This is a genomic window from Paenibacillus elgii NBRC 100335 (assembly GCF_004000865.1).
GTDB lineage: Bacteria > Bacillota > Bacilli > Paenibacillales > NBRC-103111 > Paenibacillus_G > Paenibacillus_G elgii.
On record NZ_BIMB01000063.1, the window covers coordinates 1 to 42,943 of the forward strand.

Below are 42,943 nucleotides of genomic sequence, written 5' to 3' on the forward strand. Positions count from 1 at the left end.
GGAAACACCGGCTTTTTTTATGGAAAGCTCACAACGGTACTCCTCGTAGAAAAATAGGCCGCCTCCCACGAACAGAGTACGGTCTATTTACTGCCTGCTTATTCTGCTATGTCAGCTCGAACCCGCAATCCACTTCCAAAAATAGAGCCATTTCGTACATCGCCGCAAGCCGGTTTCGGTCGTACGCATCCTTGGACATGCTCAGCCTATCGCATACCTGCGTATCTGTCGGTGTATTTTGCCGCATATACCGCGTTTCGATGATCGACCGCTGCTTGTCCGGCAGCAGGCTCAGCGCGATTTCCACGGAATCGCACACGTAACCGCGGTGCATTTGCTCGTTTACGTTGTACACGGCGATCTGCGCGGTCGGATCGCTTACCGCATTCGTCGCCCCGTGGTACCGCGGATCGTAGCTGGCGGTAACCCGGGCTTCGCGGCGTTCGAAGCTGCTGTATTTATAGCTCCGGTACAGAGCCAGCCGTTCTTCCATGGCTGCGCGGACGGCTTTTTTTTGCGCAAGCGTGAGCGTATCGTTCATAGCGACCACCTTTCGATACATCGAATGGTTATTTTTGCAGCGGACAAGCAACCGGGGGCTGCTGTTCATCGTTTCTTGTTTTGTGTTAGTAACATTATCACACATTCTTGTTATTAGCAATAATTATCCAAAAAATATTTACTAATAACAAGTAAGTGTGTATAATGGAAGAACAAGAAAGGATGTGCACGGATGAACGTTCAGCAGTTCGGAGCCTATTTAAAAAGCCTGAGAGAAGCCAAAGGGCTGACACTTACCCAATTGGGCGATCGGATCGGCTACTCGAATCCTTATTTATCCCAGATCGAAACGGGCAAGAAAAAAAACATGCCCTCGCCCGAGCTGCTGGAAAAGCTAGTCGAACCGCTGGGTGTCGAGTATGCCGATCTGATGGCGGCCGCCGGCTACCGGAAGCTTGCCGACACCCACAAGTACCGGCAGGCGTTTCAAGATCTGCTCGATATTCTCGGCATCGACCTCGACGGGATCGTTCAAGCCCTTACCGTCATTCCCCGGACGGCCCTCAAACGATTGGAGCAGGAATATCGCCCTTTCTTCGGCGACGATTTTGAGATTACGCCAGACAGTTTGCAAGCTTTGCTTCAGCAAGATCCGCCAAAGGTCGAAATTTACAAGCTGATCGGCCAATTGGAAAGCATGGCAGGGCAGTTCCGAACGACAAGAGCAGATGTGGAAAAAACCGATACCCAGACGCTCGACCATCTGTACGATATCGGCAAATCGCTTCAATATATTGACGGCCTCCAATATAACGGCCACCTGCTCACCGATCAAGACCGGCAGCGCATTCTCGGGATGCTCAAGCTGCTGTTCCCGCAATACGAGGAGCAGGCCAACGATTGAGAAATGGCGTTACTGGTTTTCGCTCTCCAGCAAAGCCCCTTTTTTCCGAAGCAGCAGTTGCACGAAACCGTACGCGGATGAAACGAGCAGCACGCAGCCGGAAGCGATGTAAACCAAACGAACGCCGATCAGGTCCGTGACAACTCCGATCACGGCAATGGATAACATTGAGATGAGCTGAACCAAGGTAGACCGGGCTGCCGCCACTTTAAGCAAGGTATGCTCGTCCGAGCTGTTTTGAACCATCGACTCTTGCGCCAGATCGCGAATTTGATAAGCCGGCCCCATCAACAGGACAAGCAGCAACGCCAGCATGCTGTTCAATACGAACCCATACAGCAGTGTCAGCAACCCGAACAGAGACGCTCCCAGCAGCATACTTACGGTCAGCTTCCCCTGCATCCGGCGGGAAAGACGAAGGACAATCAAACCGCCGACGATGGTGCCTAAATAGTAACCGCCGTTAATATATCCCCACCAGGCTTCTCCTTCGTGCAGAGCCTCTTTGACAAAAGTTAACGTGACGGCTCCGATCCAGATCGTGCCGACCCAAGATTCGATTAGATCCATCATGACAAGGACGCGCAGTCCTTCATGCCTGTAAAGAATTTTCCAGCCTGCCGTCATTCTGTCCACAAGTCCTTGTTCGGTTCGAAGCCCCGCCGGTTCATGTTGCTTCCCGTGCCACTTCAACAGGAACATGCATCCGATCGATACGACGAGCAGCGCAAAAGTAATCCCGAGCGCAGCGCCTCGGCCCAAAACAGACAACAGTACGCCCCCCAGAGTCCATCCGGCAAATTGGAACGTTTGGTCCACCGTCGACAGCAAGCCGATCGCCTTCACCCGCTCCTTCTCGGGTACGACGGCCCGGAGCAGCGAGCTTTTCACAGGCGAGAACCAGCCGTTAAAAAAAGAAATGATCGCGAGCAGCACCATAGTGACAATCAAGCTCAAGGCCGAAACGTCCTGCGTTAGCATCAGCGCAAGACCCAGGAGAATCACCAGCTGCGTCGTTTGCGAAAAGATCAGCAGCGCGGGAAGCCGAAACCGGTCGGCAAACGACGGCAAAACGACGCCGCTGACCATTCGCGAAATGGCGCTGATTAGCGTCACGGCAGCGGACAATGCTGTCGAACCGGTCTGCGCGTACAAATGCATAACCACAACCATCGTATAGAGCGCAAAGCCGAGATTGGTTGCCGTTTGGCTGACCAGTAAAGCGTAATATGAACGATTCAAGCGCAATCCCCCGCAAATTAAATATACTTTTTATACATATATGTATGTTAAATGTGCAGGATTAATTATAAATGCGCAGGCTTGAGGAAGCAATTGTTTTTTATAAAAGAAAATAGACCGGCCTCGACATGGCAGCGGTCTATTCTGTAACCAATATAAGCGGGTGATGGGAATCGAACCCACGCCACCAGCTTGGGAAGCTGGAGTTCTACCATTGAACTACACCCGCGCGAAAAGGGATTGCGCTTATTTATTATAAGCGTTCCCTCTCGTTTTGTCCAGTAGCGGCCCGCTACTTAATCTCCCCGATCTGATCGAACGGGTAATAACGGAACAGCGCCTTGCCGACAAGCTTGCTTTTGTCCACGAACGGCGTCGGCCACAGGTGGGAATCCTTGCTGTCGTTGCGGTTGTCGCCAAGGAACAAATATTTCCCTTCCGGCACTTGAACCGGGCCAAATTGATATTTCATCGGCTCCTTCACATAAGGCTCGTCCACCTTCTCGCCATTTCGGTACAGCGCGCCGTCCTTCACTTCAATCGTATCGCCCGGCAGGCCGATCAGCCGTTTAATGTAGCGCTTATCTTCTTCTCCCTTGAGCGGCGGATAAAAGACGACGATGTCGCCGAATTTAAAATCGGTTAGCGCGACCATCTTTTCCACAAACACTTTATCGTCGAGCTGAATGGTCGGCAGCATCGAACCAGTCGGCACCTTCATCCCCTGCGCCACGTACGTGTTGAACGAAAAGCTGATGATGACGGCCAAGCCAAGCGGCGCTACCCATTCCTTCGCCCATCGCATGATTCGGTTCAAGAGCTTCTCCCTCGCCTTCTCTACGTCGTTTCACTTAACTATACCGGATACGAAGGAAAAGAGTATTAAAATAACCTTAAAATTAGAAAACGCTGACCGTTCGCCATACATTTGAAGCAAGCCAGCGAATTAGGTACAATCAGGGAGAAGCGCAAAATCATTCGCTTGAGGAGGGATTATCGATGAAATACCGGAAGCTGGGCAAAACAAACATGAAGGTGTCCGTCATCGGGGTTGGCACATGGCAGTTCGGCGGCGAATGGGGCAAGCCGTTTACCCAGGAGGAAGCGGATGCGATTCTGGACGAAGCCAAAGCGTGCGGCATCAACCTGATCGACACCGCGGAATGCTACGGAGACCATACGTCCGAATCGCTCATCGGAAGCTACATTTCCCGGTGCCGGCGCGAAGACTGGGTCATTGCCACCAAGTTCGGGCATAAATTTCACGCCCATCTGGACCGGAGTCAGGAATGGTCGCCGCAAGCAGTGCTGGCTCAGCTCGATGCCTCGCTCAAAGCGCTCCAGACGGACTACATAGATCTTTATCAGTTTCATTCGGGCACAGACGAAGCCTTCGATCAGGACGAGCTGTGGACCTTGCTGGATAAACAAGTACAGGCGGGAAAAATACGGCATCTCGGCACGTCCATCGGCAGCAACGACAACCTCCATCAGACGGACGCCTCCGAACGCGTGAACTCGAAGGTGATTCAAGTCGTTTACAACCGGCTCGACCGCAAACCCGAGGAGCGGGTTTTCCCGTCCTGCGAGCGCCAAGGACTTGGCGTGCTGGCGCGCGTGCCGCTGGCCAGCGGCTACCTGAGCGGCAAATACAATCCCGGCGCCTCGTTCGCGGAGAACGACGTCCGCCATCGGCACGACCCGGAGCAAACGCGGCTGAAGCTGGAGGAAGTGAAGCGCATCCGCGAGCACGAAGTGCCGGAGGGCATGGATATGGCGACGTGGGCGCTGGCTTGGTGCCTGAAGCATCCTGCGGTCAGCGCGGTAATTCCGGGCTGCAAAAGCCGCCAGCAGGTCATCGCCAACGCCGCTGCCGCAAGGTATGTGGGCGACGGTCACCCACAGGCTTGGCAGGAAACGAACGTCGAATAAGCACCCGAGCCGGGTCACTACCTGCCTCTCAGAAGTGCCCGCCTCCACAAAATAAACAAGCGTTCCGGCCCTCGCATTGGACGAGGCTGGAACGCTTCTTTTTTCCATTAAGCTGGAGGCCGCAGCATCAGATCGGTAAATTCGTTTGCCGGAACCGGCTTGCTGTAAATATAGCCCTGGATTTCCCTGCATTTGATATCGAGCAGGAAGGAAAGCTGCTCCTCCGTCTCGACTCCTTCGGCAATCACGTTCAGCTTCAGGCTGAGCGCCATGGCCATAATCGCCTGGACGATGGCAGCGTCGTCGGGATCGACCGTAATGTCGCGAACGAACTGCTGCGCAATTTTGAGCTTATCGATTGGAAATTTCTTGAGATAATTGAGGGACGAATAGCCGGTGCCGAAATCGTCCATCGAGATATGTACGCCGAGCTCGCGCAAGGTTTGCAGCTTTTGAATGACTTGATCCACATGGTACATCGCAATACCTTCGGTAATTTCCAGCTCCAGATACCGCGGCTCCAGCCCGCTTTCCTGCAGCGCATCGAGCACGACTTGGACGAAATCGTGCTGGTGAAACTGAATCGGAGAGATGTTCACCGCCATCTTCAGCGGCGGAAACCCGGCGAGCTGCCATGCCTTGTTCTGCTTACAGGCCGTGCGCAGCACCCATTGTCCGATCGGAATGATCAATCCCGTCTCTTCGGCCAGCGGAATAAATTCACCCGGCGAGATAAAGCCAAGCCGCGGATGATTCCAACGGATGAGTGCTTCCATTCCGTTCATGCGGGTCGTGAAAATATCGACCTGCGGCTGGTAATACAGGACGAATTCCTCCTGCTCCAGCGCTTTGTTCAGCCACTCTTCCATCACCAGCTTTTGGATGACCGTATCGTTCATCTCGGCCTTGTAGAACTGGTAGCCGTTTTTCCCGAGCTCCTTGGCCCGGTACATGGCCGTATCGGCATTTTTCATGAGCGTAATGGGATCTTCCCCGTCCTGCGGATACATCGCGATTCCGATACTGCAGCCGACACGAAGCTCGTGGCCGTCTATGGCAAACGGCTGACTGAGCAGATGGATGATTTTCTGCGCCACCTTCTCGGCGTCATGCGGCTGCGACGTATCCTTGATCAGCACGGTAAATTCGTCCCCGCCCTGCCGCGATACGTTATCGTCTGCCTGCAGCCAGCTTTTGAGCCTCTCCGCCGCTTCTGTCAACAGGAGATCGCCGAACGCATGGCCGAACGTATCGTTGACGTTCTTAAACCGGTCCAGATCAATGAACATGACGGACAGCTTGCGCCCCGACAGCTTGGCCTTCCGGATCGACATGCCGACGGTTTGTTGGAACTTCTGGCGGTTCGGCAGCCCGGTCAGCATATCGTGATAGGCGAGGTACGTAAGCTGGCGTACCGTAAATTCCCGGTTGCGCATATCCGTCAGCACAAAGTAAAGGATCGGCGTCATGAGCAGAGCGAGACCCGCCAGATCGGCCATGGTTCCCATCAAATTGGCAGTTTGCCACGACGCATAGCGCACCGCCAATTCCACCATTTCTGCGAACGCCATAATCACGACGGCCGGGGCCAGCGCCCGAATCGGCTTGATGCTGTTTTTCCGAACGGCCGCATTAAGGATCGGGGCGACCAACAGCACAATCAAGCCCGATTTCATGAAGTCCAACGGGTCATTAGGCACGCCAAGCAACTGTTTGAGCGAAAGCAGAACGATTTCCGCACCGGCCATGACGCACCACAGATGCAGAAGCGCAGCGTGCCGATACAGTTTATGCCGCCATTCCCGCAGCAGACCCGAACCTACAGGACTCCGTTTTTTTGCCATGTCGATCCTCTGCTTCCTCTGATGAAGGGTTTTCTTTTATTCTAATTCCCCAGAACCAAAAGAACAAGAGAATTTTAGTTATAAAGACCCATATTAATCGACATAAAACGATAAAATCCAACATCACTTTTATTGAAATTCCGATCAATAAACTCGGAACGTATGTTCATATACCGTTTCGTCGTCATTGCTGTCCATAACCCGCACCTCCATCTTCCAATGGCCGGGATAAGGCAAATAAGCTCCGCGCGTTTTGTACGTATGTCTTTTTAATCCGAACGACTCCTCGAAGCTCACATCCTCCGTATATTCGACAGGCACCACGATCGGCGCAATCTCCGGATTGTCCGTCGCCTGCAGCTTCATGATCACCTGCTTCGGTTTACCGAGCTTTTCGGGCAGCCATACTTTTACGGCAAAATCGTTGACGCCCGGCACGTTCGGACTGATCTGCGCGGTCATATGGATCTTCTCGCCCATCACATGCCAGTTCATCGGTTCATTGGCCGGAAGCGGGGTTAAATAAGTAAATACGCCGACGACGCCGACCATAAGCGTCATCAGCACGGCATCGACGCCAAGCAGGCGGCCTGCCCCCCGTTCGCTGTTTTTGCGGTACAAGAAGCGGATCAGCGCCGCAATCACGACGACCAATAGCACAAGCCCGGTCTTTATCAGAAGCAGCTTGCCCCACCCTGTCTCCACGATATACCGTACGTCCGGGAGAAAAATGAACACGGTCAGCACGCCGGATACCGTCAGCAGCAGGATGCTGACCAGCGCCGCCGTAGAGACGCGCGGAAGGAACCGTTTGCCCAGCTCCTTATCCGTACGCCACAAGACGAGCAGCATCAGCAAGCCTCCGACCCATACCGAAGAGGCGGCCAGATGAAGCCAGTCCAGCACGAGCGTTTCGCTTTTCGGTTCGAAAGCGGCCGCATGCCCGAGCAGACTTTTGGCGAACCAGACGAGCGCAAGCCAGATATAATCGAGAAAGACGCTGCGGTACAGGACGACAAAGGACAGCAGCGCCAGCAGCAGTCCTCCGAGCCAGGCGTAGCCGACCGTCGTTTGGGTGAACAAACGCAGAAGACCTTCCGCTCCCCCGTCGCCGATCAGATCGCCCATATGCGCCCACATGAACAAAATATACGCGATCAAATAAAACTGCTGCAGCCTTTCCGCCCACTGCTTCAGCCGGACGCGGGACGGATCTGTTTTTTCTCCGGGAGCGAACCAGCGCAACCAGAGCAGCCAGCCCGTGAAACCGAGCAAAGCCAAATAAAACAAAATACGCGAGCCGAATTGCAGGACATCCTTCACTCCAAACGTACTCATCGGACCGTCGTGGCGGTGCAAATGCTCAATCGCGGGCGCGCTGCCGCTGACGCCCGACGGCTGGTCCAAGCTTTGGCCGACCGCGAACAAATAAGTGCCGTCTACGGGATGCCCGTCCGCTGAGATGACGTGATAAGTCACCACATAGATGCCTTTGACGAGTCCCGGCAAGTCCAGGGTCAAGGTCGTGCGGGTATCGTTCATCACAGCCGCTTTGTCCGTTACCTTGCGCTTGCTGCCATCGTAAACCCTTAAATAGTACAGCCCCTCCTCCAGATGCTCGTTAAACGTCAAAACCACCTGCTCCGGCGGCTTCTCCAGCTCCGCGCCGTTGGCCGGGACCGTCTGCACAAGGGAGGCATGCGCTTCGGCCGGAGCCGCAGACCCAAACAGGTACATGAAGCCGAAGCCTACGATCAACACCCACAAGGCGAGCCTCCTGTACGTCTCTCCCCAATACCCTCTCCATTCCATTCGTTACTCCTCCTATCGTTTACCGGAGACCCGGTGTCATCATCCCATGACCTTAATTTTTATCACAAAAAAAGGCAGGTTTCCCACAGCCCATAGTAAATGTAGCATAAAACGCAATAACAAACCAAATTCGGCGTTTTTTCGCGATTTTGTCCTAATCAATTGGCGATTCTCGACCGAAATAACAGATTGACAGAGAAGCGACGATGCGGTAAATTCATGATATTGCTTCGCGCAAACAACTACATATTGTAGGTTCAAGAATCAAGAACTACGACATATTGTGGAAACTCGTTAGGGCATCGCTACGATAATGAAGCCGCACCCGCACGGTTCGTCAGGCCTGATCGACGGCGAACCGGCAGAACGACAGGAAGACGCTTCAGAAGCGGGAGCCCTGCGCGTTACCAGACATTTAACGCTTCGCACGAAGCGTTAGCGGCATGCGTCTGCCTGTACGGCGGCGGCATGCTTTTTCTTTGAACATTCCAGAGGAGCTGAATACATGATCATCGTAAAACGGGACGGCACAAAAGAAGAACTCGTGTTCGCAAAAATGAAAAAAGTCATCGACTTCGCGTGTGAAACTTATCCGGAATGCGATCCACTGGAGCTGGAAACCGCTCTGCTGCCCTTGTTCCGCAACGGAATTACGACCCAGGAAATCCAGCGCCTGCTCATTCAGGTGGCTGTGGAAAAAACAAGCGTCGAGCAGCCGAACTGGCAGTACGTCGCCGCCAAGCTGCTTTCCTACGATCTTTACAAGGAAGCCCGCTTAAACCGCAAGTACGGCCATTTCGGCTACGGTGATCTGTATTCGCTGATCACCTATTTGACCGATATGGGCTTGTACGGCAAATACATTCTCGAGCATTACAGCCGGGAAGAAATTCAGGAGCTCGGCGCTTACATCGAGCCGGAGCGCGATTACCTGCTGAACTACATCGGCCTCAAAACACTCGCCGACCGCTATTTGATCAAGGGGCTGGACAAAGAAGTGCTGGAGCTGCCGCAGGAGCTGTTCATGGGCGTTGCGATGCACCTGGCCATGAAGGAAACGGATAAACTCCGTTGGGCGAAGCAGTTCTACGACGTGCTTAGCAATCTGGAGATGACGGTAGCGACGCCAACGCTGGCGAACGCCCGCAAACCGCTGCATCAGCTCTCCAGCTGTTTTATCGATACGGTGCCGGACAACCTGTGGGGCATCTACAATGTAGACCAAAGCTTCGCGCAGGTATCCAAGCACGGCGGCGGCATGGGCATCTATGTCGGCAAAGTGCGCAGCCGCGGCTCCAACATCCGCGGATTCAAGGGCGTCGCCGGCGGCGTCGTGCCTTGGATCAAAAACTATAACAATACGGCCATCGCCGTCGACCAGTTGGGCGTCCGTTCCGGAGCCGTCGCCGTCTACCTAGACGTGTGGCATAAGGATATTTTGGACTTCCTGAACCTGAAGACGAACAACGGTGATGACCGGATGAAGGCTCACGACATTTTCCCGGGCGTCTGCATCCCCGATCTGTTCATGAAAACAGTTGAGGAGCGCGGCACATGGTACTTGTTCGATCCGCACGAAGTGCGCAAGATCAAGGGCTACTCGATCGAGGATTCGTGGGGCGAGGAATTCGAGAGCCGCTACTGGGATTGCGTGAACGACGACAAAATTTCGAAGGACGAAATTCCGGCCATCGACATCATGAAGCGTGTCCTTACCAGCTCGTTCGAAACCGGCACGCCGTTCGTGTTCTTCCGCGATACGGTCAACCGCGCTAACCCGAACAAGCACAAAGGCATGATTTACTGCTCGAACCTGTGTACCGAAATTTGCCAAAACATGAGCGCCACCGAGATGATCCAGACGGAGCACGAGGACGGCATCATTACGACGAAGGTAAAAAGCGGCGATTTTGTCGTCTGCAACCTGTCGTCGACCAACCTCGGCCGCGTCTATACGAAGGAAGATATCGAGCGCGTCGTTACGACGCAAATGCGGATGATGGACAACGTTATCGACCTGAATTACTACCCGATTCCGCAAGCGCAAATTACGAATAAAAAGTACCGCGCCGTCGGCCTCGGCTCCAGCGGCTACCATCAAATGCTGGCTCAGCTCAAAATTCAATGGGAATCCGACGAGCACGTGCAAAAAGCCGACGAAGTGTACGAATGGATGAACTACTACGCCATCAAAGCGTCGATGGAAATCGCCCAAGAAAAAGGCGCCTACCCTGTATTCGAGGGCAGCGAATGGCAGACCGGCGAATACTTCGAAGCCCGCGGCTATAACAGCCCGGAATGGCTCGAATTGAAAGAGCAAGTCGCGAAACACGGCGTCCGCAACGGCTGGATGTTTGCCATCGCGCCAACGGCGTCGACCTCGCTCATCGCCGGTTCGACGGCCGGGATCGATCCGATCTTCAATAAGTTTTTCGTCGAAGAGAAGAAGAACGCCGTCATCCCGCAAACCGCGCCGAATCTGAACCCGGAGACGATGTGGTTCTACAAGGAAGCGCACCGGATCGACCAGCACTGGAGCATCCGTGCTGCGGGCGCCCGTCAGCGCCATATCGACCAATCGCAATCGTTCAACCTGTACATCACGCCGGAGCTATCCGCGCGCGAGTTCCTGGAAATGTACATGGCCGCTTGGAAGCACGGCCTGAAAACCGTCTACTACTGCCGCAACAAAAGCCTCGAAGTCGAGGATTGCGTAAGCTGCAGCGCGTAAACGAACTACCAAACAATCCGTCAGGGCCGGGTGCGCTTAAGCGCCCCTCCCCAACGAAAAAACCCGGAGTTCGCGGGCGGCAGCGAAGCGCGCCGCCCAATGAACTCCAACGCTCTAAACGTAAAGCGCGTACATAAGACTCTTTGCAAATGCAAAGAGTCTTATGTACGAAAGCGATCCATCGTCAACCGTCTCTCATATGCACAACTTCACTCAACCGACCCTTTCCGGGGTCCAGGGGGCCGGCGCCCCATGGGGTCCTCCCTACTAGGGAGGATTTAGGAGGGTCATTCGACTTTAGGGGGTAGAAATCACTAATGGAGCTTCAAAAGAAAAAGCTGTTTAACGAGCACGGCGACCGGGATTGGGGCAAGCGCCGCATGATCGGCGGCAACACGACGAACCTGATCGAGCTGAACAACGTCAAATATGACTGGGCAACCAAGATGTACCGCACGATGATGAACAACTTCTGGATTCCCGAGGAAATCCCGCTGGCGCAGGATGCGAAGGATTACAAATTCCTGTCGCCCGTGGAGCGCCAAAGCTACGACAAAATCATCAGCTTCCTGATCTTTCTCGATTCGCTGCAAACGGCCAACCTGCCGAACATCAACGAATACATCACGGCCCCAGAAGTCAACCTGTGCCTGACGGTGCAGACGTTCCAGGAAGCCGTACACAGCCAGAGCTATTCGTACATCCTCGACAGCGTCTGCTCGGCGGAAGTACGCGACGACATCTATAACCAATGGCGGGAGGACAAGCATCTACTGCGCCGCAACCGGTTCATCACCGACCTGTACGAACGGTTTATCGAGACGCCCTCCACGGAAAACCTGCTGCGCACCATTATGGCTAACTACATTCTCGAAGGCATTTATTTTTACAGCGGCTTCAGCTTCTTCTACGCGCTCGGACGCCAAGGCAAGATGCTCGGCACCGTCTCGGAGATCAAGTACATTCAGCGCGACGAGTTGACGCATCTGGCGCTGTTCCAGAACATTTTCCGCGAAATCCGCAAGGAAAATCCGGAGCTTTTCACGGACGAGCTGATTGAAGACCTGCGCCAAATGATGAAGACGGCCGTCCAGCACGAGATCGAGTGGGGCCAATACATCACGAACAACAACATTCACGGCCTGAGCAACGACATCATCGACCACTACATCAAATATTTGTCCAACGAGCGCCTGCGCAAGCTGGGCCTGGAAATTTTGTACCCCGAAGTCGTCGAGCATCCGATGAAATGGGTCGAGACGTTTAGTAACATGAACAGCATGAAAACGGACTTTTTCGAGCAAAAGGTGACCAACTACAGCAAATCGTCCAACCTGAACTGGGACGACCTGTAAGCCGGATCCCCAAAGCGCTTACCCGATTAACAAAAGCATCCCACTTCCTTTGCCTTGACGGCAGCGAAGCGGGATGCTTTTTGGTGTAATCCGTCTGCTTTATAAAGAAGACATATGCTTTTTCCGTTCCGTCTGCAATTCGTGGCAGATCGTCTCCAGCTCCTTCGCGAGCCGCGTCAGCCCTTCCGTCGAAGCGGTGATCGACTCCATCGCCGATAACTGCTCCTGCGACGAGGATAGCACATGATTCGCTCCCGCCGCACTGTCGTCGGAAATGCGCGCCACCTCGTTCAACGCGGCCGTCACCTGCTCCGACCCTGCCGACATTTGCTGGGCAGCTGCTGAAATATCCTGGATTTGATCGCATACTTTTTTCGCTTCGTCGACAATAAGCCGGAATACGTCCCCGGCTTCGTTCACCGCCGTATGACTCGTATCCACCTGACCGGCGCTTGCGCGCATCACCGATACGGCCGATACCGTCGCCTGCTGAATCTCTTCGATCAGCTGCGTGATTTGACCCGCCGATGCTTCGGCTTGCTCCGCGAGCTTCCGGACCTCACGCGCCACCACGGCAAAGCCTGCTCCGTGCTCCCCTGCCCGGGCCGCTTCGATCGCTGCGTTCAGCGCAAGCAGGTTCGTTTGGGAAGCTACCCCGGAAATCAGCGTAGCGATCTCTCCAATTTCGACCGACTGCTTCTCCAACCGCTGTAAAGCTGCAGACACTTCCGTCGAGGAGCTTTTCAAAGCGCCGAGCTGTGATACCGCATGGCCGATCGTATCGTTGCCTTTCTCCGCTTCCTCCACCATGCCGAGCGACGCCTCCGAAACGGTCGCCGACGATTCGGCTACGCGCTGTATGCCGATCGACATCTCTTCCATCGCACGTGCGCTGTCTTTGCTAGTCTGCGCCTGCTCTTCCGTTCCCGATGCCATGCCTTCCATGGAGGTCATGATCCGGCGGTTCGCCAGCAGTGTCTGCTCGGTGTTCTCATTGAGCCGTCCCACGTAATCGACCAGTTGCTCGGAGCTGTCCGTCAGCTTGTTCAGAATGTTGCCTAGCAGCTGCTGCTTCTCCTGCTTGTCCGCTTCGAGCAAGGCCACGGTTACCTTTTTCTTCGTGATTTGCCATACGGTCGTTCCTGCTGTCAGCAGAAGGAACACGGCATGAATCGCCAGCATCTCGATGCCGTACCCGTCCTTGCCGAACACAAGCTCCGAATACAGCCAGTAGGCGGCGATGTATTGCAGGGCGAACAAAGCCGTCATCAGCCAAATCAGCTTCGTATCTTCATAAAAGGCCATCAGAGCGATAACCATGAAGATCGAGAAATAAAATTCGACCATTCCGCCCGATCCGACGATCATCGCCATACTCGTGAAGGCCATGGACAGCGCATTGAACAGCGGAACGTAACGCTGCCGCCCCCGCCAAAATAATAACCCGGCGACGATTAACAGAAGCAGCGGAGCCCCCAAAAACACATTAAGCAGTACCTCGTAAGCCAGCAAATCGTGCTCGGATTTAAAGACATGCACCCATCGGAATAAAGCGCATGCAAACACGGCCAACAAGTACGTTCCGAACGTCACCGGCAAGGTCATCCGGTTTTTAATCGCCAACACATCGGGCTTCGTGGATAACAAAAAGCTCACATCCTATTCACTAAGGTCGAAGCTATACTCTTTATCACATATTATATCGGTCGGAAGTCCTATTTTTTATAGGTAAAAATGAAAAAACCGTGACAAGTCGTCGTCACGGTCTCAGCTTAATTCCAGCAATTCCTTCACCTTGAGCTCCAGCTCAACCATGGAAAACGGTTTATGCATATACGCATTCGCTCCAAGCTGCATTCCCCGGCTCGTGTCCTCTTCCCGGCTGCGCCCGGAAAGAACGAGCACTTTCGTATGGGGCGGCCGCGTGCCGCGCTCCCTCATCCGTTCGAGCACGCCGTACCCGTCGAGACGCGGCATCACGCCGTCGAGAATACACAGATCGACCGGGCTGCCGAGCAGCTCCAAATAAGCCTCTTCCCCATCGGCCGCCTCCTTGAAATCGATCGGCAGATGCTTGAGCTTCGCCATGAGAATCGAGCGCAAAATATTGTCGTCGTCGGCAATCAGCACCGTCTTGCGCGCCGCCGCGTCCGTCTCGGTACCGGCAGCGTCGCCGGTATACAGCATCACCCGATTGCGACCGCTTTGCTTGGCCTCGTACATCGCATCGTCCGCCCGCCTGATCCACTCGCTCAGTGTAAGGTCGGGCTGCCACTCCGACACGCCGGCCGAGAACGTAATGTGAAACGACTGGCCCTCGTTTTGCGCCACGGGTCCTTGATGCGTCAGCCTCAGAATGCCTTCGATCGTCTTTTTGGCGTCGGCTGCAGACGTGCCGGGCAGCACCACCACGAACTCCTCGCCCCCGAAGCGGGCGATCAGATCCGTAGCGCGCAGATTGGCCTGCAGCAGATGGGCGAGGCCCTGCAGCACCAAATCTCCGATCGGATGCCCGTACGTATCGTTGATCGATTTGAACCGGTCGATATCGATGAATACCATCGAGATCGTTCCGGGATACCGCGCGACGCGCTGCAGCTCCACCTGAATTTGGTGGTCGAAATACCGGCGGTTGTACACTCCTGTCAACGGGTCGCGGAATGCCATTTGCTCGAACATTTGAGTCCGCTTGAGCAGGCTGTAGATGCGGGCGGCCAGCTCCTCGTATTGAAACGGCTTGACTACGTAGTCGTCCGCGCCCAAATAGAAGCAGCGGACCTTGTCGTACACGTCGCTGCGCCCGGACAGCACGATCAAGGGCACGAGCTTCAAATTCGGATCTTCCTTCAAAAACTCGAACAGCTCGTAGCCGCTGTCCGGATGCATCATAAGATCGAGCGAAATCAAGTCGTACGAACGCTCCCGGATCAGCCTCTGCGCCGAACTGACGTCTGCGGCTTCATCCACCTCGTAGCCGTCCAGCTTCAGACGCCGGACCAGATACGCCCGCAGCACATCGTCATCGTCGATCACAAGTAGCCGTTCGCCCTGCGGAGGCGTGAGGGTGCGCTGCAGTTGCTCCTGCTGCTCAGCCAGTTCCAACTCGCGTGCGGTTGTATCGATTTCCAATTCCAATTCGAGCACCAGCGCAAGGGAAACCTCCGAACACCTCCGAAACCGCACGTGAACCGTCGGCGACGCCACAGCTTCCTCGTCCTGCGACCATTCCCAGTGATCAACCAAATTCTCGGCGAGCGTCCCGATGCGTGTTAAACCGAACATCGGCGCGCTGCCTTTCAGCGTATGCACGATACGGTAAAAGCGGCGAGCCGTCTCGGACGCATCCTCCGGCTCCGGATCCTCGGTCCAATGCCGCAGCTGCTGCAGCTGCTTATTCAGCTCGCGAATATATTTTTTCCGGCCTTCCTTCACTAGCCGGGCCTCTCGTTTCATCCGGTCGTCAGAGGGTGTTTGATGCAAAGCCTTCACTTCCCGTCTCCGGTATAAATTTCTATCGGTTAACGCGCATCGCGCCGGATCAGCTCTTCTACGGTATCCAGCAGTTGCAGCGGGCTGAACGGTTTAACGATATATTGCGTAACGCCCGCCGCCTTGGCACGTTCCCGGTCCTTATCCAGCGCTTTGGCCGTCAAAAGAATAACCGGCGTGTCCGCATTCGGGTTCGCATGGCCGCGCAGCCATTCGCAAACCTCCACTCCGGTGCGTTCGGGCATCATGTAGTCCAGAATAATTAAGTCGAACGGCTGCTCCTGCAAATAGGCGAGCGCCTGCGCCCCATCCTCCGCTTCGGTCAGCTCATATCCATCCTCGGCCAACGTTTCCGTTAACAAGAACCGTAAGGCCGCTTCGTCATCGGCCAATAAAATTTTATAAGATGCCATAAGCCGTCGAACGCTCCTTCATGGTGCATGTTCTATGGTGATTATTATAGCACGGATGATTGCCGCAGGGTTACAGGGAACTTCACAATTGTATATAGTTCTACAGAACTATTTGTAAACCAAAAGAACTATGATAGGATAAAAACAAACCAAAATTTAATGAAAACTTTACTTTTTTCGAGCACTTTTTCCTAGCTGAAAGGAAGGACAACATGAATCCCGTGGACCATCTGATCAAAAAAGTATCCAAGTACGTTTCGTTCGGCCAGCCTGTTTCGTCCGGGTCCTTGGTAAGTCAGCGCTTGTCTGACCCGCGCATGCCTATGCAAGCGTTTTATTTGACACTCCAGCCCAAAAGCGAACAAGAGCACTACTATCATGAGGTTTGGCTGAAAAAAGAAGGCTCGTTTGCCATCACCGAGGCGTGGTACAAAGACAGCACGGTCACCCGAAGCCTGGTTCAGGACAATATTTCTTATGAGCAGCTGATCAACACCATCGGCGAGGAACAATCGCATCATGTCGTTCTGCGAATGACGGAAATTGTCAAGAAGTCGGAACGGGAGGATTGGAGACCGTATTCCAAACGGGCGTGATGAGGCAGGCTTCAAAGCATACTGCCAAGCCCTTGCTTCCTGCGGGCATATTCGCGCCAGGATCCGCCGGGAATGCGCGGATATCCCCTCGGCTCATTCCATAAGTAGATCCATCCCTCGCACTCTTCCCGCCGGCTGTCGCGTACCCAGACGCGTTCATAGTCGTTCCTTGCGCCGGGCCCGTAATACTCCTCTAGTTCGTCCATCCGATTCAGACCTTCCTGCGTCACGACCAGCCATTCGCCTTCGACGTCCGTCTCGCCGCCGCAGCCCGACAGAACGAGTCCGGGATAAGCTCCCGCATCGAACAATGCGCCGCGTACCCGTCCGGGCCGGACCGAGAGCAAATAAGGCGCGACCACATGATGATTTGATTCGCCGACCAACAGCGTTCCATAGACGAAAACCCGGATCAGACCGGTTCCCTCCTTTAAGCTCAACCGGCGAAATGCTTCCCTCGCGACGGTTGCCGGCTGGCGAAAATACCATTTTCTTCAATTATACCATAAGCCAAGTTCGGGGAAGCGGGTGATTTGCCCTATCTTTGAATGCACGCCGTGTCCGAGAAAAGGAGACCGGCATAAATTGTCCATAAGACAAAGTCTGCGGGGGGGAAGGGGGGAGTGCGCCATGCTTAGTCCCGAAGATGCGAACAAGATCATTCGCTTTTTGTCGGCGGCTTATTTTTGCACCGATTCGGATCAGGCGCGCAAAGAGTTTAACCGATTGGCCAACGAGCTGCGCAAAGCTTCCGGACAGCCGGAACAATAAGGGGCTGAAGACAAGCACACCGCTGCAGGAAGCGGCGTTTTTTTGCGCTGCCGCGCGGAGAATCAGGACAATAGAAAAAAGCCAAAAGCGTCCACTTCTGGCTTGTTCCATTTGCGATTATTTTCGCTATCCTTTCGGCTAGTGCCTGGTGGACGCCGTTTCCTGCTGCCGCGAATTCAGTCCGCGGGTTTTCACGATGATTTTCCGAATACTGTCCTCCGACAGATGAAACTGACGGATCAGATCGGTGACCGTATGTCCGTTCTCATACAGCCTGAAAATCTCGAAATTCCGACGCATAATCGACTGCCGGGTGCCGTTGTTCTCACCCCAGCCTGCGCGGGTCTGTTCTTTTTTCGGTATATAAATGATTTCGCCCTGAATATAGTCCTGCAGTTGCTTGAGCAGACTAGGCGGCAAAATATCCTTCCCATTCTTGTACCCCACCGATGAAAGCCTCCTTTCGCGCCATGTTGGCCAAAGCCTCGAAAGTTATAAGCATTTTCATCTTTACACCTCCTCTGAGTTTTGCCGAAGCAAAACTGACGTCGCAAGCATTAGGGGCATGAAATTCAGGATAAACGTCTACGCCGTCCTTATCATCATTAAGGATAAGCGCGTTTATCAAGGTTGACGCGAAGCTATAAGTTGCGTTAACTTATAAATTCTTATCAACAAAAAAACACGATCGCCATATCGTGCCTGAATGCCTCTATATGTCATGTATCATTCAATGACGGTTCAGGTGACGGTGAAGGAGAAAAATGCTTATTCACTTGTTAGCAAACCCTTTTCCTTTTTTCATTGTGTCCAGTACCATTACCATTGCACGACACTCCTCTCACCTGAATTTTTTTGAAGACACGGAATTTCTCTTACATTATAACCCATCGATTCTTGCATTGTCCATCCGCGAATATATAAGGGGCCCGAAGGCCCCCTTGACTGGCGTCTCCGCTTACGCGAAGACCACCTCGGATACCGTAATCATTGTTTCTGATCACTCCTTTCCTTAAGCGTCAGCTGGCCGGCTACATCCCTATTAACTCATAATCGGCTGCGGTGCTGCAAGGTGGAAAACTTTTATAACGATTTTATCCTTATCCTGTCCGCTGATGCGCCTCACGGAAGCTTCTGCCGGGAAAACGCCGTTTCCCGTATTTTTGAACTGGCGCAAACTGGCCGTATCGTATATAATGGCATACAGTAAAGCGCCGGAAACGAATATAAAAAAGCTCGTATAATTGCAGGATGAATCGGCCTGCGAGTCTCTACCCTGCCTCCGCAACGGCAGGACTACGAGCGGTACACATACGGACGCAGAAGGGAGAACCGCCGCTGCTTGCAGCCCGGCCGACCATTTTGCGCCTTTTCTTGCTTTTGCGTATCGCTCGATTGCCCGTTTCTTATGTAGAAACGGACGAATCGGGCTTTTTGTGTTTATCGGGCTTAGGATCTTGTTAACGTTCGGGAGGAGAAAGTAATGGAACTGCTTAAAAACAAAGTGCTGCAGGAAGGAATCGTGCTCGGAGAACAGGTGCTTAAGGTAGACTCGTTTCTGAACCACCAGGTCGATCCCGTCCTCATGATGGAGATCGGCAAAGAATTCGCCGCCCGTTTCGCCGGCGAAGGCATTACGAAGGTGCTGACCATCGAATCATCCGGGATCGCTCCCGCCGTCATGACGGCGCTGCAGCTCGGCGTGCCGCTCATTTTCGCACGCAAGCGTAAGTCGCTGACGCTGCGGGACGATCTGCTGACGGAGAAGGTGTATTCCTTCACCAAGCAGGAGGAAAGCGAAGTATCCGTCTCCAAAAAGTTTTTGTCGCCCGGCGACCGGGTGCTGTTGATCGACGATTTCCTCGCCAACGGCGAAGCGGCGTTCGGGTTGGCCCGGATTGCCGAGAAAGCGGGCGCTACGGTAGCCGGTATCGGCATCGTGATCGAGAAGGCTTTTCAGCCCGGGGGCCGGAAGCTTCTGGACGCAGGCTATCGCGTAGAGTCGCTCGCGCCCATCGCTTCGTTGGCGGATGGACGGGTCACGTTCGCGGACAAGCCTGAGCCGCAGACGAATCCGGTATAAATCAAATCCGTGCCCAACAATCCATTCCCGGAGGTATCCTTCCTGTGTCTATGAATGCAAAAACAACCGGCCAGCCGCCGATGCGGCGGTTTTCGCTCGGCCTGCAGCACGTGCTCGCCATGTACGCCGGCGCCGTCATCGTGCCGCTGATTGTCGGCAGCGCGCTGAAGCTGTCGCCGGAGCAGCTCGCCTATCTCGTTTCGATCGACCTGTTAACGTGCGGCATCGCGACCCTGCTCCAAGTTTGGAGCAACCGCTTCTTCGGCATCGGCCTGCCGGTCGTGCTCGGCTGTACGTTCACGGCCGTCGGCCCGATGATCGCCATCGGCAGCCAGCACGGCATCTCGACCGTCTACGGCGCCATCCTGGCCGCGGGCTTGTTCGTCGTCATCTTCGCCGGACTGTTCGGCAAGCTGATCCGCTTCTTCCCTCCGGTCGTGACCGGCTCGGTCGTCACAATCATCGGGCTCACGCTCATTCCCGTGGCGCTGAACGATATGGGCGGCGGGGTCGGTAACCCGAATTTTGGCGCGCCGGTCAACCTGCTGCTTTCGTTCGGTGTGCTCACGCTGATTATTGCCATGAACCGCTTTTTCACAGGCTTTTGGCGGGCAATCTCAATTCTGCTCGGACTGATTGCCGGGACGTTCGTCGCGGCGCTGCTCGGCAAAGTCAGCTTCGCTCCGTTCCATGAAGCTTCCTGGTTTCATATGGTGCACCCGCTCTACTTCGGCATGCCGACGTTTGAAATCACCTCCGTGCTGACGATGATTCTGGTCGCTGCGGTCAGCCTGGTGGAGTCGACCGGGGTCTTTCTGGCTCTCGGCAAAATATGCGACCGCGACATCCGCTCCGAGGATTTGACCCGCGGCTATCGCGCGGAAGGTCTCGCAATCATTCTCGGCGGCCTGTTTAACGCCTTCCCGTATACGACGTACTCGCAGAACGTGGGGCTGATCCAAATGAGCGGCGTCCGGACGCGCGACGTGATCATGACCGCAGGCGGCATTTTGATCGTCCTTGGCCTGATCCCGAAAGTCGCGGCGCTGACGACGCTGATCCCGACCCCCGTGCTCGGCGGCGCAACCGTAGCCATGTTCGGCATGGTCGTCTCCTCCGGAATCCGCATGCTCGGCTCGCAGGTCGATCTGAACAACCATGAAAACCTGCTGATCATCGCCTGCTCCGTCGGCATGGGCCTCGGCGTGACGGTCGTTCCGACGCTGTTCAACCAACTGCCGCAAGCCGTGCAAATTTTGACTGGCAACGGTATTGTCGCAGGCAGCTTCACCGCGATCGTGCTGAATCTGGTGTTCAACCTTAGGCGGAAACGGTCGGTTGCCGATGCTTCGCAGCCGCAAGGCGCCGCGAACTAATCGAATTGACATCATAGAAGAAGACTACGGCCTGTGAAACGCAAAACTCACAGAACCGCAGTCTTCTTTTTTTGCCATATATCCTATGGGTTTAATCCCAAATGACTTCCCAATTCCGGTTCAGCGATGCTTCGATCGTTCCCCGCTCCATAATATAGCCGGCCAGCAGCTCCGCCATATCGGTCGGAATGTCCTTCACGACCGGCTTCCCTTGGAACATCAAGTAGTTTCCGCCGCCTGCCGCCCGGTAATTGTTCATGACGACGTCGTATTCCGCTTCCGGATCGATCGGCTTGCCGTTATAGCTCAGTTCGACGATCCGCTGTCCTACCGGACGCGAAATGTTGATGCGGTACTCAATACCTTCCCACATGTCGTAATTGTAATGCTGCGGCTTCGGATCGCTGAATTCCGCACTCACCTGCACCGGGCCGTGCCCGTCATAATGGGCAAAATACGAGGCCGAACGCTCCAGCGCGGCGCGGATATCCTGCCCCGACACCCGAATGACCTGCAGCGTGTTCGGATAAATGTAATTGGAGACGATATCCCGCATCGTGATATGCTCGGGAAATCCCGGCGAAATGTTGTCGAACAGCGCGGTGTTCGAGATCGGCGCTCCCGTCAGCTCCATCTGCACCCGGTTGATAAACTCGATGAGCGGATGCTCCTTCAGCCGGACCTGCATCGGATCGGTCACGCGCATGTCGCCAAGCAGACGCCCGATCGGCTGATCGAGCCATACCTGCGCAAGGCGTTCGTGCGGCTCCACGATAGCCAGCACCGCGGCATCCGGCGCTTCGCCTTGCGGGGATACCAGTTCAGACGCGGCTTCCAGAACGCGCCAGCTTCCCGCTTCCAATCCCAGCGTCAGCGTGACTTTACCGAGCCAGGCGCCTGCGCTGCCGGGTTGCACAACCGTCACCCCGTTGATGCTCGTTCCGCTGATGGAACGGTGCTGGTGACCTGTGAGCAGCACGTCGATGCCTTCCACCTCACGGCAGAGCGCATAGCCTTGATTTTCCCCTGTCAACGGCTCCGTCGGCTCGCCGGATTCCAGGTGCCGCTCAAACCCTCCGTGGTAGGAGACGATCACAACGTCTACTCCCTCGCGCTCGCGCAAATGCTTCACCCACCGCTTGGCCGTCTCGACGGCATCCTCGAAGCGCAGGCCCGCGATATGCTCAGGCTTCTCCCAATGCGGGATGTAAGGCGTCGTCAGCCCCAGCACGCCGATTTTGAGCCCCTGCTCGAGCGTTTTCACCAGATAAGGCTTGCCGAATACCGGGTCGCCCGTCGCCTCATCGACGATATTGGCGCTGAGCCAAGGGAAGCTCGATTCCCCGACCGCTTTGCGCAGCAGCTCCATCCCATAGTTGAATTCGTGATTCCCGATAACGGCCGCGTCGTACCCGAGCTCATTCAGGCACTGGATCATCGGATTCGGCTCCCCGCCGTTCAGCTTGGCATGATGATACGCCAGCGGCGTCCCTTGAATCAAATCCCCATTATCGATAAGCAGCAGCGGCCCGCCCTTTTGGCGCTCCTTGCGAATGATCGATGCGATTTTGGCGAAGCCTGTTTCCGTTGCGCTGTTGTTGGCATACTGGATCGGCAGCAGCGCCCCGTGAAGGTCGCTTGTTTCCAGAATCGTGACTGTCAGCTTTTGAACCACCTTGAATTCAACTCCGTTTTTCCATAGAATTGAATCCACTATATCAAATTTAGCGCCGGAGAACCATCCGTCGGGATCTAAAAATATTTTTCGACATTTTTAGGGCTTTTTCACAAAAAATTTACTATGGGTTATCCGAATCTGTGGTATAGTAGGAAATGGATTTTGATTTAACAAGTTAACAGGAGGTCCATTCCATGTTTAAAAAGTTTGCAGCAGTAAGTCTGTCCCTGGTGCTTACCGCCGGGATTGCAGCAGGTTGCGGTACGAAAACAGAGAACAATGCAACCCCTGCTCCTTCCGACAAAAAGCAAGAAGCGTCTGCGCCAAAAGGCTATCAGCCTAAAGAATTGAAAGTGCAATTCGTTCCTTCCCAAAGCGCAGAGACGCTGGAAGCGAAAGCGAAGCCGCTGGAAAAGCTGCTCGGCGACAAGCTCGGCATTCCGGTTAAAGTATCCGTTTCAACCAACTACAACACCGTTATTGAAGCGATGGCTTCCAAGCAAGTCGATATCGGCTTCCTGCCTCCGAACGCATACGTGCTGGCGCATGACGAGAAGAAAGCGGCGGACCTGCTTCTGCAAGCTCAACGTTACGGCGTAGACGAAAAAACGGGAGCCGACACCAAAGACTTGGTTGACTTCTACAAAGCTATGATCATCGTCAAAGCAGATTCCCCAATCAAAGAATTGAAAGACCTGAAAGGCAAAAAAATCGCTTGGCAAGGCGTAACGTCCTCCGCAGGCTTCGTATGGCCGGCCAACGAAATGAAAAAAGCGGGCGTCGATCCGGAGAAAGACGTAACAGGCATCGAAGTAAAAGGGCACGACAAAGGCATTCTGGCCGTGATGAACGGGCAAGTGGATGCAGCAGCTGTGTTCCAAGACGCGCGCAACACAGTGAAGAAAGACATTCCGGACATTTTCGAGAAAACGAAAGTGGTTGCTTTTACAGCTCCGATTCCGAACGACACAATCACCGTGCGTAACGATATGGATCAAACGTGGAGAGACAAAATCGCTCAAGCGTTCATCGATATCGGCAAAGACCCGGAAGGCGGAAAAATCATTTTCGACGTATACTCCCACCGCGGCTACATGAAATCCGACGACAAGAAATTCGACGTCGTTCGCGAATATTCCAAAGGCATCGGTCAGAAGTAAGTTATATATTTTTAATTCAAAGGAGCACCCTGCTTTCTGCAGCGGCGCTCCTTTTTTGCGTTACAGGCGCTCCTTGACTTGCCCCAGTTCCAACGCTGAAGACACTGGGATGCCTGCGTCGTCAGCAGCTCTCGTCACATACCGCTGCAAAGCGTCGGTGTCCTTTAACATATGCCCGGTTAAAATGCACACCGCCGTCTCGTCCTTATCCACGATGCCCTGCGCGACCAGCTTGCGAAGCCCGGCTGCCGACGCCGCAGAAGCCGGTTCGCAGCCGATGCCCGCCCGGTCGATCACCGCTTTCGCCTCCATGATTTCCTCATCCGTCACGGAAACCGTTACACCGCGGGTCGCTTGCAGCACGTCGGCAGCTTTTTTCCAGCTCGGCGGGTTGCCGATATTCAGCGCGCTGGCCAGCGTATGCGGCCTGGGCTCCGGGACCAGCTCCTTCAGCCCGTGCTCGATCATCCGGTGGAACGGACTCGCGCCCTCTGCCTGCACGATCGCCACCCGAGGCATGCGCGGAATGAGTCCTGTCGCCAGCATATCCTGCAACCCTTTCCCGAGCGCGGAACCATTGCTCAGCGCCCCGCCGGGCAGCACGATCCAATCCGGCAGCGTCCAGTTTAGAGCCTGGGCGATTTCGTAGACGATGCTTTTTTGCCCCTCGATTCGAAACGGATTAATCGAATTGCATACGTACATCCCCAGCTCGGCCGCATGCCGTTCCAAGAAGCGAATCCCATCGTCGTAGGTGCCTTGGAACCGGATCATTCGCGCTCCATAAGCCGCCGTTTGCAGCACTTTCCCGTCTGCGACGCCTTCCTCCGGGACAAAGACATACGAGGTTTTGCCGGAAAGCGCTGCGTACATTGCAAGCGACGAAGACGTATTTCCCGTCGACGAGCAGGCAAACCGCTCATACCCAAGCCAGACGCCTTGCGATACGGCGACCGTCATCCCGTTATCTTTGAAGGAGCCGCTCGGATTCTCGCTCTGCGCCTTGAGCCGCAAGTTCCGGACTCCGGTAAACCGGCGGACCGGTTCGGAGCCATACAGCCCCGTGTTGCCCTCGTATTTGGTTACAATCCCCTCCATCGGAAGCTCCGGATGAATCAGCTCCTTATAGCGCCACACCCCGCTCGCATAAGGCGTATTGCGCTCCGCCAGACGCTCGTCGAAGACGTGCCGCAGCTTCTCGCCGTCTAACGCACCAAGACTCTGCTCGACCTGAAGCAGCCCGCCGCATTCGCAGCGCCATACCGGATCGGTAAGACTCCGTTCTTGTCCGCACTCCGTACAGCTCAATTTCATCCCGCTCGCTCCTTTTCGCTATTGCGATTTGCTTCGTTCGACTTTACAATAAAACGAAAAAACATATAAGTATAATATATTTATTTCAAATAACCATAAATTAATTTTATGAATGGAGCGAAGCCTATGAACCTCCACGCGTTAAAAATATTTCATATCGTCGCCCGGAGCCAAAGCGTCACCCGCGCCTCCGAGATATTGCGTATCAGCCAGCCTGCGGTCACGATGCAGATCCGCAACTTGGAGAAGGAGCTCGGCCTCGTCTTGTTGGCCCCGAAAGGAAGGGGGATTTGGCTCACGGAAGCGGGAACGTTCCTCGCCGGCCATGCCGAGCGCTTATTCGCTCTGGAGCAGGAGCTGGAAACGCTCGTCGACGATTACCGGGCAGGACGGTCCGGCACGCTGCGGATCGCCGCGACGTACCTTCCGGCCAACTTTTTGCTGCCCGGCTGGATCGCCGCCTACAAGCGGAAGTTTGCCGAGGTGCGGCTGACCCAATATACTGGGAACGCCCAGCAGTCGCTTGAGCGGCTGGAACGGTACGAAGCCGACATCGCCGTCATCGGCGGTGGCGCCGCCGCTTCCCCTCGGTTGACACGCACCGTGCTATTCGAGGACCCGATGTGGTTCGTCGTCCCTCCGGATCATTCGTATGCAGGCCAGGAAGTCGGGCTCGCCGATCTATTGAAAGAAACGTTCATCATGCGCGAGGAAGGCAGCTCAACCCGCGAAATGCTGCTCGCCTTATGCCGGATGTCAAGCCTTGCCTCGCCCGATATCGGCGTCGAGCTGGGCGGGATGAACGAAGCCGTACGGGCGGTCGCTGCGGGCTACGGCGTGCTCTTCGCTTCAGCCTCCGAGGTGCGAGAGTTCGTAGAGCGCCGCGAGGTCGTGCGGGTGCGGGTGAAGCATCCTGAGGTGAAAAACCCGATTGCCATCTATAGGCGCGAGGGCGAACCGCTAACCGGACAAGCCGCGGCGTTTGTCGAGCTGATTACCGGCCGGGTTTAGGGGCGAATAAGAAGAAGCGGGCGACATTTTCCGCATAAAAAAGCCCGCTTTCGGACAATGTGATCCGAAAAAAGCGGGCTTTGTGAACTACACCTACACCAGACGTTTGCGAATAGCGGAAGAAATAATATCGATAATGGTGACCATGACGATGATCCCGAGCAGAATAACGCCGACGCGGTTCCATGCGCGGGCTTCCAGCGCCAGAATGAGCGGCGCCCCAATCCCACCCGCCCCGATCAGACCAAGGATGGTAGCGGAACGGATGTTAATCTCGAAGCGGTACAGCGCATACGAGAAGAAGTGCGGCAGCACCTGCGGAATGACGGCGAACCACAGCACCTGCAGGCGGTTGGCGCCACAGGCGGTCAGCGCCTCGGTCGGCCCGAGATCGAGATTTTCGATCGCCTCTGAATACAGCTTCCCGAGCATCCCGATCGAGTGCAAGCCTAGCGCCAGCACCCCGGCATAAGCGCCCGGGCCCACCGCTTTGATGAAGATGATCGCCATGATGATTTCCGGGAACGTTCGGATAAAGCTCAGCATAAATTTGCCGCTGCCAGATACCCAGCGGAAACGGCTCATGTTGTTCGCCGCCCAGAAAGCAAACGGCACGCACAGAAACGCCGAAATAAACGTACCGATAATGGAAATCGCGAGCGTATCGAGCAGTCCCCGGATCAGATCCTCGCCTTCGGGCATGTAGACATAGCCCCAATCGGGATGGAACAAGCCGCGGAGAATGGCGGCGAAATCCCGGCCGGCATTTTCCGTCAAGCCTTCGAACTTAATGCCGAGAAAAGACCAGAGATAAATGGCCAATATAATGATCGCCACAAGCCAGAAGCGAATGCGGAACGGTTTTTTAGTCGTCTGATTCATAACAGCCTCTCCCTTATCTTCGTGCTCACGAAATCAATCAGCAGCACGATCGCCAGCGTCAAAATAATGATAAGGGCCGAACGGTCATAACGGAACTGCTGTAGCGTCCGGTCGAGCGTTAACCCGATCCCGCCCGCACCGACCAAGCCTAACACGGCGGCAGCCCGGACATTGACTTCAAACGTGTACAAAAAATACGCGATATATTGCGCAGCCACCTGCGGCACGACGCCAAAATGAATCCATTGCAGCTTGTTGGCCCCAACGGCCGTCATCGCTTCTAAAGGGCCCGGATCGACCGCTTCGATCGACTCGTAGGTCAGCTTGGCGATCAAGCCGAAGGAGAAGAAGGCGAGCGCCAGCACCCCGGGCATCGCCCCGATGCCGAAGATCGCAACGAACAATCCGGCAAAAAGCAGCTCCGGGATCGTCCGGATCAGGTTGAGAATAATGCGCGCCGGATGGTAAATCCACGGGCTGCGGGTTACGTTGCCGGCTGCAAGCAAAGCGATCGGAATCGCGACCAGCCCGCCAAGCGTCGTACCGATCACCGCCATTTGTATCGTTTCCATCATCGGCTTCCAGACGACATCGATATAGCTCCAGTCGGGAGGAATCATCTCAACGAGCAGCTTGCCCATCTCCGGGAAGCCATTGATCAGCGTGACAATACTGGAGTCGGTTTTATCCGCGCTCCACCATAACAGAAAAATCAGAACCAGCGTCGTCATATACGACTTCGCATTGGACGGCTTTTTCAGGATATCGCGGCGTTCGGGCCCGGTCATTCCGCCTCCACCCCCAGAAGCTCGTCCTTCTTGATCGCCCGCCCGTAAATGCCCGAGAAGGCCTCGTCCGTCGCTTCCGATACGGGACCGTCGAACACGATCTCTCCGGCGCGCAGGCCGATAATGCGGGTCGCGTATTCCCGCGCCAAGTCAATAAAGTGAAGGTTAACGACGGTCGTGATGCCGAGCTCCTGATTGATCCGTTTCAGGTCGTCCATGACCTGACGCGTGGTCAACGGGTCCAGCGAGGCGACCGGTTCGTCCGCCAAAATGATTTTTGCCTCTTGAGCAAGCGCCCTGGCGATCGAGACGCGCTGCTGCTGTCCGCCGGACAATTCGTCCGCACGGGCATACGCCTTCTCCCGAATATTTACGCGCTCAAGCGCTTGTAGCGCAAGCTCCACGTCTTGCTTCGGGAACAGCCCGAGCAGCGTTCGCAGCGTCGAATGGTAACCGACGCGGCCGGAAAGAACGTTGCGAAGAACGGAGGAACGTTTAACTAAGTTGAAATTTTGAAAAATCATGCCGATATCGCGGCGCAGATTTCGGAGCTGGGCTCCCTTTGCCGCCGTAATCGATCGCCCGTCGATGAGAATCTGGCCGTCGGTAATTTCATGTAGTCTGTTGATCGAGCGCAGCAGCGTCGATTTTCCCGCTCCCGAGAGACCGACGATAACAATAAATTCGCCTTTGTCCATGGTCAAATTAATATTTTTGAGACCTACGGTTCCGTTTGGATACACCTTGGACACATTCTGGAATTCAATCATAGTCTAATGATAGTCCCCTTTAACTAATTTAAACTGACAGATTTTAATTCGACATGAATCGCGTTTTTCCTCTTCCAATGTGACTTAAATGACCATATTAATGAAAGCTTAACACTTCTTGTCGGCAGGACTTGATTCCTAAGACTGTAAAAGAATAGAAGTCGCTGCGATTTTAAAATAACAGCCCGCAAATGAACGAAATCACCTTCGCTCCCGGCAGAAGCAAAAGCTGGGCAAGCAAGGTGCCGGCCAGCCGCGACAGCATCAGGATGCCGAACATTTTATGGAGCTCCGCCTGCTTCACCTTGCCGGACATCGCCTTATCGGACAGCAGCGCCACTCGCGGATCGATGAAGATGGTCAGCAAAATGGTGGCAATCCCGTTGATCAGACCTGACGATTGCGCGGCGCTTGTCCCATGCTCTGGAACGAGATAAGACGCGTACAGCGCGGATAATACGCCGACCGTGTAGATGCCCGTGACCAAGGTATTCATCAGCAAAAGCCGCTTCGGAATCCCGCCGATCCGCAGCCGGCTGAGCATCTCCATACGCGGCAGACGAAATACGCGCTTGACTGATTTCAGCTTGTCGATCGTCACGGACTCCCGGATCAGGAGCGGCAGCGACCCGACAACCTCAAGCCGGGCGATCAGCCGCGCGGACACGAACACCATTGTCGGAAAAACGAGAAGCGCCGCCAGCGTCCCGACGGAAGCCCCGATCAAGATCAGATGAAATTGAAACCCGAGCGCAATGTCCGGGTCATTCTTCGCTTTATCGATCAAATTGCCGAATAACGTGCCTTGAAGCATGTTCGAAGTTCTGGAGATCAGAACGATGATGCCGGTGAGCGACAAGGCGACCGCCAGCTTTCCTGTTCGGATGCCGGCCAATCTTACCGCATAAGATAGCGTTTCCACGCCATGGATGATCAGGGTCAGCGCAAATACGAGCCATACCGATCCGACCATGCTTCCCCTCCTTCGTTTTGCAGACAAGCCAAAAACGCGACCGCACGCTTGATTCGCAAGAACAAAGACGGCTGTCGCGTTTGCAGTGGTTTACCGGTTGAATGACGTCTCTTTATCGTGCTAGCTGCCTGCAACGTCCCTCTTCGTGAACAGCAGCCAGGAGATGGCATAGAATACAATCCAATAAGCGGCCAGAACGGCCAGAGAGAAGCCGAGCGTCATCCCGGGGACTAAAGGCTTGCCCCCATGCAAATACGGAGTCAAATCCGTATTGGCGAACAACAAATATTTGACCCAGGTATATCTGAGCTGCACCAAAATGGTTACGAGCGTTCCGGACACAAACATCAGGAAGATGGAAAGTCCGATCGCTAGAGAGCTGCTCCGGAAAACGGTCGAAATCATAAAAGCCAGCGTCGCCGTCATCACGATCTCTATGGCCTTGATTCCATATCCTTGAAGGATGGACGGCATCGTCCCGTCGGGCGCAACCGAGCCGCTGACGCCGAACAGCACAAGCCCCGTAAAATAAGAGATGATCAGCATAAGCAGCAGCAGCTCGACAATGAACAGCAGCACGGATACGTACTTGGCCAATAAAATTTTGCCGCGGGAGGCCGGGCGGATCAGCAGTAGCTTCACCGTGCCCCACGTAAATTCGGAAGCTACGCTGTCGCCCGCCACAATGACGGTAAAAATCGTGACGAGCGGAGCGAGACTCGCCGAGAAGCTCATGAATTGAAGAACGTGATTCATCCCCGACTCGAGGACATACTTCATCATCGCTCCCATCGAGACGACCGCCAGGACGACAAAAGCGAGCATAATCCATGTCCGCAGACGGGTAAAAATTTTCATCTGTTCGTTCTGTATAAGGCGAAATACGCTAGACAATCCGGTTCCCTCCCGTCACTTCGAGGAATTGCTCCTCGAGCGTTTTGGTCAGCGTCCGAATGCCGTAAACCCGGATTCCCGCCGAAACGAAGCGGGCGTTAAGCTCGGCGGTCGCTTCGCGCCGATTCGGCAGCCATACGACGAGCTCCGAGCCTTCCGTTTTCGCACGATTCGCCTCGCCAAGCAGCTCCAGAGCCGCATCGGGGCGGTCGACTTCAAATCGGACCTCAACGTCCTCCGTCTCCGAAGGCGCCTCCTTGAACGACCGGACATCGAGCAGCCGTCCGTTCTGAATAATGGCCACGCGGTCGCACATCAATTCCATCTCCGACAGCAAGTGGCTCGAAACGATGACCGCCAGCCCTTCCTCCGCAGCCAAGCGGCGCAAATAATCGCGCAGCTCGCGGATTCCCTCGGGGTCCAGACCGTTGGTCGGCTCGTCGAGCACGAGCACCGACGGGCGGTGCAGGATTGCCTGGGCTACGCCGAGACGCTGCCGCATGCCGAGCGAATACGTTTTGACCTTATCCATAATGCGGTTCTCCAGCTTCACCAGCCGAACCACTTCGTCAATACGCTCTTTTGTGACATTCGGCATCATCCGGGCAAAATGAACCAGGTTCTGATACCCGGTCATAAACCCGTAAAATTCGGGATTTTCCACAATCGCGCCGACATGAAGCATCGCTTGCTCGAACCTTGTTTTCACACTGTGTCCCTGAATCAGCACTTCTCCGTTCGTGATGGCCATTAATCCGACCATCATCCGGATCGTTGTCGTCTTGCCCGCGCCGTTCGGTCCGAGAAAACCGAACACTTCGCCGGGCTTCACCGCGAAGGACAGCCCGTCCACAATCGTTTTGGAGCCGATTTGCTTGGTTACCTGCTGCAATTGTACTACCGGAGTCGTTTCCATAATGCCTCCATATGTAAAAAATAGGGCATACCTTCCTAACACGGAAAGTATACCATACCTGAAATCACTGACCAAATTTCGGAACCGGCCGACGCTCTACGCCCCGGATTCCTGCTCGTAATACTGCGCCAGGCTGACGATCATGCTGCCCATCCGCTCCTGCTCAGGTGCAACGACCCGTGCGATACCCTCTTCGCGAAGCGCTTCAGCCGTTACTTTGCCTACTGCCACGGCGACGACACCGCTCGCAAAAGCTTCCTTCACCCGGTCCGCCATCCCCTGTTCCCGCGCATAAGCCATCAAAAACCGGACCTGCGGAGTGCTGGTGAACGTCACGGCATCGATAGCGCCGCTCACGATTTCATTCAGCAGCGTGTCCACCACCTCCAAAGCGGGCGGAACGTGCCGATACGGCAAAATTTCACGGTACGACGCCTGTCGCTCGGTGAGCCATTGGACAAGCCTTGGCGCGGTGTCACCGTACAGCTGCAGCGCCACCCTTTGCCCTTGAAACTCATAAGGCGCCATCGCCTCGATCAGGCTGGCCGTCGTTCCATCCTCGTCCCGAACGGCAGGGGTTAGCCCCAGCGTTTTCAAGTAATTGATCGTTTTGTAGCCTCTGGCCGCGATTCGGGCTTGACTCAGCGTTTCGACGAACGCTTCCTTTTGGCCCATGTCTTCGGCCGCTTGCACCAATAGCTCCGTGCCTATCCCTGTCGTAAGAATTACCCAATCGATCCCCGTCTCGATCAGCCGGGCGATTTCCGCCTCCACTTGCTCCCGTTCGACGGCAACGGTTCCTTGGGCCGGCCGCAAGATCGGCATCCCGCCCAACTTTTCCACGATGACGCTGAGCTCCGCCGCTTTCCTCGGTCCAGTAAGCGCAATTCGTTTTCCTGCAAGTCTGCTCATCCCGATGCCTCCTTGTGCGGACCTTCTGCCGGTCGCGTATTCCTGCAATGCGTCACCATATCTGACATATAGTTCGTACTATACTGGAAGATTGCCGTTCAATCAATAGATTTGGAGAAACGAATTTTGGCTTGCCGGTTTAAATTCGGCGAAAGCGGGCAAATCTAGTACTATCACTCTAGCTTTTTTAAAGGAGGAGCAATAAGGTATGTTAAATAGTCCTCGTATTTCTCGGCTCGCGCTTTGCCTCATTCTTATCGTCACCGTGGGAGCGGTGGCCGAGCGGTCCGCCTACGCCTACCATACATCTTCGGACCTGGCCGAAACGGCCATGACATCCCAGGAATGGGATGCGATCCTGCAAAGAGATGCAGAGACTGAATCACAGACGGAAGGTCCTGTCTTGAAGACAATGCCTTCCCCTGTCTCCTATAAAGTGCGCTCGGGCGATACGCTTTATCGAATCTCCAGATCGTTCGGAATCCCCGTGGAGACACTGCTAGCCATCAATGGAATCAACGATCCGGGATCGCTCCAGGCAGGACAGCAGCTGCAGATTCCGTCGGAACAAGCCGGCATTGAGCTGCCTGAAGGACAAGCGAGCATTATACAGCAGGTGCTCACTTCCACGTTAACCGCTTATACCGCGGGAGTCGAATCGACCGGCAAGAAGCCGTCCCATCCGGAATACGGCATCACCTATAGCGGCAACAAAGCCGAGGAAGGACGCACGATCGCCGTCGATCCTTCGGTGATCCCGATGGGCTCGACCGTTTTCATCGACGGTATTGGCGTCCGCAAAGCCGAAGATATCGGATCGGCGATCCGCGGCACGCGAATCGACTTGTTCATGGACGACGTAAAGCAGGCCCGCGACTTCGGCGTGAAGAAAAATGTGAAGGTATACGTGCTTGAAGGTACGGCGTAAATAAAGGCAAAAAAAGCAGGCTGCTTGATCAATTTTTAATCAAGTAGCCTGCTTTTTTTGTTTATTTCCAAGTTAGATTTACCTTTTGACCGGGTGTGGTATATTTTACATAATTTCCATTGGGATCTGTTTGTCTAAGCAGTCTACCATTTTTATCGTATGCCCGAACCCACAGCTTATACACGGTACCTAATTTCGCATCTCCATAAGTCATCCCATTGCCGGAAGTTTCTACAGTTACTATTGAATTGTCGCTTGTATTTAAGATTACTATGACGTACTCATATGCGCCGGTTACAGTTTGAAACTCCATGCCAAGTCCGTAAGGAGCAAATTCATCGATAGACTCGGAAGCTACAACGGTTGAACGAATCGCATTCGGTGCCAACTGTTCTGCATTTGCAGCGTTGGCGATGGATGTAAGGGATAACGCCGAAAGTACAGCCAAAGATACGATTTTTTTCATGACCATGACTCCTCGTATATATTATTGGTTCCCAGAAACTATTCCCATGTTACAACTTTTATAGTGATTTATGTTTATTTTTCAATATCTGGTCAAAAACAAGAGTTATCTTGCAAAAAAGTTGTCGAATTCCAACATACCGCCGTCATCGCTTTCATCAACCGCCGTACTTTTCCCGCAGCCCGCGAATGCGGCTCATAACATCTTTTCCAATCGCAGCCTCGAATTCCTGATAGATCGGCTCCCATCGCTGCATCCACTCGCGGCGCTCCTCCGGCGTTTGAACATGAATTTCCAGTCCCCCCTGATGGCGCAGCTCTTCAAGCTGGCGGCGGTTCATCTCGATCGCATTCTCATTGGCCCAATGCGCCGTTTCTTCCAGCGCTTCTAGTAAGGGCTTCTTGACATCTCCCGGCAGCTTGTCCCAGAACGATTTGTTCATCAGCACCGTATACCCGAGATATCCGTGGTTGCTGATGGTCATATATTTTTGCACTTGATAAAACTTTTTCGTGCGGATGTTGGAAATCGTATTCTCTTCGCCGTCCACGACGCCCGACTCCAGGCCGCGGTAAACTTCGTTGAACGGAATCGGCGTCGTTTTTGCATCAAACTGTCGAAACTGCGCTTCGATCACTTTACTCGGCAAAATGCGAAAGCGCTGTTCTTTGAAATCCGAAGGATGGATCAGCGGCCCCCTATTGGAAGTCATTTGTTTGAAGCCGTTGCCCCAATAGGACAAGCCGACCAAATTTTTGCTTGCCAGCTTATCAAACAGCAGCTTCCCGAGCTCGCCGTCAAACGCCTCCTGTACCGCTTCATCGCTCACGAACGCATACGGCAGGTCAAACGTCAGCCATGCCGGAACATGCTCGGACACATTGGCAAACGAAGGGGCGATCATCTGCACGTTACCGCGCATAAGCGCGTCCATTTCGTCGGTATCGTTATACAGAACGGCATTCGGGAACACTTCGACCTTCACGCGGCGGTCTGTTTTTTCGGACATCAGGCGGGCAAACCTTTGGGCCGCCAAGCCTTTTGGCGTATTTTCGGCAACGACATGGCTGAATTTAATGACCAGCGCCTGATCGAAGCCTTCTTGCTCATCATCCGCGACGTCGGATGTGGTCGAAAATCCGGGATAAAAACCGATCGCCACGGCAGCGGCAAGTCCGATTAATACAACAAGCAGCGTTCCGAGCAAAGGCCTCACGCCCATTCACCTCCGGAGTGTCATGATCATGATGTACAATACCATATGTCACCGCCTAACTCAATGAAGACTATACAGCCGAACATGAATTTTGAAGAAACGGTTAAACTAAAGAAAACGCGGACGATTCCCCGCAAACGAAGGAGGTTTCAGACGAGATGCCGGCAAGATTCGTACGGGGTCTGCTTTGGTGCCTTCTGCTGATGCCGATCGTATTGACGGGCTGCGGCGGCGGAAAAAAACAAGAGCAGCAACAGAGTAAAAAACAGCAGCAAAATAAGCCGAGCGGGACGATGCTTCAACAGCAGTTGAAGCTGTATCAGGATATAAAAAAGAACGAGCACGAACAGCAGGAAAAGATCCGCAAAGAAGAAAAAAAGCAGCTGAAAAAGCTGCAAAAGGATCAGCAAAAAATGTTGAAGCGGGAACTCGAATTCCAAGAAAAAGTTCGCATGGGAGGCAACCCGTGGGCTGGCGGCAAAAAGGAAAAGCAGCAGTCCAAGCAGCAAGAAGGCAAAGCCGGGACGAAAAAAGAAGAATCGACCGACAAGAAAAACAAATCCCCGGAGCAGCAGCAAGGGAAAGGGAAGGAAGAGAAAAAGAAGATGCCGGGAGGATAATTCCTTCCGATTCCATACGTATCCGCTTATCGACAGCCCGTCCCCGCTCCATCCCGGTTGCGGAAGACAGGGCTGTTTTGTTTTCCATCCGCAGCTTCCTGTTGTATGATAATATATCGTAGAAAGGTGGGCGGGACGGATTATGCTGCAGCGCTTGAAAATCAACTGGAAAATCGCGATTTTGTCGTTCGGCATCGTCCTGTTCTCGCTCTGTATCGGAGGGACGATACTCCTTGGCAGCATCGTCCGACTGAAAGAGGAAGAGCTTGGGCGGCGGCTGCTTGTGACCGCTCGCACCGTAGCGCAGATGCCGGAGATCGTCTCCGGCATTGCGGACCCCGGAATGCGCGACGGCATCCAGCTTGCCGCCGAGCGCATTCGCATCATCAACGACGTGACCTACGTCGTCGTGATGGATATGCACCGGCTGCGGCTGTCGCATCCGGTGGAAAGCAAAATCGGCACCGTTTCGTCCGGCGCCGACGAAGGCCCCGCCTTTGCCGAGCACACTTACGTGTCCAAGGCGGAGGGCGAGCTCGGCACGGCGCTGCGCGCCTTCGTGCCGATTATGAACGCCGAGCATGCACAGGTCGGCGTCGCGCTCGTCGGTCGCATCCAGCCGACCGTCGGGCAGGTGCTGCTGGACCTGTCGAGTCAAGCCTACGTCGTGCTGCTTATCTCCCTGCTCTTCGGGCTGTGGGGATCGTGGAAGCTCGCCCAGCATATCAAGCGGCAGATGTTCGAGCTGGAGCCACACGAAATTGCCGCGCTGCTGCTCGAACGTACGGCGACGTTCAACGCGATGCACGAGGGAGTCATTGCCATCGATAAGTCCGAACGCATCACGATTTTCAACGAGAAGGCGAAACAGATGCTCAAAGTATCGGGCGACGTCGTCGGCAAGTCGATCTGGGAGGTGCTCCCCGATACGCGGCTGCCCGAAATATTAGAGCTTAATCATCCGATCTTCAATCAAGAGCTGGTCATTCAAGGCACACCGATCATGAGCAACCGGGTGCCAGTTACCGTAGGCGGACAAACCGTCGGCGCCGTCGCCATATTTCAAGACCGGACGGAAGTGACGCGGATGGCCGAAGAGCTAACTGGCGTCCGGACCTTCGTCGATGCGCTGCGCGTGCAAAACCACGAATACATGAACAAGCTGCATACGATCGGCGGCTTGATTCAGCTCGGCAGCAACGAGAAAGCGCTTGACTACTTGTTCGAGATGACCGAACAGAAAGAAGAGTTGACCCGTTTTCTGGACAGCCGCATTCATAACGAAAGCTTGACCGGTCTGCTTCTTGGTAAAGTCAGCCGCGGCCGCGAGCTTGGTATTGAGGTGACAATCGACCGGGAAAGTCGGCTGGAGCGGTTTCCCGAACGGCTGGATCATCACGATTTCGTCATTCTGCTCGGCAACCTCCTGGAAAATGCTTTTGACGCCTTGCATCATCAAACCAAGGAGAACAAACATATCTTTATCAGCCTTGAACAAGATGACGAGGTGCTGTCCGTCCTCGTTGAAGACAATGGCTGCGGCATGGAGGAGTCCGTCAAAGCCCGCATCTTCGAGCATGGTTTTACAACTAAAGGCGGCGGCGAACGCGGAATCGGCCTCCATCTGATCGACGGTATCGTGCGGAAAGGCGGCGGCTCGATTCAGATCGAATCGGCCCCGGGAGAAGGAACGACGTTCATCATTACGTTCCCGATGCAGTAATTTTTGCAGCTCGATGCCCTTACTTTATGGTGAAAGCGAGGAGATGATAAGCAACATGGAAGACGATATGAACAAAGTCAAGCGGGACACTCTCCGCGTCCTGCTGATTGAAGACGATCCGATGGTACAGGAGGTCAACAGTCAATTCGTCGAGCGAGTGGAAGGCTTTCGTGTCGTCGGCATCGCCTCCAGCGGGGATGAAGGCTTACGCATGGTGAAGGAGCTGCAGCCGGATCTGGTTATCCTCGATATTTTCATGCCGGTGCGGGACGGCATCGAGACGCTGCTGGAGCTCCGCCGAAATCAAGCCCCCGTCGATGTTATGGTGATCAGCGCGGCCAACGATATGCGAACCATCGAGCGGATGCTTCAGAACGGGGCCGTCGATTACATTATGAAACCGTTTAAATTCGAACGGGTGAAGCAGGCGCTTGAGCATTACAAGCAGATGAAGTCAGCGCTCGACAGCGGCCGCCCCGCTTCTCAATCCGAGCTGGACCGGCTGCTATTCGGAAGAACGCAGGATGCGTCTTCGCCAGAAGGGCAAAAGGAAGAGCCGCCGGAGTTACCCAAAGGGCTTCAAGCCGTAACCCTCAAACAGATTGTGCAATTTCTGGTCCTGCAATCGGAGGCGCTTTCAGCGGAGGAGGTCGCCGAAGGCGTCGGCATCGCCAGAGTGACGGCCAGACGCTATCTCGATTATTTGGAGAAGAGCGGTCAAGTCCGTCTTGACCTCCAATACGGGGTCGGCCGCCCCGTCAATAAATACAGATTATCCTCTCCGCATGGCGGATCGCGTTAACGAACAACGCGGTCCGTTTTTTTGTGCGCTCTTAAGACCAAAAAGACCAAAACAACCAATATGTCCAAATGATTCACAAGCCATTATGAAAGCGATAACATAAAAACACGAAAAGAGAACGTAATGTAGAAATGAGGGAATTTCCATGAAAATCAACTTCAAAAACCTTACGGTCCAGGTCCTGATTGCCATTGTCCTCGGGATCTTGATCGGACAATTTTTCCCATCATTCGGGGTGCAGCTTAAAGTGCTCGGCGATATGTTCGTTAAGCTGATCAAAATGGTCATCGCCCCCATCGTCTTTTTCACAATTGTAATCGGTTTCGCGAATATGGGAGATATGAAAAAAATCGGCCGGATCGGCGGCAAAGCGCTGCTGTATTTCGAAATCATCACGACCTTCGCCATGGCGATCGGGATTGCCGTCATGTATCTCGTCCGCCCCGGTTCCGGCATGGATGTCAGCAAAGTTGGAGCCAATGCGGCCGACGTGGCGAAATATGCAAAGCAAGCGGCGGAAACTCCGCACGGCTTTATGGATTTTCTGCTCAGCGTCATTCCGGACAGCGTCGTAGGCGCGCTCGCCAAAGGCGACATGCTGCCGGTGCTCCTGTTCTCCGTGATGTTCGGTTTCGCTATGGCTTCCCTGGGTGAGAAATCGAGACCCGTCACGCAATTTTTCGAGAAATTGAACGATATCTTCTTTAAATTGGTCGCCATGATCATGCGCTTCTCTCCTATTGCCGCCGGCGGAGCCATGGCTTATACGATCGGGAAATTCGGGATTGCCTCCCTGTTCTCCCTTGGCAAAATGATGGGCTCCGTCTACATCACCATGATTCTGTTCGTCATCGTTATTCTCGGCGCAGTAGCCCGGTTCTACGGCTTTAGCATCTTCAATCTGCTGAAGTTCATCAAAGAAGAAATTTTGCTAGTGCTCGGCACGTCTTCCTCCGAATCGGCGCTGCCGCGCTTGATGGAACGTCTTGAGAAATACGGTTGCTCCAAGTCAGTCGTCGGTCTGGTCGTCCCAACCGGCTACTCGTTCAACCTGGACGGCACGTCGATTTACTTATCGATGGCAGCGCTATTTATCGCGCAAGCCTATGGCATTGAACTGACATTGCTCCAAATTGTAACGCTGCTGGGTGTGCTGATGCTGACCTCCAAAGGTGCGGCAGGCGTTACCGGCTCCGGCTTCGTCACCTTGGCGGCCACGCTTGCCGCAATTCCGGGCAACGTGATCCCGATCGAAGGCATGGCGCTTCTGCTTGGCGTTGACCGCTTCATGTCCGAAGCCCGCGCCATTACGAACCTGATCGGCAACAGCGTTGCCACCGTCGTCATTGCGAAGAGCGAGAAGCAGTTCGACAATCAGACGATCCCGGTCTCCCCTTCTTCGGAAGAAGGCGTATATGTAAGCAGCGAATCCAAAGCCCTCACTACGAACTAACGTACAAAAAACAGCCGCCCCTTGCCGGAGCGGCTGCTTTATTATTTCCTATTTCGACCGTTCCTCAATCGTCTCGTCGAACACACATTCTTCCAGCTTCAGCATCTTCGTTTTATGCTTCCACTTATACGTCAGCCAAATCACTAAAAAGAGCGGAATACCGATATAAGAAGCAAACAGGTAAGCCCAATCGACCGTACCGTCCTTAATCCCGCCCATACACTGACCGACGATTACGATAGCGCACAGTACCCCAGCCAAGATCGGCCCGAACGGAAACCATTTCGCTTTGTACGGCAGATCGTTGATGTCGTGGCCTTGAGCGACATAAGCCTTACGGAAGCGGTAGTGGCTTATCGCTATGCCGAGCCAAGCGATAAAGCCAGACATTCCGGATGCATTAAGCAACCAAGTGTAGACGACACCGTCCCCGAACGAGGAAGACAAGAACGCGAACATGCCTAATGCGCTCGTCGCCAGCAACGCATAAACCGGAACGCCTCTCTTGCTCAGCTTGGCAAGAAACCGCGGCGCTTTCCCTTCTTTGGCCAGCACCCACAGCATCCGCGTCGACGCGTACATGCCGGAGTTCCCTGCTGACAGTACCGATGTAAGAATGACGGCGTTCATCACCGACGCGGCGATGCTGAGGCCGGCTTTTTCAAATACCATCGTGAACGGGCTCATCGCCACGTTATCACTTGCCAAATTTTCGTTCGTATACGGAATAAGCAGACCGATTACCGCGATAGCAATCAAATAAAACAATAGAATGCGCCAGAAAACCGAACGGATCGCCCTAGGCACGTTGCGGCGCGGATCTTCGCTCTCCCCGGCGGCTATCCCTACCAGCTCCGTCCCCTGAAAAGAGAATCCTGCGGCCATAAATACGCCGAGCGCAGCCAGGAATCCTCCGTGGAAAGGCGCATCGCCAATCGTAAGGTTGCGCAATCCGACCGCTTCGCTGGACCAGATGCCGACGATCATCAGAATGCCGATTCCGATGAATATAATGATCGTGACGACCTTAATTAACGCAAACCAGTACTCCGACTCTCCATAGCTTTTTACCGAAAGCAGATTGAGCCCCACCATCAAGGCAAGAAACAACGCGCTCCAGAGGAAGGAAGGACTATCCGGAAGCCAAAATTTAATGATCAGTGTCGCTGCGGACAGCTCGGCGGCTATCGTAATCGCCCAGTTGTACCAATAGTTCCAGCCAAGCGCGAACCCGAACGACGGGTCCACGAAGCGGGACGCATACGTGCTGAACGTCCCAGATACCGGCATGTAAGTAGCCATTTCGCCTAAGCTCGTCACCAGAAAATAAACCATGATGCCGATTATCAAATACGCAAGGAACGCTCCGCCCGGGCCTGCCGAATGAATGGCTCCGCCGCTGGCCAGAAACAGGCCTGTACCGATGGAACCGCCGAGCGAAATCATAGTCATGTGCCGGGCCGCCAGCCCTCTTTTCAACTGATTCGGGGATGAAGAATTGTCCACTCGGGTAGAGTTCATAGATCGCTACTCCTTCTAAAAATGTTAAGGTCACCCTCATCAAAGATTTTTTATGGCGCTTTCAATGCTTCAAACTAGTTCGTAGGGCATAAAAAAAGCCGCAACCTGTATGCGACTACTTGGTCCTCTTAGGTTTATTCATAAAATCTAAACAATATGCCTACCCATTCTATCATATTTCGTTTCCTTTTATCTAGTCCTATCTTTTGACAGCTTTCTTTTATAAGAAAATTGAGGAATGAGGACGACTTAACAGGAGGATGGACACATCGGAGGGCTATACTAAATTTACGTCTCAAAGGCCTTCTTTTAAACTCTAGAAGCGTTGCTAGGGACTACAATACGAGAGCTTACCGATAGTATTTCTTCAGCTGAAGCAGAAAGGGGCCGTCAGAATGGATGACGATCCCCTACTATCCCTACTATGTGTGGGCCTATGCTATCTGCCCGATGATAAAGCTACTCTGCTTAATGTTTCGTTAATCTTTTTAACGATAGACTCCGTATGGTCGTGAATGAAAAAATGTCCGCCATCATACTCAACAATATTGAAGGAACCGTTAGTGTGGTCACTCCAAGCGGTCAGATGCTCGGGAACCATGTCGTCTTCTTTTCCATTCAATACGGTAAGACTGCAATCGAACTTTATATTTTTTTCATGGTAAGCATAGGTTTCTACCAGCTTATAGTCCGCTCTTAAAAGCGGCATAAAAATCTCTGCCAATTCCCGGTTTTCAAACAGTTCTGGCGGTGTTCCTCCCAGTTGTTGTACTTCTGTCATGAACTCAGCTTCAGGGAGAAGATGCATCACCTTCCTGTCATGCGGACACTGCGGCGCCCGGCGCCCGGATGCAAAGATATGCACCGGCTCCACGCCTTTTTGCTGCTTAATTTTGCAGCAGATCTCATACGTCAGCAAGCTTCCCATACTGTGTCCGAACAAAGCAAACGGAGCATGGAGTTTCCCGCTGATCTCACGATAAATATCTTCAATTGCTTCTTCTACGTTAGCATATGGAGACTCGTTAAATCTCCGGCCTCTGCCGGCCAATTCCACAGGATACAATTCAATATCCGCATTCAATAATCTTTTCCATTTGGAATAGATCGTAGCCGATCCGCCCGCATAAGGTAGACAAAATAACTGGATTTTACTCATGGAAAGAAACACCCCAATTCGTTTTATAGAGCCATATCATAAGACGGTCCATCCGGCTTCTTCTTGTCTTCAGTTGTAGTTCTTACGTCCGGAGCCCATCTGTCGATGACCATTCATCGGTTTGCTATAAACGCCAAAATGAATATGATCCTCTCCAAACCTCCCTTGCTTTAAATTTGTGCGTGATGCATAGAAATTCATAAAAAAGATGGATGTGATCCACAAACTGCAGTGACCTATATTTTACCAAATAAAATAGGTAATGTATATTTAGTTTTTGTAATACATTAATGAAAAAAAGCAAAAGATTCTATTAAATCATGTCTCTCGGATCATTTGCCAAACAATACAACAAAAAAAGAGCTGTCTTGAAGTCAGTATTTCTACATTCTTCAAAACAACTCTTATTTTTATGTCCGCTTTATTAAGCGGCAAGTACGTGCCCTGAGAGATTCGAACTCCCGACCTTTTGATTCGTAGTCAAACGCTCTATCCGGCTGAGCTAAGGGCACACAATTTTTAAAGAAATGGAGCGGAAGACGGGATTCGAACCCGCGACCCTCGCCTTGGCAAGGCGATGCTCTACCCCTGAGCCACTTCCGCGTAAAGATGCGGTCGAGAGGACTCGAACCTCCACGGCTGTTACACCACTAGAACCTGAATCTAGCGCGTCTGCCAATTCCGCCACGACCGCATATTCGATTTTGG

The 42,943-nt window shown here is 53.9% G+C and carries 38 protein-coding genes, 4 tRNA genes and 1 riboswitch; of the genes, 15 read left to right on the forward strand and 27 right to left on the reverse strand.

Annotation, left to right across the window (positions count from 1 at the left end; all coding sequences use genetic code 11):
- Window positions 1-106 precede the first annotated feature (106 nt).
- On the reverse strand, window positions 107-541 hold the full coding sequence (locus tag PEL01S_RS29955) for an ArpU family phage packaging/lysis transcriptional regulator (protein ID WP_063183683.1): 435 nt from the start codon (window positions 539-541) through the stop codon (window positions 107-109).
- Between the two features lie 192 nt (window positions 542-733).
- Here PEL01S_RS29955 and PEL01S_RS29960 point away from each other — a divergent pair, with 192 nt between their 5' ends.
- Window positions 734-1,405: a helix-turn-helix domain-containing protein gene (locus tag PEL01S_RS29960; protein WP_127462838.1), complete on the forward strand. Its 672-nt coding sequence runs from the start codon at window positions 734-736 to the stop codon at window positions 1,403-1,405.
- 9 nt (window positions 1,406-1,414) lie between these two features.
- On the opposite strand, the gene PEL01S_RS29965 is transcribed toward PEL01S_RS29960, so the two are convergent.
- The 3 genes from PEL01S_RS29965 to lepB all read right to left on the reverse strand — a co-directional run bounded on the left by PEL01S_RS29965 (window position 1,415) and on the right by lepB (window position 3,464).
- Window positions 1,415-2,647 carry an MFS transporter gene (locus PEL01S_RS29965; protein ID WP_127462839.1) on the reverse strand — a complete coding sequence of 411 codons (1,233 nt, stop codon included), beginning with the start codon at window positions 2,645-2,647 and terminating at the stop codon, window positions 1,415-1,417.
- A gap of 158 nt (window positions 2,648-2,805) precedes the next feature.
- Window positions 2,806-2,876: transfer RNA gene (locus tag PEL01S_RS29970), tRNA-Gly, on the reverse strand.
- 63 nt (window positions 2,877-2,939) lie between these two features.
- Window positions 2,940-3,464, reverse strand: coding sequence for a signal peptidase I (gene lepB, locus PEL01S_RS29975; RefSeq protein WP_164824338.1), 525 nt, complete (start codon window positions 3,462-3,464; stop codon window positions 2,940-2,942).
- A gap of 182 nt (window positions 3,465-3,646) precedes the next feature.
- On the opposite strand from lepB, the gene PEL01S_RS29980 reads away from it, so the two are divergent.
- Window positions 3,647-4,579 (forward strand): aldo/keto reductase, encoded by a 933-nt coding sequence (locus PEL01S_RS29980; protein WP_127462840.1) that lies wholly within the window; start codon window positions 3,647-3,649, stop codon window positions 4,577-4,579.
- 107 nt (window positions 4,580-4,686) lie between these two features.
- Here PEL01S_RS29980 and PEL01S_RS29985 read toward each other — a convergent pair whose 3' ends face one another.
- Window positions 4,687-6,423, reverse strand: a complete 1,737-nt coding sequence (locus tag PEL01S_RS29985; RefSeq protein ID WP_127462841.1) for a putative bifunctional diguanylate cyclase/phosphodiesterase — start codon at window positions 6,421-6,423, stop codon at window positions 4,687-4,689.
- A gap of 144 nt (window positions 6,424-6,567) precedes the next feature.
- Window positions 6,568-8,235, reverse strand: a complete 1,668-nt coding sequence (locus PEL01S_RS29990; protein WP_174807031.1) for a copper resistance CopC/CopD family protein — start codon at window positions 8,233-8,235, stop codon at window positions 6,568-6,570.
- Between the two features lie 505 nt (window positions 8,236-8,740).
- Here PEL01S_RS29990 and PEL01S_RS29995 point away from each other — a divergent pair.
- Together PEL01S_RS29995 and PEL01S_RS30000 are read left to right on the forward strand one after the other, a co-directional pair.
- On the forward strand, window positions 8,741-10,966 hold the full coding sequence (locus PEL01S_RS29995) for a ribonucleoside-diphosphate reductase subunit alpha (RefSeq protein ID WP_127462842.1): 2,226 nt from the start codon (window positions 8,741-8,743) through the stop codon (window positions 10,964-10,966).
- Window positions 10,967-11,283: 317 nt separating this feature from the next.
- Window positions 11,284-12,321, forward strand: coding sequence for a ribonucleotide-diphosphate reductase subunit beta (locus tag PEL01S_RS30000; protein WP_127462843.1), 1,038 nt, complete (start codon window positions 11,284-11,286; stop codon window positions 12,319-12,321).
- A gap of 99 nt (window positions 12,322-12,420) precedes the next feature.
- Here PEL01S_RS30000 and PEL01S_RS30005 read toward each other — a convergent pair whose 3' ends face one another.
- From PEL01S_RS30005 to PEL01S_RS30015, 3 genes are all read right to left on the reverse strand, one after another.
- Window positions 12,421-13,968 carry a methyl-accepting chemotaxis protein gene (locus PEL01S_RS30005; RefSeq protein ID WP_127462844.1) on the reverse strand — a complete coding sequence of 516 codons (1,548 nt, stop codon included), beginning with the start codon at window positions 13,966-13,968 and terminating at the stop codon, window positions 12,421-12,423.
- A 120-nt stretch (window positions 13,969-14,088) separates the two neighbouring features.
- On the reverse strand, window positions 14,089-15,801 hold the full coding sequence (locus tag PEL01S_RS30010; protein WP_127462861.1) for a GGDEF domain-containing response regulator: 1,713 nt from the start codon (window positions 15,799-15,801) through the stop codon (window positions 14,089-14,091).
- Between the two features lie 38 nt (window positions 15,802-15,839).
- Entirely contained in the window at window positions 15,840-16,223 is a 384-nt protein-coding gene (locus PEL01S_RS30015) for a response regulator (protein ID WP_127462845.1), read from the reverse strand.
- Between the two features lie 212 nt (window positions 16,224-16,435).
- On the opposite strand from PEL01S_RS30015, the gene PEL01S_RS30020 reads away from it, so the two are divergent.
- Entirely contained in the window at window positions 16,436-16,819 is a 384-nt protein-coding gene (locus PEL01S_RS30020; RefSeq protein ID WP_063183701.1) for a hypothetical protein, read from the forward strand.
- A gap of 11 nt (window positions 16,820-16,830) precedes the next feature.
- Here PEL01S_RS30020 and PEL01S_RS30025 read toward each other — a convergent pair whose 3' ends face one another.
- Window positions 16,831-17,235: a gamma-glutamylcyclotransferase family protein gene (locus tag PEL01S_RS30025; protein WP_063183740.1), complete on the reverse strand. Its 405-nt coding sequence runs from the start codon at window positions 17,233-17,235 to the stop codon at window positions 16,831-16,833.
- A 214-nt stretch (window positions 17,236-17,449) separates the two neighbouring features.
- On the opposite strand from PEL01S_RS30025, the gene PEL01S_RS30030 reads away from it, so the two are divergent.
- On the forward strand, window positions 17,450-17,590 hold the full coding sequence (locus PEL01S_RS30030; protein WP_036687748.1) for a hypothetical protein: 141 nt from the start codon (window positions 17,450-17,452) through the stop codon (window positions 17,588-17,590).
- 138 nt (window positions 17,591-17,728) lie between these two features.
- On the opposite strand, the gene PEL01S_RS30035 is transcribed toward PEL01S_RS30030, so the two are convergent.
- Window positions 17,729-18,037 (reverse strand): CD3324 family protein, encoded by a 309-nt coding sequence (locus tag PEL01S_RS30035; protein ID WP_010499607.1) that lies wholly within the window; start codon window positions 18,035-18,037, stop codon window positions 17,729-17,731.
- Window positions 18,038-18,806: 769 nt separating this feature from the next.
- A riboswitch (purine riboswitch) is annotated at window positions 18,807-18,909 on the forward strand.
- A gap of 164 nt (window positions 18,910-19,073) precedes the next feature.
- Between PEL01S_RS30035 and PEL01S_RS30040 the strand changes: the two genes are divergently transcribed.
- Window positions 19,074-19,673 (forward strand): xanthine phosphoribosyltransferase, encoded by a 600-nt coding sequence (locus PEL01S_RS30040; protein ID WP_063183703.1) that lies wholly within the window; start codon window positions 19,074-19,076, stop codon window positions 19,671-19,673.
- A gap of 50 nt (window positions 19,674-19,723) precedes the next feature.
- Window positions 19,724-21,049 carry a nucleobase:cation symporter-2 family protein gene (locus PEL01S_RS30045; RefSeq protein WP_275587249.1) on the forward strand — a complete coding sequence of 442 codons (1,326 nt, stop codon included), beginning with the start codon at window positions 19,724-19,726 and terminating at the stop codon, window positions 21,047-21,049.
- Window positions 21,050-21,140: 91 nt separating this feature from the next.
- On the opposite strand, the gene PEL01S_RS30050 is transcribed toward PEL01S_RS30045, so the two are convergent.
- The gene (locus PEL01S_RS30050; protein ID WP_127462846.1) at window positions 21,141-22,724 is read right to left on the reverse strand and encodes a bifunctional metallophosphatase/5'-nucleotidase; all 1,584 of its coding nucleotides are present in this window, start codon (window positions 22,722-22,724) and stop codon (window positions 21,141-21,143) included.
- Window positions 22,725-22,921: 197 nt separating this feature from the next.
- Between PEL01S_RS30050 and PEL01S_RS30055 the strand changes: the two genes are divergently transcribed.
- On the forward strand, window positions 22,922-23,887 hold the full coding sequence (locus PEL01S_RS30055) for a phosphate/phosphite/phosphonate ABC transporter substrate-binding protein (RefSeq protein ID WP_063183708.1): 966 nt from the start codon (window positions 22,922-22,924) through the stop codon (window positions 23,885-23,887).
- A gap of 60 nt (window positions 23,888-23,947) precedes the next feature.
- On the opposite strand, the gene thrC is transcribed toward PEL01S_RS30055, so the two are convergent.
- A complete protein-coding gene (gene thrC / locus PEL01S_RS30060) occupies window positions 23,948-25,201 on the reverse strand; it encodes a threonine synthase (RefSeq protein ID WP_127462847.1) in 1,254 nt (417 codons plus the stop codon).
- Window positions 25,202-25,327: 126 nt separating this feature from the next.
- Between thrC and PEL01S_RS30065 the strand changes: the two genes are divergently transcribed.
- A complete protein-coding gene (locus PEL01S_RS30065) occupies window positions 25,328-26,212 on the forward strand; it encodes a LysR substrate-binding domain-containing protein (RefSeq protein WP_127462848.1) in 885 nt (294 codons plus the stop codon).
- Between the two features lie 93 nt (window positions 26,213-26,305).
- On the opposite strand, the gene phnE (PEL01S_RS30070) is transcribed toward PEL01S_RS30065, so the two are convergent.
- The 7 genes from phnE (PEL01S_RS30070) to PEL01S_RS30100 all read right to left on the reverse strand — a co-directional run bounded on the left by phnE (PEL01S_RS30070) (window position 26,306) and on the right by PEL01S_RS30100 (window position 32,347).
- Entirely contained in the window at window positions 26,306-27,094 is a 789-nt protein-coding gene (gene phnE / locus PEL01S_RS30070) for a phosphonate ABC transporter, permease protein PhnE (protein ID WP_063183713.1), read from the reverse strand.
- On the reverse strand, window positions 27,091-27,882 hold the full coding sequence (gene phnE, locus PEL01S_RS30075) for a phosphonate ABC transporter, permease protein PhnE (protein WP_127462849.1): 792 nt from the start codon (window positions 27,880-27,882) through the stop codon (window positions 27,091-27,093). Before phnE (PEL01S_RS30075) ends, phnE (PEL01S_RS30070) begins: the two co-directional genes overlap by 4 nt.
- The gene (phnC, locus tag PEL01S_RS30080; protein ID WP_010499597.1) at window positions 27,879-28,652 is read right to left on the reverse strand and encodes a phosphonate ABC transporter ATP-binding protein; all 774 of its coding nucleotides are present in this window, start codon (window positions 28,650-28,652) and stop codon (window positions 27,879-27,881) included. The genes phnE (PEL01S_RS30075) and phnC overlap by 4 nt, the downstream gene beginning before the upstream one ends.
- A gap of 172 nt (window positions 28,653-28,824) precedes the next feature.
- Complete coding sequence (locus PEL01S_RS30085) at window positions 28,825-29,625, reverse strand: lipid II flippase Amj family protein (RefSeq protein ID WP_010499596.1); 801 nt, start codon at window positions 29,623-29,625, stop codon at window positions 28,825-28,827.
- Between the two features lie 120 nt (window positions 29,626-29,745).
- Window positions 29,746-30,519, reverse strand: coding sequence for an ABC transporter permease (locus PEL01S_RS30090; protein WP_127462850.1), 774 nt, complete (start codon window positions 30,517-30,519; stop codon window positions 29,746-29,748).
- Window positions 30,512-31,435: an ABC transporter ATP-binding protein gene (locus PEL01S_RS30095; protein WP_127462851.1), complete on the reverse strand. Its 924-nt coding sequence runs from the start codon at window positions 31,433-31,435 to the stop codon at window positions 30,512-30,514. The genes PEL01S_RS30090 and PEL01S_RS30095 overlap by 8 nt, the downstream gene beginning before the upstream one ends.
- Window positions 31,436-31,531: 96 nt before the next feature.
- A complete protein-coding gene (locus PEL01S_RS30100; RefSeq protein ID WP_127462852.1) occupies window positions 31,532-32,347 on the reverse strand; it encodes a uroporphyrinogen-III synthase in 816 nt (271 codons plus the stop codon).
- A gap of 208 nt (window positions 32,348-32,555) precedes the next feature.
- Between PEL01S_RS30100 and PEL01S_RS30105 the strand changes: the two genes are divergently transcribed.
- The gene (locus tag PEL01S_RS30105; RefSeq protein WP_127462853.1) at window positions 32,556-33,275 is read left to right on the forward strand and encodes a 3D domain-containing protein; all 720 of its coding nucleotides are present in this window, start codon (window positions 32,556-32,558) and stop codon (window positions 33,273-33,275) included.
- A gap of 61 nt (window positions 33,276-33,336) precedes the next feature.
- Here PEL01S_RS30105 and PEL01S_RS30110 read toward each other — a convergent pair whose 3' ends face one another.
- Both PEL01S_RS30110 and PEL01S_RS30115 read right to left on the reverse strand, forming a co-directional pair.
- Window positions 33,337-33,741 (reverse strand): RHS repeat domain-containing protein, encoded by a 405-nt coding sequence (locus PEL01S_RS30110; protein ID WP_063183723.1) that lies wholly within the window; start codon window positions 33,739-33,741, stop codon window positions 33,337-33,339.
- Between the two features lie 157 nt (window positions 33,742-33,898).
- Complete coding sequence (locus PEL01S_RS30115) at window positions 33,899-34,963, reverse strand: TRAP transporter substrate-binding protein (RefSeq protein ID WP_204343806.1); 1,065 nt, start codon at window positions 34,961-34,963, stop codon at window positions 33,899-33,901.
- Window positions 34,964-35,115: 152 nt separating this feature from the next.
- On the opposite strand from PEL01S_RS30115, the gene PEL01S_RS30120 reads away from it, so the two are divergent.
- The 4 genes from PEL01S_RS30120 to PEL01S_RS30135 all read left to right on the forward strand — a co-directional run bounded on the left by PEL01S_RS30120 (window position 35,116) and on the right by PEL01S_RS30135 (window position 39,555).
- Window positions 35,116-35,577 carry a hypothetical protein gene (locus PEL01S_RS30120; protein WP_108534481.1) on the forward strand — a complete coding sequence of 154 codons (462 nt, stop codon included), beginning with the start codon at window positions 35,116-35,118 and terminating at the stop codon, window positions 35,575-35,577.
- Window positions 35,578-35,719: 142 nt separating this feature from the next.
- Window positions 35,720-37,300, forward strand: a complete 1,581-nt coding sequence (locus tag PEL01S_RS30125; protein ID WP_127462855.1) for an ATP-binding protein — start codon at window positions 35,720-35,722, stop codon at window positions 37,298-37,300.
- 55 nt (window positions 37,301-37,355) lie between these two features.
- Window positions 37,356-38,102, forward strand: a complete 747-nt coding sequence (locus tag PEL01S_RS30130) for a response regulator (protein WP_127462856.1) — start codon at window positions 37,356-37,358, stop codon at window positions 38,100-38,102.
- Between the two features lie 145 nt (window positions 38,103-38,247).
- Window positions 38,248-39,555, forward strand: coding sequence for a dicarboxylate/amino acid:cation symporter (locus PEL01S_RS30135; protein WP_127462857.1), 1,308 nt, complete (start codon window positions 38,248-38,250; stop codon window positions 39,553-39,555).
- A gap of 48 nt (window positions 39,556-39,603) precedes the next feature.
- Here PEL01S_RS30135 and PEL01S_RS30140 read toward each other — a convergent pair whose 3' ends face one another.
- From PEL01S_RS30140 to PEL01S_RS30160, 5 genes are all read right to left on the reverse strand, one after another.
- Entirely contained in the window at window positions 39,604-41,076 is a 1,473-nt protein-coding gene (locus tag PEL01S_RS30140; RefSeq protein ID WP_127462858.1) for an amino acid permease, read from the reverse strand.
- 439 nt (window positions 41,077-41,515) lie between these two features.
- On the reverse strand, window positions 41,516-42,235 hold the full coding sequence (locus PEL01S_RS30145) for a thioesterase II family protein (protein WP_127462859.1): 720 nt from the start codon (window positions 42,233-42,235) through the stop codon (window positions 41,516-41,518).
- 438 nt (window positions 42,236-42,673) lie between these two features.
- Window positions 42,674-42,747, reverse strand: a tRNA-Arg gene (locus PEL01S_RS30150).
- A 16-nt stretch (window positions 42,748-42,763) separates the two neighbouring features.
- Window positions 42,764-42,838: transfer RNA gene (locus PEL01S_RS30155), tRNA-Gly, on the reverse strand.
- Between the two features lie 7 nt (window positions 42,839-42,845).
- Window positions 42,846-42,929 (reverse strand) — tRNA-Leu (locus PEL01S_RS30160).
- Window positions 42,930-42,943 lie beyond the last annotated feature (14 nt).

Excerpts from the sequence above, each read along its gene's own strand:
- PEL01S_RS30020 (WP_063183701.1), top strand. The coding sequence starts at position 16,436 with ATGAATCCCGTGGACCATCTGATCAAAAAAGTATCCAAGTACGTTTCG.
- PEL01S_RS30040 (WP_063183703.1), top strand. The coding sequence starts at position 19,074 with ATGGAACTGCTTAAAAACAAAGTGCTGCAGGAAGGAATCGTGCTCGGA.
- PEL01S_RS29990 (WP_174807031.1), bottom strand. The coding sequence starts at position 8,235 with ATGGAATGGAGAGGGTATTGGGGAGAGACGTACAGGAGGCTCGCCTTG.
- PEL01S_RS30045 (WP_275587249.1), top strand. The coding sequence starts at position 19,724 with ATGAATGCAAAAACAACCGGCCAGCCGCCGATGCGGCGGTTTTCGCTC.
- PEL01S_RS29960 (WP_127462838.1), top strand. The coding sequence starts at position 734 with ATGAACGTTCAGCAGTTCGGAGCCTATTTAAAAAGCCTGAGAGAAGCC.
- PEL01S_RS29985 (WP_127462841.1), bottom strand. The coding sequence starts at position 6,423 with ATGGCAAAAAAACGGAGTCCTGTAGGTTCGGGTCTGCTGCGGGAATGG.
- PEL01S_RS30055 (WP_063183708.1), top strand. The coding sequence starts at position 22,922 with ATGTTTAAAAAGTTTGCAGCAGTAAGTCTGTCCCTGGTGCTTACCGCC.
- PEL01S_RS30105 (WP_127462853.1), top strand. The coding sequence starts at position 32,556 with ATGTTAAATAGTCCTCGTATTTCTCGGCTCGCGCTTTGCCTCATTCTT.
- PEL01S_RS30095 (WP_127462851.1), bottom strand. The coding sequence starts at position 31,435 with ATGGAAACGACTCCGGTAGTACAATTGCAGCAGGTAACCAAGCAAATC.
- thrC (WP_127462847.1), bottom strand. The coding sequence starts at position 25,201 with ATGAAATTGAGCTGTACGGAGTGCGGACAAGAACGGAGTCTTACCGAT.
- PEL01S_RS30085 (WP_010499596.1), bottom strand. The coding sequence starts at position 29,625 with ATGGTCGGATCGGTATGGCTCGTATTTGCGCTGACCCTGATCATCCAT.
- PEL01S_RS30065 (WP_127462848.1), top strand. The coding sequence starts at position 25,328 with ATGAACCTCCACGCGTTAAAAATATTTCATATCGTCGCCCGGAGCCAA.
- phnE (WP_127462849.1), bottom strand. The coding sequence starts at position 27,882 with ATGACCGGGCCCGAACGCCGCGATATCCTGAAAAAGCCGTCCAATGCG.
- PEL01S_RS30125 (WP_127462855.1), top strand. The coding sequence starts at position 35,720 with ATGCTGCAGCGCTTGAAAATCAACTGGAAAATCGCGATTTTGTCGTTC.
- PEL01S_RS29995 (WP_127462842.1), top strand. The coding sequence starts at position 8,741 with ATGATCATCGTAAAACGGGACGGCACAAAAGAAGAACTCGTGTTCGCA.
- phnE (WP_063183713.1), bottom strand. The coding sequence starts at position 27,094 with ATGAATCAGACGACTAAAAAACCGTTCCGCATTCGCTTCTGGCTTGTG.
- PEL01S_RS30115 (WP_204343806.1), bottom strand. The coding sequence starts at position 34,963 with ATGGGCGTGAGGCCTTTGCTCGGAACGCTGCTTGTTGTATTAATCGGA.
- PEL01S_RS30015 (WP_127462845.1), bottom strand. The coding sequence starts at position 16,223 with ATGGCATCTTATAAAATTTTATTGGCCGATGACGAAGCGGCCTTACGG.
- PEL01S_RS30110 (WP_063183723.1), bottom strand. The coding sequence starts at position 33,741 with ATGAAAAAAATCGTATCTTTGGCTGTACTTTCGGCGTTATCCCTTACA.
- PEL01S_RS29955 (WP_063183683.1), bottom strand. The coding sequence starts at position 541 with ATGAACGATACGCTCACGCTTGCGCAAAAAAAAGCCGTCCGCGCAGCC.
- PEL01S_RS30130 (WP_127462856.1), top strand. The coding sequence starts at position 37,356 with ATGGAAGACGATATGAACAAAGTCAAGCGGGACACTCTCCGCGTCCTG.
- PEL01S_RS30030 (WP_036687748.1), top strand. The coding sequence starts at position 17,450 with ATGCTTAGTCCCGAAGATGCGAACAAGATCATTCGCTTTTTGTCGGCG.
- PEL01S_RS30145 (WP_127462859.1), bottom strand. The coding sequence starts at position 42,235 with ATGAGTAAAATCCAGTTATTTTGTCTACCTTATGCGGGCGGATCGGCT.
- PEL01S_RS30135 (WP_127462857.1), top strand. The coding sequence starts at position 38,248 with ATGAAAATCAACTTCAAAAACCTTACGGTCCAGGTCCTGATTGCCATT.
- phnC (WP_010499597.1), bottom strand. The coding sequence starts at position 28,652 with ATGATTGAATTCCAGAATGTGTCCAAGGTGTATCCAAACGGAACCGTA.
- PEL01S_RS30000 (WP_127462843.1), top strand. The coding sequence starts at position 11,284 with ATGGAGCTTCAAAAGAAAAAGCTGTTTAACGAGCACGGCGACCGGGAT.
- PEL01S_RS29980 (WP_127462840.1), top strand. The coding sequence starts at position 3,647 with ATGAAATACCGGAAGCTGGGCAAAACAAACATGAAGGTGTCCGTCATC.
- PEL01S_RS30120 (WP_108534481.1), top strand. The coding sequence starts at position 35,116 with ATGCCGGCAAGATTCGTACGGGGTCTGCTTTGGTGCCTTCTGCTGATG.
- PEL01S_RS30140 (WP_127462858.1), bottom strand. The coding sequence starts at position 41,076 with ATGAACTCTACCCGAGTGGACAATTCTTCATCCCCGAATCAGTTGAAA.
- PEL01S_RS30100 (WP_127462852.1), bottom strand. The coding sequence starts at position 32,347 with ATGAGCAGACTTGCAGGAAAACGAATTGCGCTTACTGGACCGAGGAAA.